Genomic DNA, 57,671 nt, shown 5'->3' on the forward strand with positions numbered 1-57,671 from the left:
TACCTTCTTCACTACCCTGGAGAATGAGCCCGGCGGTGCTCCCAAGAAGGAGGAGTTTAATGTGGGTAAGAACCTGAAGGCTCTCCACATCCGATTCATGCCTGAGCAGGAGCAGGAGATGAACATCTCAAGTCGTGAGTTCCTGAAGAAGGCCGAGTTTGTGAATGCCGAGAGTCTGCTGAGCGGCGATGGTGAGAAGACCACCAACGGCGGTGGTAGAAGCCAGGGCGGCAATACCGGTGGAAACACCGGAGGCGGCGGAAATAGCGGCGGTGGCAATAGCGGTGGTGGAAGCCACGAGCCTATCGGAGACTAAGGGCTGGGGCTTAGGCCCCACCCTATTCCATTGACCATTAACCATTGACCATTGAGTAATAACCTTTTAAAGATTAACCATTATGACAAAGAAAGAGACATTAAAGTTTATCGTACAGATGATTGCCAGTATCGCAACTGCGATTGTAACTGCCCTTGGCGCCACGAGTTGCATGGGCCTATAATAGAATCAGGGAGTGTTTATGTACTCCCTGATTTGTTTTCATAAGCTCTATACGCTTTTTTTAAATCATCCACCTCACATTCCGTTTCTGAAATTAGTAATACCAATTTGCTAGCGTCAGCAAAATGGTCCTCAGAATACCATGAGCTATCCCATAGCATCTAGGCATTGGTATCGTTTTCCTGACGTCAGGAAAATGGTCTAAAACACTATAGACGACTTTTCCATCTCATATTTCGGGACTGTGAAGCCCTGCGAACAGCCAAGGACCTGCACTTGCGCGGCCCGCCACGCATACTGCAGCAGGCATAATCACCCCCAGGTTTCCAACACGAAGCCTGAGGGTATTTATTATAAAGCCAGGCAGATCATTCATCAAACTTTATCTCCTTAATTACCTCCATATGGTTAAATAGATGTTTCTTACCATTCACCCCCACTGTATCTTTATGCTTTTTACTGACGCCATAGATGGTACGTCCATCCCACTTTAGTTCTCCTTCTGGATAAGGGCATGATATCGTTTTCTTCTTAAAATCAAACTCAGGGTAGTCGGTCATACCAAATCCCCAGCCATCCTTATTATCATTATATGGAGGATAGTCTATGAGCACAGGACGTCCTTCTACAATACGATACACATCGTAACCATCGTGATATCTAACAGCCATAGACTTGTGCACTATAACCAATTCCTCTTTTCCGTCGAAATCCAAGTCCATAAAGAAGAAAGGTGCATACATCGGCATCAAGCGATCTTCATCCTTATACATATGATAATCAGCCTCTATCGTCTTGTTTCTATACTTTCTGAATAATTTAGGATTTTCATCCTTAAAATCCATTCTTCCTTTACAGAACATAGTATCTCCAAAACAACTTGTATGCAGTTCAAATGAATGTCCGTCTTTCGCAAAGGTTAAATCGGCAGAGATTACATCAAAATCAGACACCAAAAACTTAGCCACAGCCTTAACCATGTATCCATTTACAGGTTGCTTATAGACAACATTAAAACTATCATTCCAAAGCGAATCAAGATCATGTTCCTCATCTATCGAGACATTCTCATCTGCTACAACTTCTTGTTCAGTAGTATCTTGTACTTCAGACATAGGCCTCTGACTAGCGTAAAATGTCATCACTATAATTAAAATGATAAAAATCGGTATAATTTTCTTCATATTTTTGGTATTAATCTTTATCTAACCTCACATTTCGTCTTTTATAGAGCTTACTACTTTTGACCATTCTAAAAGCAACTGTGAGGCAGCAGCCTCCATGTGCAGTTTCTTATTAGAATCAAATGAATTCTCTAACATTCTCCATTGTGAAGTCCAATTCTCAACCAATGGTTTAAACCTATACTGATATTCTTTGGTTTCTTTTATCGTTGTCTTATAATGCAAGAAAGATTCTTTGTCTATCTTCTTCAATTCCTTTTGCCAATCCCCTGATTCTTTTAGAAGATCGAGTATTGAATTATGTAATTGTTTTAATAATACGTATTCTGCATTGTTCAGGCTTTCATTACTACTGTTGCTATATTCACGTTTAGCCATCTGTATCATAGTCTTATACATAGCAATACGAGCACCAGACAACTCTCTATGATGATAAGTACAGAGAGGTCCAACGATGCTGCCACCCCAATAGTTTAAAAATGTGATTTCTGTTATCAGAGCTTCCATAACAATATACATTTTTACGTACTGTTCACATTCGTGATAAACAAGTTTCTTTTGTATATCATTAGCACAGCAATTAAGTAGTTCGGATAACAGTCTGTATTCTCTACAAACATTAATAGCAGAGCAGGATATGTTGTTGTTTATCATCCCTACAGTTGTCTGGTCGCTACTATTATCACAGCACATTTCTGCTATGTTTAAAACAGTATCTACTTTTGCATAGTCAGAAAGGTTCTCATCCAACCCGAGACAATCGTAATAAGCACATAACTTTTTACGAAAATTCATCATCCATTTTTCCTCCTTTACGATGTTTACAGATCTCTTATTCCCGTTATTATCAACATGACGAACAAGTGTATTAACAAGCGATATTAGCCCAGCACTATCAGTCAATTCAAAGCTTTTAGCATTGTTGGTAAAATTGACAGAATCGTTGCTACAATCAATTGATACCACTCTGTTTTCTGTATATGATACAGGCTCTTTATATGTAAACAAATCCAAGAACATCTTCACTCTTGCGAAGTATTCACGAATACTGGTAATAAAAGCTCGCCGTGCTTTTGGCATTTCTGCATTATATGCCTGAATGTTCTCCACATCCAGCCCAAGATGCTCTGCCTGGTAAATGGCTCGCTCATTATGGAACTCCTGAGATATTATCGTAAAACTCTTCAAACCAAACACCTTGTTGGCATTAATGATAGAGTTTATCGTTCTATATCCCTTTCCATCCAAGATGATAGCACTTGCTGGCACACCTCGAGCCACCAACGAATCCCTCATACATTCAGGCTCATTGACACCATCAAGACTATTCTCATCGCCACTAATTAGAATCTTTTCAATCTTTCCTGACTTATACAGCTGCTCAGCTGCATCAATACGATAGGTAAAGAACTGGTTTGAAATTCTTGTTATGCGAGCCTGCGGAGTGGTACCCAACAATAGTCCCACCTTATTATACTTGATGCTATCGATGTTAGAGAACACCTTACCCTCTGCATTGTTCACAACGATCTGATTGCATATCAGCATTAATGCCAGGCTAGTTATCATTATAGCTACAACGGCAACTATGATAAACTTTATCTCCCTCTTCCCCATAATTAAATCTAATTGAACGCCCTTATAATTAACATATTAAAGACCTCTCTTGCCCTTAGGATGCTTTATTATCCCCAGAAGGTTTCTTGACATATCTAAAGAATAGGCATTTTTACTTAACCAACTAGCAGCCTCTTCAAAATCTGTTATAGATTCCAAAAACACCTTCAAATCATAATTCTGATCAGTACCATCAATAACTTCTAGCGTCAAGCATTTTAGTTGTTCAACTGTAATTGATGAACTATCTTTTATACCAAGTATGTATTTAATCAAGGTACTTTTTGTAGCAGCTTCGTTTTTGTTCAATATAAGTTTTGACCAATAAAATTTTTCCATCTTTTCTTGTCTATTATATTATTATCAGTTTCTTCTTTTTTTCACTAACCTACTACCACGAACCTGATATGTCACACGTCGTTCGCTATCAGTTTTCGTGTATTCCTTGATAGAATCTAAAACGAAAGGTAAGCCAAGCTCCTTGTTATATTTGTCAAAATCAAAATAACTCGCACTGGCTGAATAGAATTTTGGAATATCTTTAATTGCAACTCGCCGCTTCTTAAATGAGAAAAAGAATTCAGCTTCATCATAGGCTCCATCATTCTGATAAATCGTTATGGTCTTATTCTTAAGATCAATCTTGTCCATATTCGTCAATCCGTCTAAAGGCATATAGGTCACTTTCTGCAAGCCATCCTTAGAAAGTTTATACACCACATAGTTGTTGCCAGCCCGTCCTTTGCACATATCAGATATGAGAAGTTCATCATTCCCATCAAAATCTACATCTAAGAACTGAAATGACGAGTAATAGCCAATAGGCGAGTTATCATTATACTCCTTGTATATATCAATCGTATCAGGGGAAGTATAGTTGAAATAGTGTATATCTCCATTTTTATGCCCTTTGAAATCCTTGGCAAAAGAAATATCATCAGTATCAAACGAATGGTATTTTTCGCCAAAGTACTGAAATTCAGTTCCTTTTTTCTTATGATGGAAATTTATAACCACATTTCCAGTTTCTGCTAACTTATCGTATGGCATCCATCTGCCTGTCACCTCATATCCCTTGACTGCCTGGGTATATTTGAAGTATACATTAAGCAGCGTATCGCCGTACTTATAATCCGGGAGTGCGATTTCATTCAGTCTCTCTACCCATTGAGGTGTAGGATCAGACACATATTCCTTCTTAGACGAACAACCTCCAATAGGGGTAGTCTCTTTCAGGCTATCTCGCGGTTGTTTGTTATTACCACACCCAAGGAGAAGCAGGGAAATACAATATATCTTTATCTTTTTCATCTTATGCTTAGCTCCTTTGTTGTTTCATTTGTTCTACATACTTCAACTCGCCTTCTGCAAATTCCTTACTCATTGGATTGTTCAACATCTCCTTAAGTAGGGTCTCCGCTTCGTCATACTTCTCCAGATCAATAAGCACATAAGCTTCTCTCCTGTTCAGGAATGCGTTACGTGTTTGAAATGCTTCAGAGTTTAGGTCTACATTGTATTTCTTTTTCTTCGCATCTTTGATAACACTCAATGCCCTTGGATCCCTACTATTCACTAAAGCATTAATAAACTCTTGTTCGTAAGTGTCTAAACCTGCATTATTTGCCATATCCAAATAGAACAAAGCTTTTTCATGATTCTGAAGTTCTTCATAGCAGAATCCAACACAATATGCTGATCTGTAGAATAGTTGTTTCTCTTCATCCGTCAACGTCAATCGCTTAACAGATAGTTTTTTATAAATAAAGAGGTATGCCATATGTGCCTCATAGAATCTATTCTGTCTCACACAATTATTGGCATAGTCATATATAGTATCTAAATTATCCTCACCAACAAGTTTTGGGTCATCAACTGATGACATAATGAAAGATATACTAATTGGATCGTTTGTCTTTGACATATCATGTTTATCATCATCATTGGTGAAGTTTGGAATCATAATGTTTACTCGTACCAGCTTCTCTGCTTCGTTTGCGAAGTCCACATATATTATGATAGACGAGGCATGGCACAATATAGACTGATCATCTTTATCCCCAGTAGCATAGTAGGCTCTTGAATATGAGAGTACTATGGTTGTTCCTGGAATGAGATATTTATATAACCTCTCGTTCCTAATTTGTTCTTTATCCACAATGGAAGAAACTATACCATCAGGTGTAATTACATTCATTCCACCAATTTTACTTTCTTCAATATTGAGTAATCTCATCAAAACAAACCCAAGTCCCAAATCAGAATAGAAAGCGACTTTATCAGAACGTTCCTTGTCTTCATCGCAATTATTCTTATAAAGATTGTATACTTTATTATACCTTTCTTTGGATTCTTGGGGCCATTTGTCAAAATCTTCGCCATGTTTCTTCACCAGATTTGCACATAACAAATCTATTGATCTACTATCAGCTATTGCAACCCAGAAATTCTCATATTCATCGTCACTGACTACACCTCCGCTATATGCCAATGAATAAAAATAACCCGCCGATTCATAATGATTGTGATGCATCAGGCATCTTGCAAGAATCCTACATGCCTCATAGAAATCGTTATTGATATCATCTTGTTGAGATATCATCGCATTTATGCCCCTCATCAATATTGCGCTGGCGTCATCGTATCTTTTGTTCTTATACAGATATTTACCATAGCCATAGAAGTGAGAAAATGGCTGGAACTCTCCTAATCCAAAATACAATTCTGCATCAATGTCATCTCTTAGGCGAACGCCATTCTTAATGCAGCTCATAACTCTTTCTTCAGCTTCTTCATATTCCTCAAACTGCTTAGGATTATCTTTTTTGTCACAAGCTATCAAGAAACTCGTCATTGTAGGTACGCTATTCGATTTGGAAGTTCTCAAATCATCTTTTCCTACTTTAGCAGGAATCATTAATGTAATGCGAATGTAGACTTCCTCAAAGCCAATAGCCATACCTCTGGCAAATAGCACAATATATGGCGGAACATTCTCCCCTTTTGTTCTAATTATGAAGGTGATATTGGAACCTGTTACTGGATAAATGTTACCATCTTCTTCATTCTTAAATGAGATATTCCAGAAAATATCATATGCAAGAGCACTTTCAGCATTCGTGATATGTAGATGTTTAGTCTCAACCTCATTTACCTGAACAGTATGAAGAACAGTTACGCTGTCTATCTTCGATACGACTTCTGGGAATAACTTTGTCAGAATATCGCCTAAAGGTACACCCGTTTCTGACTTATAGCGTGGAAGGACAATCTGCTGGTGACGGTATGCTGCCTCGTTGCGATAAAATGTTTTCCTCGACATATCATCAAATATGTCTGGCTTCGAATCGTCTTCATTAATCCTATCCTGATTAACTCCACTTTCTACATTGCCACTATTTACATTTGGCTCTGCCTTATCTTTTTTCTTTTTAAGAAAATCAAATATGCCCATATTTTTTTACGTTTTTTAGTTTTTACACCCTTCCATACACAATTTCACCAATAGAAGAATCTTTCTGCAATGTTATTCTCCAAAACAAATCGTTGTTTGGCTTCGACGCCAAATTAGGCTCTGCCAGTATACATTCATACACATCGTTACCTTTCATTCTCCATTTAGGTTCTATTTGCTTCATGGCATTTTCAATCTGCATAATCACAGACTCACCTATTGGCTCATTGAATTCTACGATAACCTCACCACAGTAGTCACCTGTAAAATCCTCCAAAGTTTCCTTACATTCCTTAATGGTGAATTCTGGAAGTTGGATTTTTGCAATCTCTTCTATTCCTTTCTTTGAAGTGTGGTATGAGTCTGGTGTACACGGATAAGGAGTGCGGAGTCCCAATTTTCCCTTGGAAATAGCATCTTTATAATCCCTGCCGAATTTTTCTATCATCCGTTCTTCTTCTCTTTTGTCACTTCCTCTAATCAGCCACACAAAGAGTAAGACTATCAGCAACACTGTTATGCCAATAATCCACCATACTATTGGAAAATACATCCCCAATATAATGATGCCAATAATTATTATCCAAAAGACCAATTTCTTCATCTTCTAAATGGATTATTATTTATCACTACAATTGGATTATTCCTATTCAGCCCTTAAATTACATCATCACGCCTCTGTCTAAAATCCCTTTTCATTATGTTTTTTCTCTTCACTTCTTATAAAAGCATAAAAGAGAATACCTAATGGAACAAAAATGACAGAAGCTAAAGGTAGAAAATCCCCATGCTTCATAGAAGAACAAACTGGCAATACCACTATTACGAGGATGAATAGTAACATTACAGCCAATCCACAAAATATCTTTATATACTTCATACACCTAATCTTTTACGTACAACTGTTCATTAATGCAAACACAGCAGCTAATAGTATAAAGAAAACTACAACCGCAAGTACAGATATACCTCCAGAACTCTTTGCATTAGCAATTGATCCATAGATAAGGACTCCAAATAAAAACAGCATATATAACACCGCTCCTATAAAACCTACAATAGCAATTGTCCCAAATATTGATGAATTGAAAACATAATCGCCTATCACAATATACAATCTTATGAATATATATATCAACACAACGAACCCAGCAGCACCTACGACAAGTAATATACAACTTTTACGTTCATTCCCTTGTCTTTTCTTCTGCCTTTCTGCATACGATATTTGTGGTTCTGATTTTTCAATTTTTTCGGATGTGGGCGCAGACTTACTAACAGATGAATGTTTTTCATCCATCATTCTCATCTTTTCTTGCAATTCAAAGAAAATGTTCATAGGCAATATAAGCTATTCGTCATGTCAGAACTGACCCTTGGCATAATGTGAATCATATTTTAAAAGTGTCATACACTCTTTAATCTCAATTAAACCATTTCTCATCTATCTTTTCTAATGACAGGAATCTTTTTCCATCCATTTTACATACAAATGACATGCACCCAGAATAGAACCCTTGTCCTCCCCGATTTTCATAGAACTCGACTTTTAGTTTTTTAGAGGAATAAATGACAAATGCTCCTAACGTTGTATCATAAATACATTTTTCATTTCTTTCCTCTGTTTTTGGCGAAGAGACAACAGACACAAGTCTTTTTCTATCATCTTTTCTCTTATCGTAGTTGTCCCAATGTTTCATTTCTATTGCCATCAAATTATGTTCAGCATTCCTTTTGTGAACAATTAGATCTGCCACCATTGGAAGAGGCACTTTTTGACAGCTCTCCCAATTCTTACTTGTCCCATCGTTTTTTCTGTTATACTCAACATCTGTATAATATTCATTGTAATCAATCATTCCATGCATGGTATTCTCCATGTGATGTGCTAGTCTAGCACAAATATTACGTTCTGACACACCATTCTTTATATTGAAATAATCAACTTCGTACAAATGATGCAAAGATGACACCAAAATATCATATATTATAATAGACCTCTTGTTTGTTTTCATCATCATTTTACTTCTCGTTCTTATTTATTCTAACTCCAATATATCCAGCCAGGGCGGCCACTGGCACGCCAAACGCTGGAATTACATAGATTAAAATGAGTATACCCCATATAACGGATCCCCATATAAGTACCTTTAGAGCTTTCCATATCCAGTGATCTTTCTTCTTTGTCGATGCGTCAGTAGATAGTATTTCTGTTCCAGCCTTAAACTCATGCTGTTTACCCAGCTCTTTGATACTCCTATAGACATAATCAATTGCACCATCTACCCACTGTACGATTTTCCACTTCCCAATAACCTTCAATAAAAATGGTAATAATAGGTACACAATCAAAGGGATGGCAATATACTGGAATACAACATTCTTTGTGTCATCATTAAAGTACCCTCCTTCTCCTATGAAGAAAAAGAACAGGCAATAGATAACATATATCGCCAAGCACTTTACGTTATACGAGGATAGCTTCATAACTCTATGAATTTTATACTTATATGTAAATTAACCAAATAAGTTCTTAAAGAAATGTCTAATACCTTTGTCTTTCTTTGCAACTTCTTGACGTTTCCTTTTATATTCTACCAAACAGTCATTACAAATATAATTACGTTCAGCAATATATGTTATGGACGTTTTTCTGCGAAATATTGTACCACCAACCATACTCCTTGAAACCACATCTGAATGGCTTTCTGTTTTATATTTATTGAAGGCATTTGCTTCTCTAAATGGTATTGTTTTGTTGCACATCGCACAAGAGACAGGGATTGCATCCAAAGCCTTAGAACACTCTTGAACTGTCAGAAAACCGGCATCTGGTTTGTTAATTTGATACTCCAGTTCATCAATAATCTCATATTTTGATAAACCACTATCATTCATTAGCCAATTGACAAAAGCTTCTGCTTCGTAATCGCCTAATAAAGTCCAGTGCCCAAAGGTATCTCTTGCTGAATCTTTAGTAAAATATTCATTTACTGTTTGCATATTGTGAAAATAATTTTTCGAATTATATTATCATCTTCGTCTTATTCTGTGTTCTCTATGTTTATCTTAATAGAAAAGAATGATGTCATCAATTGGCTATTCCTTCTCGTATTCCCACTTTACATTATCATACAAATATGTTCATACTTACTTCGAAGACACCAACAAATACTCACATCCACATCGAGATGACGCGTCATCTCATAACGTTTAAGCATCTTTTTCAATTAAGAATTTCATTCTATCTCTTTTTTCTTTTATTTAATTCTTTCAATTCTGCTAATGCTTGATTGGCTTGATAATAACCGTGTTTTTTTGCTTTTTTGAATTCTTTCTTTGCATTTTTATAATCTCCTAATTCTTTAAACACTACCCCACGATCATAATACATTTGGGCATTATAAAAATCTGTAGATAGAGCATAATTTGTATAGGTGATAAATCCATACTTATCCCCATTATTCAAAGCTGCATAAGCTTTACTACTATACTCTTTAAAACTCATAGCCCTTGATCTGGCTGCTGCCATCATTAAATCTGTAGAAAAATCGTTTTGGGCGCCCTGAGATCCAGAATAAGAATTAATCACATAGTTCGGAGTATTCTTTTCTCTCACCCTTACATCCACATAGTGTGTATTTTGAGCATGTAACTCAACAATAATTGTACAAACAATCAAAAATAAGAAAATTCTTTTCATAATCAACATGTTTTAAAATTTACTCAGAATGTACATAATCCATATTAGCAATGACATATTATGCCATAATTTTGTAATTTAATGAAACTAACAATTCTCTCACATCCACGTGGAGGTGGCGTGCAATCTCATAGAGTACTTGTTCAAACAGGCATTGTTTTTCCATATCCATTCGTTTTAGCTATTGGCGCCATTCATTAGACGTATCGTGTACAAATATACGAAGAAATATTAAATGAAATGTGTTTTTGAACAGAAAAATATATATAATTGCACAAAACTGGCTAATTGTGAAGTAATTATGCTTAATCTGACTCTATCAACAATGGTACATTGGTACATTAGTACATTTACGAAACAAGAGTTTATGCAAGGTTTAAAAAGTAGTAAAAACTTTGGTATTACAAAATATTGTTTTATCTTTGCGCCATAAAACAAAGCGCAATGAAAGAAAAAAGATATCCACAAATCGAAGAGGAAAGCAATACCAACATGGCATGCGAACCTACAGCTGCAGCAGCAAGCGTTGCTTCGAACTCGGTAGATGGCATTACTGCCGTCCACGACTGGATTGACGATCTGAACTGGAAAAAGTATCCCATCATTGGCCCTTCATCAGAAAAAGAGGCTATTGAAAGTATAGATAAGTTTGAAGAGAATTTAAGAAACGGACAGGTACATTGGACTTCTTCCGAGGAGTTTGATAGACAGCTTTTTGAGGAATTTCCATGGTTAAGATAGAATGGAGTGACGAGGCAAAACAGGCCTTCAGAACACACTTAAGAAACGCAAAGTTAGAAGTAACTTTGCCAGCGATTTTTCGGTAAAGACAAATAACAGACTATTTATGAAACGAAACACGATTCTTGCCGTCGTTGCCGGCATTATGTTAGCCATTGGCTTTGGACCGTACTTACTGTTGCTGCTGGTTATCGCCCCCTTCGCTTACTTCATCATCAAGCGCAAGGAGCGGACGGCTGTTCCAAGGGTGACCTACGCCACGGTAGAAGAGGCAAAACAGAGATACGGAGAACCCGACGGCGTGGTGGTGCTGGATGCCTCGCGAGCCAACGAGCTCCCTGCCCTTATCCTATTCTATCCCAACCATGACATTGCGATTATCGCCGGCGAAGAGCTGAAACTCAGCAGTCTGGAGTGCGTGATGTCAAAGAACATGGCCACGCCCTACACCATAGACGAGTATGCTGTGATCATCGGTACCAACGACCCGCTTCGTCCCACTATCGAGCTCCGTGTGGGCTACGGTGCCGTACTGGCTGGCGACATTGCCGCACAGATAGACGCTTACATACAATAAAGGGAGTACATAACTGCACTCCCTGACTTGTAGTTGTATATAGGATTAAGTTTAATCCTGGAAATAAACGCGTTTTACACGGTTGCTGATGCCGGTGAGGACCTCGTAGGGGATGGTTTCGAGCACATCGCTGAGCACGGTAACGGGCAGGTGCTCGCCGAAGATCTCTACCTGGTCGCCCTCCTGACAGGGGATGTCGGTGACATCAATCAGGGCCACATCCATACAGATATTACCTACGTACTCGGCCTTCTGACCGTTTACCAGACAGTAGCAGTGGCGATTGCCCAAACGACGGTTCAAGCCATCGGCATAGCCAATAGGTATGGCAGCGATGACAGAATCGCGAGTCAGCTTGCCCTTGCGACTGTAGCCCACGGTTTCGCTCTTGGGCACTTGGTGCATCTGCAGAATGGTGGTCTTGAGGGTGCTGACGGTATGGAGGATGCGGTTGTCGCGCGAGTCGATACCATACAGGCCGAGACCCAAACGACACATATCCAACTGGCGATCGGGGAAGTGCTCGATGCCGGCAGAGTTGTCGATATGGCGCAGAATCTTGTGCGAGAAGGCGGCCTGAAGTTTCTGACTGCCCATCTCGAAACGCTTGAACTGCAAGGTTGAGAAATTATCGAAATCGTCGCTGTCGGAACCAACGAAATGACTGAACACCGAACGGGGGATAACAGCCTGCTGATGGGTGAGGCGATCGATAAGCTCATCCATATCCTGCTCGGGATCAAAGCCCAAGCGGTGCATACCTGTATCGAGCTTGATATGTACTGGCCAGCCGGTGATACCCTCCTTGCGGGCTGCCTTGATGAGGGCATCGAGCAAACGGAAGCTATATACCTCGGGCTCCAGGTCGTAATCGAACATGGTCTTGAAGGCGGTCATCTCGGGGTTCATAATCATGATATTGGCGGTGATGCCAGCCTTACGGAGGGTAACACCCTCGTCGGCCACTGCCACTGCGAGGTAGTCAACACGGTGATCCTGCAGGGTTTTGGCTATCTCGACAGCGCCTGCTCCATAGGCATCGGCCTTGATCATGCACACCATCTTGGTTTCGGGCTTCATGAACGAGCGATAGAAGTTGAGATTCTCGACCACGGCATTGAGGTTGACCTCGAGGATGGTTTCGTGAACCTTCTGCTCGAGCTGCTCGGTAATCTGATCGAAACCGAACTGTCGGGCACCTTTCAGCAGTATCATCTCGTTGCGCAAACCGGTAAAGGCATCGCTACCCAGGAAGTGGTTTACATCGGCAAAGAACTGCTTGTCGGCAATCTGGATTTTATCGGCCTGGGCAGTGAGCTGGGCGCCGATACCAATAAACTTGGTGATGCCACGCTTAACAGCCAACTCGGATACCTGGGCGTAGAGTTTCTCGGGCGAAAGACCCGACTGGAACATATCGCTGAGGATAAGGGTACGCTTCTTCAACTCCTCGCGGCGATTCATGAAATCGAGGGCGATATCGAGTGAGTTGATATCGGAGTTGTACGAGTCGTTGATGAGGATGCAACCACGCTGGCCTTCTTTAACCTCGAGGCGCATGGCCACAGGTTCGAGCTTAGGCATGCGGTCGGCCAGATCGCCAGGGGTAAGACCCAAGCGCAGGGCAACGGCTGCACAGGTGATACAATCCTCGATTGAGGCCTCGTCGATAAATGGGATATCGAAGCAGTTCTCCTCTTCCTTCCAAATATAGGTAATGTGCGAGTTCTCGACACTCTTAACATAGAAGGCGGCCTGCTGATCGCAGGTGCTCCACGAGATTTTCTCGCCTTTATAGTTCATACGACGGATGCAACGGCTCACGATATCGTTATCAGAGCAATATACCATGGCCTCGGTATCGTGCATCAGTTCGAGTTTCTCCATGCACTTCTCTTCCATCGAACGGAAGTTTTCCTGATGGGCGGCACCTAACGAGGTGAGCACGCCGATGGTGGGCTGGATGATATCGCGCAGGGCCATCATCTCGCCTGGCTGCGAGATACCTGCCTCGAAGATACCAACCTCGGTCTGCTCGTTGAGCAACCATACCGAGAGGGGCACACCTATCTGTGAGTTGTAGCTGCGAGGCGAACGTACAATACGCTGCGAGGGCAACAGCAACTGATAAAGCCACTCCTTAACCATGGTTTTACCGTTAGAGCCGGTGATACCTACGATGGGCAGCGAGAACTCGTCGCGATGGCGCTCGGCCAAACGCTGCAGGGCTGCCAATGTGTGAGGCACTCGCAAAAAGTTGGCTTGCGGATAAAGGGTTTCGTAAGCCTCGGGCACCTGTTCGACTACAAACTGGCGCACACCACGGTTATACAAGTCCTGAATGTAACGATGACCATCGTTACGCTGTGTTTTCAGGGCGAAAAACAATGTTTCTTCGGGGAAACAAAGACTACGACTATCGGTGAGCAACCAGCTTACCTGAGCCTCAGTGTTTCCATATCGTCGCGCTCCTATGAGCGTGGTAACCTTTTCTATACTGTATTTCATACTGCAAAGTTAGGGTATTTTTTTTGCAACTCGGAAATTTTTAACATAGTTTTATCCATAAATATGCGATATTCATCCGAATCGGGATTGAACGGCTTGTGATTAAGCGCGGCCTTGAGGGGTTGCCACTCCTTGAGGAATGCCTTGGCCTCGGGGCTGAGATACACCTCGGAGAATCGCTGCCAGATATACTCTACGGCCTGCGATGAGGGGTGCAGCATATCATCGGCATAAAAGCGGTAATCGCGCAACTCGTCGTTGATGATTTCGTAGGCGGGAAAGTAGGTGGCGGGCGCCACCTTATCAACGGCTAGGAGAAGCGTAGCTTTAGATAACTGGGAGCCGTGGTAGCCGTATTTGCGATAGCGGATGGGACTAACGGTGAGCACGATGCGCATATCGGGATTGGCCGCATGCAGGATATCGATGGCCTGTTGCAGGTAATCGGCACACTCATCTACCGTGAGTTCCTTCTCGGTAAAGAGCGACTGGGGGCGCTTTTGGCAGTTATCTACTATCTCGCCTGTTTCATTGAGAATGTAAACGTGATTGGTGCCGAGGGTCAAGAATGCAGTCTTGACGGATTTCAAATCGGGCTGAGCGGAGAGGCGCTGGATGGTATGGAGGATGGAGGCGGGATTATACATCACGCCAAAGGGATTAACGATGGTGCGGAACTTCTCATCAGTAAAGCGTGCGCCTATCTTATCGGCAAAGCACGACCCTACGAAGAGCATCTCCTCGCAAGCCCCTATCCTAAACCCAGGGTCCTCAATATCAACAATCGTTCTAAACTCCATAATTTTTATTTTGCAACGGACAACAGGACTAACAAGATGATTATCGCGGGTAAAAATCCTAAAGTCCTGTAGTCCGTTGCTAAATATCAACTTCTACTTATTTGCAAGCCTGTGGTAGAAAGACTCATATCCACAAAGCGAGCATTTTTACGGATGCTGTTTTCGGTGAGTATCTGCTTGATACGTGCGGCGGCCTCGGGATCCTTAGCTATCATATACAGATAGCCGCCACCACCTGCACCAGGCAGTTTGTAACCTAAGCAGAGGTCATCGATCAAGCTGGTGAGCTTAGCCACATCGGCTGGGTTGGTACCTGCATCGAGGGCCTGATTCTGTGCCCACGTTTTACGTACCAACAAGCCCATTCGCTCGAAGTCGTTCTGCTGGATAGCCTCGTACATGTCGAGGGTATGCTGTTTCATCTGTCGCAACAGGCGCAGCTCGCCACCGTGATTCAAGAACATGCGGCGCACAATCTCGGCCAGGATGCTCTTAGCCGTACGCGTGATGCCTGTATAATATAATAGGTGACAAGGGCGATATTCGGGTTGCGTCCACAGATCGGTGGGCAACCAGCGCACCTGTGGGTTCTGGGCAAAGCCCCTACCCGTTTGCAGCAGTTTTACGCCACCCAGCACGCCACCGAACTGATCCTGCCAACCACCACCTGTGGTAAGCATCTGTTCGAGCATCAGGGTGCGATGACCAATCTCGTTCTTATCCCAACCCAAGCCGCAGAAATCGTTGAGCGCACCCAGCACGGTAGCAGCCAGGATGCTGCTGGTGCCTAAGCCACTGCCTGCGGGGATGGCACTGAGCAGGGTGAGCTCGATACCTGCGCCAAAGGCAGCTAACTCATCCTTGAGCGAACGCTGACCGAAGCCAGCCAATACCAAGGCGGCCTTGGGAATTGAGAAGGGCGAGCCTACGTGCATAAAATCACGCAACTGCTCGCTGGTCTCTACTACCTCCATGGCACCCAGGTCGATGCTACGCAGCACGATACGGGGCTCCTGGCAGGGGCGCACATAGGTTTGCAACGGGGGCTGACCATTGAGCTCGATGGCCAGGTTGATGACATTGCCACCCTCCATCAGACAGTAAGGAGGGGTATCGGTCCAACCACCTGCGATATCGATACGCACGGGTGAACGACCCCAGACAATCTGGTCGTCGGCCACACTGAGCTGGGGTATCTGCTGATAATCGTTGGTATCGAGTAAGCCCTCACGTAAAAGCGCAAAGGCCTTTTCGCTTTCGCCACGGAACATGGCATCGTGGATGCGCGTCATCAGGGGGGCATCGGCATCGAGTGCAGGGGGCATCTCAATGTGCTGTTCGTCGAACTCGCGCTTGGCATCGGCCAGGTCGAGCTGGTAGAACACACTGTGGTTCCAGTTCTTGGCCAGCGCACTCCAGTTGAGTTTGCGGAAAGCCTTACGCTGATCGAACAAGCGATGCAGATTGGCCTCGGTACTAATCTCCTCGGCCGAAATCATACGACTGGTAACGAGTGCCAGGCCATCCAGTGTTTGCAGCATGCTCAGGGCCTCAAGGTCGGCCACTACAGGGAACTGCTGTTTCTGCTGTTCGGCACCAGCAAACTTATCGTCGATATGGTACAGGCGCACAGCATATTCGGTATCGCCAATGGGCACTACATCGATACACTCGCCTGGGGCTAGGTTTACCTTCCAGTGGTTCTGGGGCACACCTGTTATAATATTGTCGTGACTCAGGGTCCAGCCCTCGCTCACGTCGCTGTTTTCAATCCAGATATTGGTATTGTCCTCGGTAAACTTGTACTTGCAAACGGCATTCTGCACAAACAAGCTGGGGTGCGGTTTGCGATCGTGGTGCATAATCTCTCGCTGATCGTTTACCAGATTCTGAATGCGGAGGGTAGATGAGATCATCTCGCGCGAAGTACCGAAGTGGTAGAACTCGCCACCCTGCAGGGGTACGATGGCCACCTTGAGGTCAAGCAAATCCTCATCTGGCTTAGATGGGTTAGTGCCAAGGGCGCAGCCAAACTCGGAATACATATCATACTCCTTTAATTGACCATTCTTGCCTTGCAAGCCAGCAGAGCTGGAGCGGACCATTGACAATGGACCATTTGGATCTGCCATTGATTTTTTAGCCAATAGTTCAACGGCCTTGTCGCTCAGCATCCAGATGCCGATATCGGTGAGGTAATAATGATCTTTCTGAAGCTCGTTCAGGGTCTCGATGCTGGGTTTCTGCAGCATATGCTTAAGCACCTGGGGCGATTTGCGCGAGCTGACGAACACACCGTGGTTCTTGGCCACTGAGGCATCGAGCCACAAGCCATAGCACACCACATCGGCATCGGGGATGGGCTGCAGGGGCTGTGAGGTGCGCACCAGCACATCGCCACTTACCACCATGGTGTGGATGCCCTCGGGAGCCATATCCATCATCTGCTCGTAAAGGGGCAGCTGCAGACTGAGCAAATCCTGTGAGAGGCGCTGTCCACGCTCCCAACGGAACACCGGTACGGGGGTAAGGATCTTACCTGATGGGGCATACGAGGGCAAGCGACGACTCTGTCCGCCGGCATGCAGCAAGATACGCTTTTCGCGGGGCAGCCACTCGGCAAGCGAGGTGCCATCCTCGGTAGTCATACAGGCCTGTAACAGCCAGGTGGTTCCGCCACCACTACCCAACTTATGACCAACTGGATCGTTGGTACAGAAATACTCCTCACGACTCAATCCGGTTACATCGTGGAAACTGTCCACCAAGTTTGGTGGCAATGAGAGCAACTTTTTCATTGAACATTGAACATTGAACATTGAACATTCAGCTCGCCAAGAGCCTTAACCATTCTTTTTGCGGCGGTAGGCCATGAAGGCGGCTCCTGCCAGCACCAGTATCAGTATAGCATACGCTGTATAGGCAATCGTCTCGGTAGTATCAACCGACTTGGGGAAGAAACTGAGCACTACCTCGTGTTTACCTGGTTTTACATTGAGGGCACGCAGGATGTAGTTTACCCTACCCAACTCGGCAGGCTCGCCATCGATGGTAGCAGTCCAGCCTGGATAGTAAACCTCGGAGAATACCACTACACCACCCTTACCCGAGTTAACATCGTAGGTAAGCTGGTTAGGCTCGTAGCTCTTGATATCCACGGTGCTGGTGGTATCCTGTGCAACAGCATCACCCAGCTGTGCCTGGAACTTCTCGTCGGCCACAGCCTCGTGACGCAGGTCGATCTGACCCACCTTCAAAATCTCCTCGTTGGCATTCTTGGCATAGCTAATCTTATCAACAAACCACGCATTACCCAAAGCATAGGGGTTCTGGATGGGCACTGTCTGGCCACCCTGCAGTGGGAACACAAAGTAGCGGGTGTTGAGCATATTGATAACAGGACAGATGCTGTCGCCCTTAACCTGAGTCATATCGCCACCAGCCTCGGCCACAGCATTCATCAGGCGCTGCATCTCGGGTGAGATATACTGCTCTATCATCTCCTGATAACGGCGCAGCTTGGCGGCATGGTAACCACCAATGCTCTTATGGTAGTAAGATGTCTCGTTCTCGTTGAAGGTATTTGATGCCAGGTTGAGCACACGGTAATCCAGGGCCTTGTCGCGCAGGATGAGCTCATCGGTCTGCGACATCTGCTGGGGTGCCTCGCGCTCGCTCTGGGGCACAAACATCTCATCGTTCAGGTAACGCTTGTTTACCTGCCAAAGGTCGATGAGGCAGAGCACCAGGATAGCACCGATGGTATATTCGGCCTTGAGTTTGCGATATTTGTAAGCCATAAGCAATACCATGCCCACCACGATAATCCAGAACGAACGCCAACAATCGGCTGTAAACACGGCTGTACGCATATCAACCAGATTACTGATAAGTGGTTGGATGTGCTCCTGTGGCAAGGTGCTGAGAGCACGCATCTCGCTGGATGAAACAAAACCATCGAAGAAGGTGGTTGGCATCAGGGCAAACAACAGGCAGAAGCCGGCGGTAACACCAAAGCTGATGTAGATAGGCTTGCTGTACTTGCTAAAGCCCTCGGGCTCGTCGAACAGTTTTTTCAATGCCATCATGGCCAGCAAGGGGATGGTAAACTCGGCAATCACCAATATCGAGGCCACGGTACGGAACTTGGCGTACATGGGCACATAATCGAGGAAGAAATCGGTAAAGCCCATGAAGTTACGACCCCACGACAGGAGTATCGACAGGATGGTAACAGCGAGCAAAGCCCACTTCATAGGACCTTTGACAATCAGCAGTCCCAGCACAAACAGGAACATCACAAAGGCACCTACATACACAGGACCGCTGGTACCAGGCTGTTCGCCCCAGTACTGACCAATCTGCTGGTAGATGCTCTCGTAGGTAGGATCGGCTTTCTCCATGGCAATCTTACTCTCGCTCATGGGCACCGAAGCACCACCCTTGGTGTTAGGAATGAGCAGGGTCCAGGTCTCGTCGATACCATAACTCCACTGTGTGATATAATCGCGCTCCAAACCACTACTGGTCTGGTTGGCCGAATTCTTCTTTACCAGTTCGCTCTTACCGCGCATCGACTCCTGACCGTACTGCCAGGTGTGGTAGAGGTTTGAGAGGTTGATGCACACGCCAATGGCGGCACCTGCGATGCACACGGCAGTGGCCTTACCGAAGGCAGCCAACTGATGCTTGCGGATGGCATCTACCAACCAGGCAATCACCATGGCCAGGATGATAAACAGATAGTAATACGTCATCTGCACGTGGTTGGCATTGATCTCGAAAGCAGTGAAAATGGCTGTGAGCACAAAGCCCCACAGATATTTGCCCCTATAGGCCAGCACAAGTCCTGCAATCAATGGTGGCAGATAGGCCAGAGCCCACACCTTCCAGATGTGACCTGCAGCAATGATGATGAGGAAATAGGTGCTGAAGGCCCACACGATAGAGCCTAAGGCTGCCAGATGCTGACGGAAATCGAAAGCACGCAGCAAAATATAGAATCCTAACAGATAAGCAAACACATACCACACATTCTCGGGTAAGAACAGATGGTAGATCTTGGTCATTGTACTGAGTTTATCGGTAGAATGATACGAGGGAGCCATCTGGTAGGTAGGCATACCACCAAACAGGGCGTTGGTCCAACGACTACGCTCGCCTGTTTTCTGCATATATTCGATACCCTCCTGACCTGCTCCACGACCAGCTGAGGCATCGTGACGGTACAGGATACGTCCCTCGATATCGGCAGGGAAGAAATACGCAAAGGCCAGAACGGCGAATAACAACACTGCCAACATATCGGGCAGCCATTTTTTCAATAATGTCATAACTTGCAAATTATTTAATTTGCCTGCAAAGGTATTAAATTTTTGGCACGGATTACACGGATTTCACGGATTTTTTATAATTTTGCAGCAAAATATGGAAGAAACAATCATTACAAGCGTACAAAACGCCAAGATTAAGCACGTAGTAGCCCTGCAGCAGAAGTCGTCGCTCCGTCGTGAGGAGGGACTTTTTGTGGTTGAAGGCCAGCGCGAGATAGAGCACTGTAAAGCCTGCGGCTACGAGGTGGTGGAGGAGTACATCCGCGACAAGAACGTTTCGCCGCAGGTATATGAAAAGATGGCCTATCGCGGCAGTACCGAGGGCCACATTGCCGTGGTGAGATGCAAGGAGCACACACTGGAAAAGTTGCAGTTGAAGGAGAGCCCTTTGATTGTGGTGCTGGAGAGTGTGGAGAAGCCTGGCAACCTAGGGGCTATATTGCGTAGTGCCGAGGCGGCTGGTATTGATGCCCTCATCGTGTGCGACCCACTGACGGATATGTACAATCCCAACGTGATTCGTGCTAGTATCGGTGGTGTGTTCTGCGTGCCCACAGCCGTTTGTTCGTCGCAGGAGTGCATCGCCTTCCTCAAGGAGCACGGCATCAAGATTCTTACCGCCCAGTTGCAGGATTCGTACGAGTATTACGATTACGACATGACGCAGGGCACCGCCATTGTGATGGGCACCGAGAGCACGGGCCTTACCAACCAGTGGCGCGAGGCCGCCGATGCCCATATCCGCATACCCATGCTGGGCCGCCTCGATTCGCTGAACGTCAGCGTATCAGCCGCTATCCTGATGTACGAAGCAGTGCGCCAGCGCAATTGCAAATGAGAATTTAGCAACGGACAACAGGACTAACAAGACTGATTATCACAGGTAAAAAAATCCTAAAGTCCTGTAGTCCGTTGCAAAAAATAAATGTTTAATGTTTAATCTTTAATGTTTAATGTTTAACGTATGAAAGTTGGAATGATAGTAGCGATGGACAAGGAACTGAAGCAGCTCCGTCCATTATTCCCCGAAGATAAAGTGATTCTGCAGAAGAGTGGTATTGCCACTGTAAATGCCGCTATCCAGGCAGTAGAGATGATTCGCCAGTATAAGCCCGACGTGATTATCTCGAGTGGTTGCGCTGGTGGTAATGGCGATGATATCAACCTGCAGGATGTAGTAGTTAGTTCGGAGCTGACCTACCACGATGTGTATTGTGGTTACGCTATCGACGAAAGCACGGTATTTGGTCAGGTGCAGGGCTTGCCAGCCCGTTATCAGGCCGACCCTTACCTGCTTGAGAAAGCCCAGTTGGCAGGTGCCAAGCCCGGACTGATTGTTACAGGCGACTGGTTTGTGGATTCTAAGGAAAAGATGCGCGAGATAGTAAGTCACTTCCCCGAGGCCAAAGCCGTAGATATGGAGAGCTGTGCCATCGCGCAGGTATGCCACATCTATAAGGTGCCCTTTATCTCGTTCCGCGTCATCAGCGATATCCCCCTGCGCGACACCGATGCCTCGCAATACCACAACTTCTGGGATACCGTGGCCGAGAAGTCATTCCAAACCACCAAGACTTTTATCGAAAGCCTGTAGAAGAATGTAAAAATTGAAAAATGTAAAAATTAAAAAAATAAAAATGGAGGTCATACAGAGTTTTACGATTGACCACACGCACCTGAAGCCAGGTATTTACGTATCGCGTGTGGATAAAGGTTTTACCACTTTTGATTTACGCATTACCGAACCCAATAAGGAACCTGCTGTTGCCCCTGCTGCTATCCACAGTATCGAGCACCTGATGGCCACGTGGTTCCGCAACTCGCGCGCCAAAGAGGATGTGGTATATGTGGGTCCGATGGGCTGCCTCACAGGTATGTACATCATTATGACGGGTGAATACACCGTTGAGGACATGCGCCAGTTGACGATGGAGTGCCTGGAGTGGATACTGACACAGGACGAGGTGCCTGCAACACGTCCCGAGGCTTGTGGCAACTATCTGCTGCACGATCTGCCCATGTGCAAATGGGAGTGCGCCCGCTATCTTGACCGTCTGAAGAACGATTTCCACTGCGAGTACACCAAACTGCAGATTACACTCGAAGACGGTAAGGTGTTTGCCGATGCCTAATCCTTCAGCAACATAAAAAATAATCCCCACCTCGATTGAGATGGGGATTTTCTTTTCTTGGTTGTAAGTACGATATTACTTACGGAGACCCAGAGCCTTGATGATAGCACGATAACGATTGATATCGTTATTGTACAGGTACTTCAGCAACTTACGACGCTTACCTACCAGCATGGTGAGTGAACGTGCAGTGTTGTGGTCCTTGTGATTCTTCTTCAGGTGCTCTGTCAGGTGAGAGATACGGTAGCTGAAGAGTGCAATCTGAGCCTCTGCAGAACCAGTATCAGTAGTGCTCTTACCGTACTGACCGAAGATCTCCTCTTTCTTTGCCTTGTCTAAATACATAATTTTAATGTGATTAAAAAATTGTTGCAATAACATTTTTCAAACGCGATTCCCGCCTAATCACCAGTGGGTTTACGTCGTCAAATGCTCCGGATTTTCCGAAATGCGGCTGCAAAATTACAACAATTTATCCATTCCTCCAAATTTTTTGGCACGGATTTCACGGATTAACACTGATTTTTGATATTTTTTTGTGATATTTATTAAAAAATCCGCGTAATCCGTGTAATCCGTGCCTATTTTTTTGTAACTTTGCACCCGAATTTAAGTATTTTCGTATGCAGGATATCAGAAACATTGCAATTATCGCTCATGTTGACCACGGAAAAACAACCCTTGTGGACAAGATGATGCTGGCTGGACACCTGTTCCGTGACGGACAGAATCTCAGCAATCAGGTACTGGATGCCAACGACTTGGAGCGCGAGCGTGGTATCACCATTCTTTCAAAAAACGTCAGTATCAATTGGAAAGGCGTTAAAATCAATATCATCGACACTCCAGGACACTCGGATTTCGGTGGCGAGGTAGAGCGTGTGCTCAACATGGCCGATGGCTGCCTGCTGTTGGTTGATGCCTTCGAAGGTCCTATGCCTCAGACACGTTTCGTGCTGCAGAAAGCACTCGAAATCGGCCTGAAGCCTATCGTTGTAGTTAACAAGGTAGATAAGCCTAACTGCCGCCCTGAGGAGGTTTACGAGATGGTATTCGATCTGATGTTCTCGCTCAATGCCACCGAGGAGCAGTTGGATTTCCCCGTGGTTTATGGTTCGGCTAAGAACGGCTGGATGAGTGAGGACTGGCAGAAACCTACCGACAATATCACTTATCTGCTTGATAAAATCGTAGAGATGATCCCCGCCCCAAAGCAGGAAGAGGGAACACCTCAGATGCTCATCACATCACTCGACTACTCGAGCTATCAGGGTCGTATCGCCGTAGGTCGTGTACACCGTGGCACCCTGAAGGATGGCATGCAGGTTACCATTGCACACCGCGATGGCACCATGGAGAAGACTAAGATTAAGGAGCTGCACACCTTTGAGGGTATGGGACACGTACATACCGAGCAGGTAGAGTGTGGCGACATCTGCGCTGTAATCGGACTGGATAAGTTTGAGATTGGCGATAGCATCTGCGACCTGGAGAACCCAGAGCCACTGGCTCCTATCGCTATCGACGAGCCTACCATGTCGATGCTGTTTATGATTAACGACTCGCCTTTCTTTGGTAAGGAGGGTAAGTTTGTTACATCGCGCCATATTAACGACCGCTTGGAGAAGGAGCTGGAGAAGAACCTGGCCCTGCGTGTGACACCTTTCGAGGATAGCACCGATAAGTGGATTGTATCAGGACGTGGTGTGCTGCACCTCTCAGTGCTGGTTGAGACCATGCGCCGCGAGGGCTACGAGCTGCAAGTTGGTCAGCCTCAGGTAATCTACAAGGAAATCGACGGTGTAAAGCACGAGCCTGTTGAGGAGCTCACCATCAACGTGCCCGAGGAGTTCTCATCTAAGATGATTGATATGGTAACCCGTCGTAAGGGTGAGATGACATCGATGGAGAGTCAGGGCGAACGTGTAAACATCGAGTTCGATATCCCATCACGTGGTATTATCGGACTGCGTACCAATGTGCTCACAGCCAGTCAGGGCGAGGCTATCATGGCCCACCGCTTTAAGGAGTATCAGCCATACAAGGGCGAGATTGAGCGCCGTGTAAATGGTTCGATGATCTCGATGGATACTGGTAACGCCTTTGCTTATGCCATCGATAAGCTGCAGGACCGTGGTAAGTTCTTCATCGATCCAGGTGAGGATGTTTACATGGGTCAGGTAGTAGGTGAGCATGTTCACGATAACGACCTGGTAGTAAACGTATGTAAGGCTAAGCAGCTTACTAACGTACGTGCATCGGGTACCGATGATAAGGCTCGCATTATTCCAAAGACCGTGATGAGCCTTGAGGAGTGCCTGGAGTACATCAAGAGCGACGAGTTGGTTGAGGTAACACCAAAATCGATGCGTATGCGCAAAACGATTCTGGATCACGACCAGCGTAAAAAGGCTGCGAAACAGTGAGCGTAATGATGCTTGCATCGATTACCGAACGCAAGCAGGCTCGACCGTAGGTCAAGGCAAACAAGGTATAAGAAATATATCACAAAAAAAGCCTCGCCAATTGGCGAGGTTTTTTTATGCTTAGAAGTGAATGTTTACGTCTAATCCAACCTGGATAGGTGTTGCTCGCTGAGCAAAGTAGTGAGTTCCACCTACAGCACTCGATGCAACTGCAAACGTATTGTAGTGCGTGTTGGTGAGATTACGTCCCCAGAGTGAAACTAATACTGGTCCGAAGTCGTAATCAGCATGAGCACCAGCCACAGCATAGAACTTCTGTGCGTAGGTGTTAGCCTCGTCCCACCAAATCTTGCCCTGACCATTCATATTGGCACCAATGGTAAACTTACCGATGTGCCAATCAACCATAGCGCTCAGAGTGTGCTGAGGAACGAATGGCACATAGTTGCCATCGTAATCACCAGCGAATGTATCCGTATTTGGAGATGTTGAACCACCTACGGTATGCTGGTACTCATCAAACTTAGCATTGGTAAATGCATAGGTTACAGCCCAGTCGAGAGCATTGTCGGCTGCCTTTCCGCGCAGAGTTGCCTCAAGTCCGCATGAGTGACTCTTACCTGCATTGACCATTATGCGACCATAGTTGCTGTTTGGCTCCATGATCGACAGCTGCTGGTTGCGAATCTGCATGTAATACAGAGCCAAGTCGAAGTGAGTGCTACCACCAAACAGGTTGAGGTGGGTACCAATCTCATAGTTCCAACTCTCCTCTGGCTTATATGCGATAGTCTCGTTGATAGCATCATAGTCGGCAGCAGTGTGCTCCACATCATAGTCGCCACGCATAGCATCCTGCTGATGCGCATTCAACTCAGTCTGCAGCACATCGCTGAACATCTGGAAGTTGTAACCACCAGCGCGATAGCCCTTTGATACCAATGCGTAGATATTGCCAATTGAATCGTCGAAGGTATAGGTAAGACCAATCTTTGGCAACAGCTGGGTGTAGCTCTTAGAGCGACTGTCCTGTACATGCGATGTGAGGTGATAGGTAGCTGTAGCATTGGCTGTACCACCAGTCATGTTCATATAGGCCAGCGCATCGTACTCAATCTTCACCTTATCTATATTAAAGCGCAAACCAAGGGTAAGCTTCCAGTTGTCGCCCAACAGGATGTTACTCTCGTGGAAAGCAGCAAAGTTCCAAGTTGGAGTTTTGTACTCACCAGGCACAGCCATCTCAGCACTCATGTTTACTCCCATCTTTTCTACAGCAGCCTGAGCAGCAGCCCTAGCAGCCTCAGCACTCATTCCCTGCCCCATAAAGCGACCAATCATACCCTGAAGCATAGAGTTCTTCATGGCATTGGCAATCGCATTGCCGATAGGACCTGTGATGCCATCGCCAAAGAGCACGGGTGCATTGGTGTTGAGCCACTGGTACGAAGCGAACAAACCTGTAGCATGCTGCCAACGCCTGGGGAATATCTGACGAATCAAGCCCTTGTTGTTGCTACGCAGCACAAACTCCTGAGTGATGGCGTTCATCTTCTGAGCCTGACGAAGCTGCAGATAATCGCCTGTCATATAGTCCTGGTCCATCAGCATCAGGTCGTTCAGGTACTGATAGCTGGTGGTTGAGGTAAAGAGCAGGCTCTCTGTCTCGTAACCAATGTTCAAACCTGTGGTAAACATGTTACGCTTGTAACCATTCATAATGGTGGTGGCAGGATCCTCTACCTCAAGGCTGTAGGGCTTCACAGAACTATATGGTATTGGCTGGAACTCGCCATAACCAAAACCATTCTGGTTTACATACTGGTAATCAGCAGTCCAGTCGAACTTCAGTTGCTTGTTAGGCTGCCAAATCAGGCGCAGCTTACCACCAGCCTCGTTGGTCAGGTCGTTCTTCTGGTCGAAATTCTGGTTGTTGATAAAGCCCTTCAACCCGCTATAGAAACCAGCAATGGTCCAAGCCAGATATTCTGACGGACGATGGTGGTGAGCCACCTCTACATTACTATATAAGCCAGTACCGATACCCAAACGGATATCAGTACCCTGATAGTTCATTGGGTTCTTAGAATAGATACGTACCAGTCCACCCTCGGTATTCTGACCATAGAGCGAACCCTGAGGACCACGCAACACATCTACACGATCCAACATATAGAAATGGTTGTTGAAAGCCGACTTCGACATCATGGGGATGTTATCGTAATACACACCCACTGCAGGGTTGTTGATACGCGAACCTATACCACGTACATACATCGACGAGGTGAGGCGCGAACCATACGATGGCATCACAAACGATGGCACATACTGCGAGAGCTGACTCAAATCGTGAACATGCAACTGCTGCAACTGCTCACTACCAAACACATTACTACTAACCGGCTGAAGGCGCAGGCGCACCTGCTCCTTGGGTTGCGATACCACCACAACCTCGTCAAGGTCGATAACCTTACTTGAATCGCTGAGCTCCTCAGTATCCAAGTTTCTAAGAGGAGTGGCCATTACCGAGAGCTGACCACCCAGTGCCAAAAGCACGAAAACAATCTTCTTATTCATCAATTTTACAACTTATGTTCTTAATTGCGCTGCAAAGGTACGCAATTTTTGCAACTTGAGCAATCCACATTTATATGGATTTTCAGAAACACTACGACAAACAGACATACATCAATGCCATTTTGTCAGACAAAAAGCCTTAGGCATAAGCTTTGAACATTAAACATTAAAGATTAAACATTAAAATAGAAAGGAGCATATTATGACATTCGACAAGTTTACAATTAAAGCACAAGAGGCCATTCAGCAGGCGGTGAACGCGGCCCAGATGAATGGTCAGCAGGTGATAGAACCTGTACACATACTGAAAGGTGTGATAGAGAAGGCGAAGGATGTAACCACCTTCATCTTCCAGAAGTTGGGTGTAAATGCCCAGCAGATAGAGTTACTGGTAGATCAGGAGATACAACATCTGCCCAAAGTACAGGGTGCTGGTCAGCCTTATCTCTCCAGTGATAGTAATAATGTACTCGTGCGCGCGCAAGAGGTGGCCCAGAAAGGTGGCGACGAGTTTGTATCGGTAGAGCCTATTCTACTCGCCCTGCTGAAAGTTAATTCTACTGCCTCACGCATCATGAAGGATGCCGGCTGTACCGAGAAGGATATGCAGGCGGCTATCCAGGAGCTGCGCCAGGGACAAAAGGTGCAATCGCAGAGTGCCGATGATAACTACCAGAGCTTGGAGAAATATGCCAAGAACCTGGTGGATTTGGCCCGCCAAGGCAAGCTGGACCCAGTGATTGGTCGCGACGATGAGATTCGTCGTGTACTGCAGATTCTGAGTCGCCGCACCAAGAACAACCCTATATTAATAGGTGAACCTGGTACAGGTAAAACTGCCATCGTTGAGGGACTGGCTGGTCGTATTGTGCGTGGCGATGTGCCCGAGAACCTGAAGGACAAGCAACTCTACTCGCTGGATATGGGTGCACTGGTAGCAGGTGCCAAGTACAAAGGTGAGTTTGAGGAGCGCCTGAAGAGTGTGATCAACGAGGTGACCAAGGCCGAGGGCCGCATCATCCTGTTTATCGACGAGATCCACACCCTGGTAGGTGCAGGTGGTGGCGAGGGCGCCATGGATGCCGCTAACATTCTGAAACCAGCCCTGGCTCGTGGCGAACTGCGTGCCATAGGTGCCACCACACTGAACGAGTATCAGAAATACTTTGAGAAGGATAAGGCCCTGGAGCGCCGATTCCAGACCGTGATGGTAGATGAGCCCGATGAACTGAGTGCTATCAGCATTCTGCGAGGCTTGAAGGAACGTTACGAGAACCACCACAAGGTACGTATCCAGGACGATGCCTGTATCGCTGCCGTACAACTCTCAGAGCGCTATATCTCTGAAAGATTCCTCCCCGACAAGGCCATCGACCTGATGGACGAGGCCGCAGCAAAACTGCGCATGGAGCGCGACTCGGTACCTGAGGAGTTGGATGAGATTACCCGCCGACTGGCTCAGCTCGAAATCGAGCGTGAGGCTATCAAAAGAGAGGGCGACACCCAGAAGATAGCACAGTTGGATAAGGACATCGCCGAGCTGAAGGAGCAGGAAACCCAGTTCCGTGCCAAGTGGGAAGGCGAGCGCCAACTCATCAACAAAATCCAACAGGACAAGCAGGATATTGAGAACCTGAAGCTGGAGGCAGAACGTGCCGAGCGCGAGGGCGACTATGGTAAGGTAGCCGAGATACGCTACTCGAAACTGAAAGCACTTGAGGACGACATTGCACATATCCAGAGTCAGCTGGCCAATGCCCAAGGCGATAACTCTCTGGTTCGCGAAGAGGTTACCGCCGATGACATCGCCGAGGTAGTAAGCCGCTGGACAGGTATCCCCGTAACCAAGATGATGCAGAGCGAGCGCGAAAAGCTGTTGCACTTAGAGAATGAGTTGCACAAGCGTGTGATTGGTCAGGACGAAGCCATCATTGCCGTATCTGATGCTGTGCGCCGCAGTCGTGCTGGCTTGCAGGATCCTAAGCGTCCTATCGCAAGCTTCATCTTCTTAGGTACCACAGGTGTAGGTAAAACAGAGCTTGCCAAAACCCTGGCCGACTATCTGTTTAACGACGAGACCATGATGACGCGTATCGACATGAGTGAGTATCAGGAGAAATACAGCGTGAGCCGACTGATTGGTGCGCCTCCAGGATACGTAGGCTACGACGAAGGTGGTCAGCTCACTGAGGCCGTGCGCCGCAAGCCTTACTCGGTAGTGCTGTTCGATGAGATTGAGAAGGCCCATCCGGATGTGTTCAACATCCTGTTGCAGGTGCTGGACGATGGACGTTTGACGGACAACAAGGGACGTACCGCCAACTTTAAGAACACCATCATTATCATGACCTCGAACGCCACCCGTGAGCAACTCAGAGCCACTATGCGCCCAGAGTTTCTGAACCGTATTGATGAGATTATCACCTTTACACCTCTTACCAAGGAACAGATTGCCGACGTAGTGAAGTTGCAGATGAAGAAGGTTACCGATATGCTGGCACCTCAGGGCATCACCTTAGAGTGTACACCGCAGGCCATCGACTATCTGGCCGAGCAGGGTTACGATCCCGACTATGGTGCACGTCCTGTTAAGCGTGCCATCCAGCAGTTCGTGCTCAACGACCTGTCGAAGAAGATCCTGTCGGATGAGGTTGATCGCACCAAGCCTATCATCATCGATGAATATGGCGAAGGACTGCTCTTTAGGAATTAAGAAAAAGGGTTGCTCGAGTTATCGGGCAACCTTTTTTCTGTTATGGATATACACACCTTTCTGACGTGGTTCGCCTTGTAGCTGGCGCCCTTGCAGGTCGTACCAACGATTATCAGTATCCGTTACCTCGATAATCGGCTGGATACCCGATGTGCCACCCATAAAGTCGAATGATACCGTACCATCATCAGCTATACGGATATTGGTAATAGCCTTCGACATCAGCAGGGCACCTTCAGCATTCTTATTATGCACGGTAGATGCAGGTGTACTGCTATCATTCAGCACATCGTTTATCAACTGCGTTTCGGGATTAGTATAAGGATAAGTCGAGGTACTCAGGTACCTGTTACGCAACCAGTCGTCCATGGTATATTTTCCCAAATCCTTGCCATTATTCTTGGGATCCCAAGTCAGGTAATCCTTACCATCCGCATGGAACAAATCGTAACGGAAAAGGGTATCAGCGATATTTACTTCATTTAAATGCCACCTTTCCTGATCGTAATCTACATGAAAAATTGCTAAGCCATTGCCAGGAATACCATAATCCCACTTAGTTTGTCTTCGATTCTCCAGCAGATAGTACTCGTTTGTGCAGCCAGAGTTACGAATTAAATAGGTTGCCCCTCCCTCACTTACAGGCTTCATTTCTGTGATAGTAGTGGGTTCTGTCAGTTCGGTAGGTGTACCCCACCCCAAGAGCATTTTCTCCAAGATCGATAAGTTGGGTGGGCACCAACCCCTGTTGGTGTAGTTTCCCCCATCCATCAGGTCCCACTCATCCACCACCGAGAAATAGCTTGAGCCACTAGTAGGGTATATATCAGGCAGCCCTAAGCAATGGGCAAACTCGTGGCAAATGGTACCAATACCACATAGTGTCTTGTCTCTCCACAGTTCACAAGTTATACAGGTATTCACCATTTCCTTTTTTCCTGGGGCATTAAGAGTAGTATAATCTGTGTTAGGCCAAATGTAACCCGAAGCCTGGTTTCCGCAAACACCAGCTGCCACAAACAGCATCTGTTCAACCACACCATCTCCATTCCAATCGTAAACAGAGAAGTCTTGAGTGGTCAAGGTATCCAATGCCGCCAAAGCCTCTTCCATAGCATTAAAGCCATAGTTATTATAAGAACCTTTTGCACTGATGCCGACCTTAATAGGGCCATAGATGTCAAACTGCAAGTTAAAAAGTCCACCTGACTGATCGCGAAAATAATCAGCCACTGAGCCTAAACCATAACCCTCGTTATAGCCTCTCTCATTAAACAAACGCTGGTAATAGGCGGCAGGATCCTCCATCGAAAAATCGCAATCGGCAAAGGTTATCAGCACCACAGCCTGACGATACACTTTCTGCGGCTCCCAATCTTGAACGGGAAAACTAAGCACCCCGCGGGTCTTAGCTTTATCAGTGGGGATATTTAGTACACAAGGCTTTCGCTCTTGTGCGCTGGTGGCAACTGCCACCAGCAACACAAATGCGAACAGTATTATTTTGCGCAAGGTGTCCATGGCTTCAGGGTCTTGAAGAAGTCATTACCCTTATCGTCAACCAGGATGAATGCGGGGAAGTCCTCAACCTCAATCTTCCATACAGCCTCCATACCCAGCTCTGGGTACTCTACGCACTCAATGCTCTTGATAGAGCTCTTAGAGAGAACTGCGGCTACACCACCGATGGTTCCGAGGTAGAAACCACCATGCTTCTTACAAGCCTCGGTAACAACATCAGAACGGTTACCCTTGGCAATCATCACGAGCGATGCACCATTAGCCTGGAACTCATCAACGTATGGGTCCATACGGTTAGCGGTGGTTGGGCCCATCGATCCACAAGGATAGCCCTCTGGAGTCTTAGCAGGTCCAGCATACAGCACAGGATACTTCTTGAAGTACTCAGGCATTCCCTCACCAGCATCCAGACGAGCCTTGAGCTTAGCGTGAGCGATATCACGAGCCACAATGATAGTACCCTTCAGGTTTACACGGGTGCTTACAGGATACTTAGAGAGCTCAGCACGTACAGCATCGATACCCTCGTTCAGGTCGATCTCGATACCCTTGCCGCCCTCACCTGGCTTGCGCAGCTCCTCAGGAATCAGCTCTGTTGGGTTAGAGTCCATCTTCTCCAACCAGATACCATCGGCATTAATCTTAGCCTTGATATTACGGTCAGCCGAACAAGATACACCCATACCGATAGGACAGCTGGCACCATGACGAGGCAGACGGATTACGCGGATATCGTGAGCCAAGTACTTACCACCAAACTGGGCACCCAGACCAATCTTCTGAGCCTCCTTAATCAGCTTCTGCTCCAGGTCGATATCACGGAAAGCACGACCAGTCTCATCACCGGTTGTGGGCAGACCATCGTAGAACTTGATAGAAGCCAGCTTCACTGTCAGCAGGTTCTTCTCGGCTGATGTACCACCGATTACGAATGCAATGTGGTATGGAGGACATGCAGCTGTACCCAGACTCTTCATCTTCTCAACCAGGAATGGGATGAGTGTACCCTCGTTCTGGATGGTAGCCTTGGTCATTGGATAGAAGTAGGTCTTGTTGGCAGAGCCACCACCCTTAGCAACCATCACAAACTTATACTCAGCACCCTCGGTAGCCTCGATATCAATCTGTGCAGGCAGGTTGCAACGGGTGTTCACCTCGTCGTACATGTTCAGAGGAGCATTCTGCGAGTAGCGCAGGTTGTCCTGAGTAAAGGTATTGAACACACCAAGGCTCAGAGCCTCTTCATCCTCGAAACCAGTCCATATCTGCTGTCCCTTCTCACCATGGATGATGGCCGTACCTGTATCCTGACAGAAAGGCAGGATACCCTTGCAAGCCACCTCGGCATTGCGCAGGAACTGCAGGGCTACATACTTATCATTCTCAGAGGCCTCGGGATCGGTCAGGATCTTAGCCACCTGTTCGTTATGTTCGCGACGCAGCATAAACTCCACATCGTGGAATGCCTGCTGGGCCAACAGTGTGAGTGCTTCCTTGGTAACTTTTACAATCTGCTTACCTTCAAACTCGGCGGTAGATACGCCTTCTTTCGACAACAGACGATATTCCGTCTTGTCCTCGCCCACCTGGAACATGGGCGCATACTTAAATTCAACTGTCTTAGCCATAATCGTATTTGTTTAATCAACGTTTAATGTTTAATCTTTCATGTTTAATATCCAAAAACTTCTTCGGTAGTCAGTCTCTTCACAGGACCGATCTTCTCGAGTGTCTTCATGTCGAGTTCCTTTTCATCGCCTAAGATGATATAGCGACATGGCTTGTTGGCCATCTGCTGCTTCTCAAAGTTCACGATATCCTGCAGGGTTACCTTATCCAGGTTCTTGTAGATAATCTCATCCAGACTGCAGTCGAGACCCAGGCGCAGAGCACTCAAATAAGCATTAAAGATACCAATCTTGGTAGTGCGGTTGCTGGCCATCTGCTTGGTAACAGCATCCTTGGCAATCTTAAAGGCTGCATCGCTAGCAGGCATATTGTTCAGAATCTCGTTAAAGTGTGCAATACAATCGCTCATCTTATCGTTCTGGGTGATGATATGAGTCATAAAGAACTCCTTACGATCCTTCCAGCTGGGCTGAGCATAGTAAGCGTAGGCATTGTAAGCCAGACCGCGAGCCTCGCGCATCTCCTGGAATACGATACCGTTCATACCGCCACCATAGTACTCGTTGAATACCTCCTGTACAGCAGCCTCATCAGGATTCCAGCTACGACCCTCATTGTGGTACATACGCATGTAGATGTTCTTAGCATCGTAAGGTGCAATCAGAACCTCGTTCTGAGTAGCAGGTGCATTCAGGTATGGCTTGTTCTCTGGGATAGCAGCCAACTTCTTGGCTGTGCGGTGAGCCTTAGCAATAGCAGCAACAGCCTCCTTCTCGCTCATCGGACCAAAGTAAACCACCTTATGGGTGTAATTGCTCAAGCCCTTCAGCAGATCAACAAATACCTGTGGATCGGTATCTTTCAACTCCTGCTCGCTTACCAGGTCGCGATAAGCATTACGCTCGCCAACGGTAGCATAGCTATACAGGTGTGAGAAATAGGCACCCTGACTCTTCTTGGTATCGTTACGACGCTTCAAAGTCAGATTCACCATCTGATCGTAAGCGGCCTTATCTACCTTGGCCTTCTTAAACAGGTCCTCGAGCAGAGCCAGTGCTGCAGGCATATTCTCGTTCAAACCCGACAGGTTAACGGTGATATTCTCAGTACCTACATTCATCGACCAGTCGCAAGCCAGCTCGTAGAACTTCTGCTTCAGCTCAGCGGCACTCTGCTTGTCGGTACCCAACAGCTTAATATAATCAGCCACTACATCGTAGCGCTTATCAGCACTCTGACCAAACTCGTAGAAGAATACCAGGTTGAACAAACCGTTATCGTTATTCTTCACGTAGTAGAAAGGCAGACTCTTACCCAGCTTAGCGATGGTCAGATCCTTCTTAAAGTCAACAAATCGTGGCTGGATGGACTCTACCTCAGCATTCTGAACATCCTTCACAAACTGACTCATCATGTCGCGGTTGGTGGGGATGGCGGTGATGGCAGGCTTATCAATCTTCTTCTGCAGGCTGTCAACACCCTGCTTCTTGAATACGGTTACATATCCATCGGTAAAGAACTTGTTGGCAAAGTCAACCAGTTCCTGCTTGGTAATCTTCGAAATACGGTCGATACTCTCAACCTCCTGTTTCCAGTCAACCTCGTTGATAAAAGCATCTACAAACATATCTGCTCTACCCTCGTTGCTCTCCAGACGCTGATAGTAGCTACGCTTCTTGTTGTTAATAATGCTGGGCAACAGGTTCTCGGGGAAGTCGCCCTTCTTCAGTTTGTCAATCTCGGCCAGCATCAAGCTACGAACCTCTTCCAGGCTCTGACCCTGCTTTGGGGTACCCATCAGGAAGAATGCGCTATGGTCTCTCAACAGTTCGCAACCACCATTGGCGCTCTGCACCTTCATGGTCTGGTTCAAATCCAGGTCGAACAGTCCGGCACGACCGTTGCTCAGTACATCCTCCATCAGCTGCAAGGTATCAGCCTGCAGGGCATTGGCCTGCTTGGCACGCCAAGCCATCCATACACGCTCGGCCTCTGGACCTACGATGGTAGTATCCTTGGGCTGCGTAAGAGCTGGCAGTGGTGCAAAGGTTGGCTGCTTTACATCAGCACCAGGTTTCCAACTACTGAAGTACTTATCAATGATTGCGATGGTCTTATCAGGATCAAAATCACCAGCCATACAGATTGCCACATTATTGGGGCGATACCACTTGTTGAAGTAGTTCTTGATATTGGTGATTGATGGGTTCTTCAGGTGCTCCTGGGTACCGATGGTGGTCTGTGTGCCATAAGGATGGTTAGGCCACAACATCTTGCTCAGGGTAGCGAACAGCTTACGACTGTCGCTGGTCAGTCCGATGTTATACTCCTCGTACACAGCCTCCAGCTCAGTGTGGAAACCACGAATCACCATATTCTGGAAACGATCGGCCTGGATCTTTGCCCAGTTATCAATCTCGTTCGATGGGATATTCTCAGTATAGCAAGTTACATCGTTCGAAGTGTAGGCGTTGGTACCCTCAGCACCAATAGCAGCCATCAGCTTGTCGTACTCATTAGGAATAAAGTACTTGGCAGCTACCTGACTCACTGAGTCGATCTCGTGATATGCCTTTTTACGAGCCTCAGGATCGGTGAGCTTACGATAAGCCTCGTAGCGCTGCTCAATCTCAGCCAGCAATGGGGCCTCAGCCTCTGGGTTACTTGTACCAAACTGCTTGGTGCCCTTAAACATCAGGTGCTCCAGATAGTGAGCCAATCCTGTGGTTTCGGCAGGGTCGTTCTTTGAGCCTGTACGTACGGCTATATAAGTCTGGATACGTGGTTTCTCTGTGTTCACACTCAGGAACACCTTCAGGCCGTTATCCAATGTGTACATACGGGTTTGCATCTTGTCGCCGGGAACGGTGACGTACTTGAAATCCTTAGCCTGGACACTCATTCCAAGTGCCATGGCTGCGATAGTCAGTAAAAATTTAGTTTTCATTAATAATAAAATATTGATAATAATAATTATTTCAGCCGCAAAGGTAGGTATTATTTGCGACATTTGCAAATAAAAAGGAGCATTTCTTAATAAAAAAATGCTCCTTGATATTATTTAATAATCATTCCGCCATTCGGCTGAATAACGACTTTTATCTTTCCCTTCTTATCTTTCTTCAAGGCAGTCTGTACTGGCTGCATCTGCTTATCGTCAACAAGCAGTTTAGTCAGGTCACCAAATGCCTTCAAATCAAGAGTCAGTGCGAGTGGTTCTTTCTGGGCATTCAAACCAGCGATGTACCACTTGCCATTAGTGGCTTTACGTGCCATCACCACATACTTGCCGGGATAGCCATCAATAAAGCGTGTCTCCTCCCAAGTGGTGGGCAACTCGCGCAAAAAGTCCATCTCAAACTGTGGCAATTCCTGCAGATTGTTAGGCTGCATGGCTACACACTGTACCGAGGTCTGCATGGTAATTCCCGAAGCCAGTTCGAAGATATCGGTAGTCTTGCGTGAGTGGCGACTCTTGTTATCTGTCGACATAAACTTGTTCATGATAATACCACCCCAGTCCATCGAGGCCGTAGCATTACGACAGAAAGGATGCAACGTCAAATCAAAGCCCTCGCTGATAGTAGCACCCTCGCCAAAGAACAGGTTCTCCGAAGCCAGCACAGCCTCCGAAGCCACAAAGTTAGGATACATACGCTCCCAGCCACGAGGCACGGTGCAACCATGGAACACCACCTGCAAACCATGACGATTGGCATCGCTCAGGATATCCTCATACAGCTGCATGGTCTGCTGCTTGTCGCCACCAAAGAAATCTACCTTGATACCCTTCACACCAATGCTCTCCAACCAGCTCATCTCCTTTTCACGGGCAATGGCGGTGTTCATACAGTTGCGTGGGGTTTGTGGGGCATCGTTCCAGAAACCATTACTGTTATACCACATCAGCAGGTGTACACCCTTGCTCTGGGCATATTTCGAGAGTTCGGCAATACGCTCACGACCGATATTCTGGTCCCACCAGTTATCCACCAGACAGTACTCAAAGCCCATGGCCGAAGCCAGGTCGATAAAGCGTACCTGATCGTCGTAGTTAATCGAGTTGTCCTGACCAATCAGCCAGCTCCAGGTATAGCGTCCAGCCTTGTAATCAGTCGAAGCCTGATAACGGGGCTCTACCACATCGTAACTGATAGTTGTCTCCAGGATTGGCTTCAAGGTGCTGCCCAAGGTAATGGTGCGCCATGGTGTTTCGCCTGGCAGGGGGATAGCGGCAAAGTCGGTACCAAAACCATTGTTCTCGCCCTTATCGGGATATGCCACGGTATAACCACTACCTGCCTGATAATCACTCAGATGACTACCACAATAGCCACTAGTAACACCAGTCTCGCTCACCAGTGCCCAACCAGTAGGCAGATGGAACAGCGCAGGGAAGATGTAGCCATGACCATACTGCGAGGCCTTATCCATGGGTGCATCGTTAGAGTAGCCCTCCTCGTACGAAGGTTTGGTCTGCTCCCAACCTGTTTCTGGACCAATCTGTGGTGAGATAAAGGTGGTGGTACCCTCAGGGAAGTTAAAGCCACTCACCTCTGAGAGAATACGCACACGCTTGTACTCACGGCGACGGATAGTCTGTCGTGGCATCTGGTAGCGGTAGGCGATATCATTGTCAGATACCTGAAACAGGATGCTGAACTTTACACCATCCTTGTCCTGAAGATTGATGGTCAAGGCATTGGCCTTATAATCCACCTTCGAGGCCTTGGTGCCACGCATCGAGTAGCTATTAGCTACAGTTGACAATTGAGAATTTACAATTGACAATTCCTTAGTCAGGTCGCCCAAACTGGTTTGCAAACCCAAGGCCGATGGTGCCAACATCTGCTTACCATCAAGGGTAGCCGTATAACTCAGTTTTCCTTCTGCATCACTCACTGTCACCACCAAACTCCCGTTAGGTGATGAAACACGAACGTCATCAGCCCAACAAAGGACTGATGACGCCAGCATTATTGATAAAAATATCTTCTTCAAAATATTTAATGTTTAATGATTAATATTACAAAAGCTGGTCGCTTTCGATATCCTTAAAGTACTTATAGGTGCTAACCTTCAGCTCATCAGCAGCCTCCTCATCACTTACGATGATGCCGTGCTCATGCATCTGCAGAGCCGAGATTGTCCACATGTGGTTCACAGCACCCTCAACAGCAGCCTGCATAGCGCGAGCCTTACCATGACCATTTACCAGAATCATAACCTCGCGGGCATCCATCACGGTACCAACACCTACGGTCAGAGCGTGGGCAGGTACATTCTCGGGCTTACCACCAAAGAAACGACTGTTAGCAATACGAGTGTCGGTAGTCAGAGTCTTCATACGAGTACGGCTGCGCAGTGATGAACCTGGCTCGTTAAAGGCAATATGACCATCAGGACCAATACCACCGATAAACAGGTCGATACCACCAGCCTGCTTAATCATCTCCTCGTAGTGCTTGCACTCAGCCTGCAAATCAGGGGCATTACCATTCAGAATATGGATATTCTCCTTGGGACAGTCGATATGATCAAACAGGTTGCGGGCCATAAAAGCATGATAGCTCTCAGGATGAGCCTCGGGCAAACCTACATACTCGTCCATGTTAAAGGTAATCACATTCTTAAACGACACCTTACCGGCGCGATTAGCCTCAACCAGTGCATTATACATTCCTACTGGCGACGAACCGGTTGGCAATCCCAGTACAAACTTGTGATCGGGAGTTGGGTTGAACTCGTTGATACGCTTAATAACGTGGTTTGCGGCCCACTGTGACATTTTCTGATAGTCACTCTGAATAATAACTCTCATACGCTATTTGATTTTAGTTTATTTCTATTTCCGTGCAAAAATACAACGAAATATTCTTTTTAGGCACGGATTAACACGGATTAACACGGATTTTTTTCTGTCGCGAAGATTTTTCTATAATTTTGTGCCGAAAAATAATTGTAAAATAGAAAAATAGTAAATAGTCCATTGAAAGAGTTTGTAATATCAGAAGCAAAAGCAGAGACTGCCGTACTGGTGGGACTCATTACCAAGGAACAGAACGAGGCTAAGACCAAGGAATATCTCGACGAACTCGAGTTCCTGGCAGATACTGCCGGTGCAGTTACCGTGAAGCGTTTCACCCAGAAAGTGGGTGGCCCCAGTCAGACCACCTATGTAGGTAGCGGTAAACTGCTCGAAATCAAAGAATATATCAAGCAATGCCAGGATGCCTACGATGAGTGGCTGGATGAGCAGGATGCCTCGCTGTTTGCCGAGGGTTTGCTCGACGAATCGAATGCCCCACAGCCTGTAGGTATGGTCATCTTTGATGATGAGCTGAGTGCCAAGCAGATGCGTAATATCGAAAAGGAGCTACAGGTTAAGATTCTGGATCGCACCTCACTTATTCTCGATATCTTTGCTATGCGCGCCCAGACCGCCGAGGCCAAGGCACAGGTTGAGCTGGCTCAGCATCGCTATATGCTGCCCCGCCTGCAGCGACTCTGGACTCACTTGGAGCGCCAGGGCGGTGGCTCGGGTTCGGGCGGTGGAAAAGGTTCGGTAGGACTGCGTGGTCCTGGTGAAACCCAGTTGGAGATGGACCGTCGTATCATTCTGCAGCGCATCACCCTGTTGAAACAGCGCCTGGCCGAAATCGACAAACAGAAAACCACTCAGCGTAAGAACCGTGGTCGCCTGATTCGTGTGGCCCTCGTAGGTTATACCAACGTGGGTAAGAGCACCATGATGAACCTGCTGGCCAAGAGCGAGGTGTTTGCCGAGAACAAGCTCTTTGCCACACTCGATACCACCGTACGTAAGATGACCATCGATAACCTGCCTTTCCTGTTGGCCGATACCGTTGGATTCATCCGCAAGTTGCCCAGCGACCTGGTTGAATCGTTCAAGAGCACCCTCGACGAGGTGCGCGAGGCCGACCTGCTGGTACACGTGGTAGATATCTCCCACCCCGACTTCGAGGATCAGATCCGTGTGGTTGAGGAGACCTTAAAAGAGTTAGGCTGTGCCGATAAGCCCGCCATGTTGGTATTCAACAAGATTGATGCCTACACCTGGGTGGAGAAGGAGGAGGACGACCTGACACCTGCCACCAAGGAGAACATGACACTCGAAGATTTGGAAAAGACCTGGATGGCTCGCACAGGCGAGAACCAGCACTACCTGGAGTGCCTGTTCATCTCGGCCAAACAAAAGGATAATATTGATGCACTGCGCGACATTCTGTATAAACGAGTACGTGAGCTGCATGTGCAGAAATACCCCTATAACGACTTTTTATATCAAGATTATGAGTAATTACAGACAACTAACCCAGAACGAAATCGACGTTTTGGAGAACAACGTGTGCTGGGCTGAGGACTGGCAACGTGTTTTAGTCGACGAGAACTTTAAACCGTACAATTTCCATCGTGTGATGTTCTATGGCGACATCCGCTTAGGCGCATTCAACAAGATGGTCGAGGTAAGCAAGGGCTTTACCAAGCACTCTGGTATCAACGATGCCACCCTGCGCAACGTCACGGTAGGTAACGACTGCCTTATCGAGAAGATTGGCAACTACATCAATAACTACACCATCGGTAACGACTGTTACATATCTAATATATGTACGCTCGAAACCACCGATGACGCCACTTATGGTGAAGGTTCTGTTATCTCGGTACTCAACGAGATGGGCGATGGCAATGTAACCATCTTCCGCGAGTTGAACTCACAGTTAGCGTCGTTCATGGTGAAGCATAACAACGACAAGAACCTGAAGCAAACCCTCCAGCAGATGATCGAGGACGAGTTGCGTGTTTCGCGCCCCGATCGTGGCTATATCGGTAACAACGTAAAGATTATCAACGCCAAGGATATCACCAACACCATCATCAAAGGCGACTGCGAAATTAGCGGTGCAGCACGCCTTTCAGAGTGTACGGTGATGAGTTCGATGGACGCTCCTGTGTTTATCGGCACAGGTGTTATCTGCGAAAATTCGATTATCTGCGATGGTTGCTCCATCAACAACTCAGTAAAAATGCAGGATTGCTTCGTAGGCGAGGCCTGTCAGATTACCAATGGCTTTACCGCCGAGGCATCGCTTTTCTTTGCAAACTCATTCATGGCCAATGGCGAGGCTTGTGCTGCTTTCTGCGGCCCATTCTCAGCCTCTCACCATAAGAGTTCGCTGCTGATTGGTGGCGAGTTCTCGTTCTATAACGCTGGCTCTAACACCAACTTCTCAAACCACGCTTATAAGATGGGCCCCATGCACTATGGTACGCTGGAGCGCGGCACCAAGACCGCATCAGGTGCTTACGTGCTGATGCCTGCCACTATCGGTGCTTTCTCGGTGTGCTTTGGTAAGCTGATGCACCACCCCGACACCCGCAATCTGCCATTCAGCTACCTATTGGCTTACGGCGACGATTGCTATCTGGTACCTGGTCGTAACATCACCACCGTGGGATTGTATCGTGATATCAAGAAATGGCCCAAACGTGATAAACGTTCTAAGCAGTCGCGTAAGAGTATCATCAACTTCGACTGGCTCTCACCTTTCACCGTAGGCGAGATTATGCAGGGTATCCAGATCCTGAAGGACCTGCGCCATGCATCGGGTGATAACGTCACTACCTATAACTTCCACGAGTATGTCATCAATGCCACCTCGTTGCGTAAGGGATTAAAGTACTACGATATCGCCCTGCGCATCTATATGGGTGCCGTACTGAAGCGTGCCCAGAAGGAGGGTTATATTGGCAAGCCCGTGAGCACTACAGGCCAGGGCCGCTGGATTGACATGAGCGGACTGCTGTTGCCCGAGAGCGAGGAACAGCGTTTGGTTGAGGATATCAAGAATGGCAACATCGACAATATCCACGATGTACTCGACCGCTTTGTTGAGATCAACAACAACTACAGCGATTACCGCTGGGCATGGAGCTACCAGATGATCCTGGACTACTATCAGCTCGAAGAACTCGACGAGGCCGCCTGTGAGCGCATTCGTGAAGACTACGTCAGAGCCCGCCGCGCCTGGATTGCCGAGATCCGCAAGGATGCCGAAAAAGAATTCCAGATGGGCGACGTCGAGCAAGATGTTTACGAAGACTTCCTCTCCAAACTCGACCACGAGATTGACTACGAGAACTAACAATAATCCCCAGCCGCTCGGCTGGGGATTAATTATTTTACTTCTTATCTAATTTTTCGTAAACCGAATTATTCGACTTATATTCCGGCACGATATCTTTCATCTTCTTCACGGTTGCCATATCATCAAAGCGTCCGGCTATCTCTACCAGTTCATCGATATCCTGGCATACCTGATCATAGTCGTACTCACGAACCTCGGCAATACGTATCTTCTCGTGGAAGGTTGGCTTGGTGTTCTCCTGATCGTTCAACACCTCCTCATAGAGTTTTTCGCCAGGACGCAGACCGGTATATTTGATTTCTACATTCTTCGCACCCGACAGCTTGATCATACGCTTAGCCAGGTCCGAAATCTTCACGGGCTGTCCCATATCAAACACAAATATCTCACCGCCATTACCCTTGGTACCGGCCTCCAGCACCAGCTTACAAGCCTCTGGTATCAGCATAAAGTAGCGAACAATATTCTCATCGGTCACAGTTACAGGGCCACCCTCCATAATCTGCTTACGGAACAAAGGTATCACACTACCGTTCGAACCCAGCACATTACCAAAGCGGGTAGTTACAAACTGTGTCTTTGTATAGTCGCGATCCAACTTATGGTGTGTCTGCAGGTGCTCCAGCTTCAGTTTGCGGTCCAAGCTCTGCACATAAATCTCACAGATACGTTTTGAGCAACCCATTACGTTAGTAGGGTTCACTGCCTTATCAGTCGAAACCATCACAAACTTCTTCACATCGTACTTCACACTCAGGTCGGCAATCACCTTTGTACCATAAATGTTGTTACGTACCGCCTCGCTGGGGTTATTCTCCATCATAGGCACGTGCTTATAAGCCGCAGCATGGAACACATAGTCGGGCTTAAAGCGCTCAAAGATAGCCTCCATGCGTGGTTGGTTGCAAATACTTGTCACGATGGTTTCTGTAGGAATCTTCGGATAGTTCTTCGCCATCATCAGGCGGATATCATGCTCAGGTGTCTCAGCCTGGTCAATCAGCATCATGGCAGCAGGTTTAAACTTCGCCACCTGGTTCACCATCTCCGAGCCAATCGAACCTGCACTACCTGTAATCAACACACGCTTACCCTTCAGCAGTTCCTCTACCGATTTCAAATCCACACGTATTTCCATGCGTGGCAGCAGTTCCTCAACGCTCACCTCGCGCATCTGCAAGCCGGCATCAAAGTTCTCGTCGCCATTCTGCTGGGCATCATCACTCATCTCCACAGCATTCTGCGCCATCAGGATCTTGGCACCCGCACCGATAATCTGATCCTGTACTTTCTGATCATTTCGGAAATCCTTCACACGATAAGGCGACACCAATACGGCATCAATATCCTTTTTATGGATAATATCGGCCAAGTCTTCGCAAACAGAGTACACAGGTTCACCTAATATTTCTTTATGTCTTCCTCTCTTTACATGCGAGATAAAACCTTTTACGATGTATTTACGTGGACGTTGATTACGAATACTCTTGGCCAAACCTACGCCTCCCTGCATAGCACCATATATCAGGATACGCATCGCTCTGGTATCCGAGAATGCGGCATCATAAAGTGTCTTCACAAACACACGTGTGGCCCACATCATCAATGTAGCCAACAAGAATATCAGGAATATCGCCGACAACTTAAAGTGTACAAACCACTCGGTGGGCAACAAATAGGTAACCGATTGTGCTAATAACACCAGACCTAACGACAACAAGTTGCCATACACTACACGCATCAGGTCAACAAAACCCGCAAAACGCATATAGCCCGCATAAGTATGGAACAAGCGGAAACCAGGCACGCTAAGAATAGTAAAACACACCATGGTGTTAAATACCCTGAGTGTATCATCATAAAGTGTTTGTGTATTTGTAAACAGCCAATACGTTAGCACGCCACTGGCCATCATACTAGCGCAGTCTATCAAAATAATGCACCAATAAGGCAGGGCACTTTTAGAAAAGTACCAATTTAGTATTTTATCAAACTGATTTCTCATACAACACTCATATAGTTCTTGGCCGCAAAATTACATATTATTTCCGAACTATGCAAGAAAATAACAACTTTTATGCAAATCAAGCGAAACATCTCAATTAACTTAAGATTTGTCGCCATTTTCCTGTGAATTAATTCAAAACCCCTTCTGAATTAATTCACGTTTTCACATACCAAAAGTTCACATGCCTACAGAGGGAAGCTCTATAAACAAAAAACTGCTGCTTGTCGACATTAACCACGACAAGCAGCAGATATCTTACTTTTGCAAAATTGAGCAATTGTAGAATCAACCAACGATTGACTCTCTGATAGTCTGTACAATATATTTTACATCCTCATCGCTCACATATGGACCAGCAGGGAGGCACATACCAATTTTGAAGATTTCCTCGCTCACACCATTTAAGTAAGCAGGTGCATCCTTGTACACAGGCTGCTTGTGCATAGGCTTCCATACAGGACGAGCCTCAATGCCTGCCTGATCCAAAGCCACACGCATAGCCTCTACATTATCATTGGGCTGACAGTCTGTAACAGCCGAAGATGCTGCATGAATCACACCTGCAGCTCCACCAACAGCACCTGTCACAATAGTTTTGTAGGCATCCTCTAGCCCTTTCACCTTCAACGATGAATCAAGTGTTATTGTGCAAAGCCAGTAGTTACTATCATAATCGCCATTATCTGGCTGGCGATGCACAGTCACGCCCTCAACACCAGCCAACAACTCCTCATAGAGTTTCTGCACATGCTGGTGATGCTTAATATGATCATCTGCTACTGTCATTTGACCACGACCGATACCTGCACAAATATTACTCATGCGATAGTTGTAGCCAATCTTCTCATGCTGATAGTAAGGATAGCTTTCACGATACTGGGTGGCATACATCATAATCTCACGCCAAGCATCCTCATCAGGTGTAATCAGCGCACCACCGCCACTAGTAGTAATCATCTTATTACCATTAAACGAAAGTACACCATACTTTCCGAATGTACCTAACATCTGGCCTTTATACTTCGAACCGAATCCCTCAGCCGCATCCTCAATTACAGGAATCTCATAACGATTAGCAATCTCCATGATACGGTCAATCTGATAAGGCATACCGTAAAGTGCTACAGGTACAATGGCTTTAGGCTTCTTACCTGTTTTTGCAATACGATCATTAATTGCCTCCTCCAACAAGTCAGGATCCATATTCCAGGTGTCGCGCTCAGAATCTACAAACACTGGGGTAGCTCCCAAATAGGTTATTGGGTGTGACGATGCACAAAACGTAAAGCTCTGTACAATCACCTCATCGCCAGGACCAACGCCACAAGCAATCAGCGCCAAATGCACCGCAGCCGTACCAGCACTCAAAGCCACCACGCGCTTATCTTCGCCAACAAATTCTTCTAAGTCTTTCTCAAAACCATTTACATTCGGTCCCAGAGGCACTACCCAGTTCGTATCAAATGCCTCCTTAATATACTTCTGTTCCAATCCAGCCTCGCTCATATGAGCCAAGCATAGATATATTCTCTTGTTTGCCATATTATATCATTTCGTTATTATACTTCATTCTCTTCCCCAACACCGTACAAAGAATCATCTGGATATCCTTTATAAAAGAATAGTGATCCAGATAATACAGATTGATGCGAACTTTATCGGGATATATCACTGTATCGTTATATTCTATCGGATTCTCCACCTTAGCCAGAAGTTCCTCCTCATCACGATATTTCAATGATGCTGGACCTGTAATACCTGGACGAAGTTCCAGCACCCTACGGTCATCGCCTTTCAACTGATCAGCATAACCTGGCACATCGGGTCTTGGTCCTACGAAACTCATATTACCAATAAGCACATCCCATAGTTCTGGCAGTTCATCCAGTTTATATTTACGGAGTTTAGCCCCTAAAGGTGTAATACGCGCCTCGCCGGCTACAGATACCGACGAACCGCTATGCGATACAGTCATTGAACGGAACTTATGCATCGTAAACAACTTACCATGTCGTCCAACTCGTTTCTGAGTAAACAACGCAGGTCCACCAGGCATCTTTATCTTAATCAGAATAGCCACCACTATCAGTACAGGCCACAAAAAAAATAGACCTAACAATGAGACGATTCTATCAAATATCCACTTAAAAAACATATTCTATTATCCCTCCAATATTTCCAAATACAGTTCATTATGCGGCATTTCCCTTACAACTTTAACATTACTAGCAGAAAGGGCAGAACGATATGAAGCCACATTATCCTTCGAAACTGTTTCAAATAGTCTAAGTCCAATACCAAATCCTGCTTCATTAAGTATTTTGTTCATTGCAGTTCCCAGCCCCTTACCGCGATAGGCGACATCTACCAACCTACCACGGAATCCTTGTCCATGGAAAAAGCATCTGTTAAAGCAATAACCAGCAATCTTACCATTAAACTGGTCTATAAGAACATAACCCATAAAAGCGCGATTGTTTTGTAATCGTTTAATACTCTTGGCATCAAAAGCATGGGGACAAAAGTACTTAAAAGCTTCCTCTGGTTGATGTTCAAAGAATTCTACCATACTATCAGGAGAAACATCCCTCAATGCAACAAGATTATACCCTTCTGGAATATTCGTAAAAGAAATGTCTCTCATTCTCTTTCCATATCTTAACGAAAAGAGCATTCCATTAAAACTTTCAATAATATTCCATAGCCATCCTAATTTATCTCTTAAGATGTGTGCAATTGCGTATAACATACTTAATTATTATCTTTCAATATCTCATCATAGAAATCATACAAGCACTTTCTCACAAAGCCCTGCTCAAATCTTGATGCAATCATCTCTCTTGCATTACCAGCCATTTTATCACGAGCAATGTTATCACTCACCATATTCAACATTGCCTCATATAGTGCATCAGCATTCTTCGACGGAACAATAACACCGTTTTCGCCTTGACGAATAATCTCTCGCGAACCATTTATATCAGTCACAACTGACGGTAGCCCCATAGCACCAGCTTCAATCACTGTATTAGGGAATCCCTCTCGATAACTTGGAAACACGAAGCAATCCGATGCTGCAAAATAGGATAATAATTCTTCACCATATTTCGGACCGACGAATTCAATTGCAGGATTTCTTTTAATAATGCCACGAGCATCATCTGATATCGGGTCAAGATTATCTTCAAAACTTCCTACCAATATCAATCTTGCTTGAACAGACTTGGACAGCTTATCCATAGCCTGACATAACTCGTTGATTCCCTTATCTCGTACAATACGCCCTACAAATACGAACGTAAATACATCTTTCTTTATCTCTGCAGCAAGTTTCATGACTTCAGAACGTCTAGAATAGAAATCCAAATCCACTCCTCGAACATTTCCATAACCAAGTACTTTCAGTGGCTTCTGTGTGATGCCATTGTTAAGCAAATCATTTTTCACGCCCTCACCTTCGGGTATAATATGTGTAGCACATGCACAGGTTAACCAATCTGTAGCCATCAGGATTCTACGTTTCAGACCTGTAGCAGTAGGAAAAACTAGACCTGTAAATGTATGCACTCTAACTGGTATTCCTGCAATCCAAGCTGCCATCATACATAGTAATCCTGCCTTTGGTGTCATCGAATGTACCATTGTCGGCTTTTCATTTCTGAAAACCTTAACAAGACGGCATAAAGAAATAAGATCGCTCTTTAATGATATACGACGAGCCATAGGCACCGCTATAGCCCTTACACCTTCTCGCTCAGCCACTCTCTCAAGAGCTTCTCCAGGCGATGACACCCCTACAATTTCATATTTCTCCGACAACTCCTGAAGCATTCCTTTACAAAAGGTATCCAGAGATTCAGGCACCGTCGTTGTTCGAATTATCTTTATCATTAAACTTTCGTCACTATTTTACTTAATATATAATTATAATTAGTAATAGAGTCCTTAGCCAGTTGTTCGTTGCGTCTTCGTATCATCCTATCATCACATCGAATTATATGCAAAAAGACAGCAGCAATAGACGAAACCAGGATCTTACATATGAGCTGAAGAAAATGGCCTCTATTATCTATATAACATCTCTTTCCCCAAGAATAATGGAGAAGTAATCTTTGGCGTTTTAAATATGTTTTCAATCTGAATATCAAAGGTTCACGATAGAAAAGTACAGGTTCGAGGACATCTGCAAACACAGAATTTTTGAAGCTACGAATCCACAAATCCATATCTTCACAACCTGATAGACTTTCATCATATTGCCAGTTTCTAAACCATTCAGTTTTACCAGCTACTGTTGGATGAATAAAGCGAGATGACATAAACAAATCATCAAAACTCCATATACGACTTGCCCGCCCACGCAAACCAAGGATATTGTTATTCTCATCTATCACTATCGCAGGTGCTCCTACGACATCAACATCAGGGTGCTCTTGCAAAAATTTCACCTGCCTTTCAAGCCGATCAGGGAACATCAAATCATCACCATCCATTCTGATAAGATAATGTCCTGATGCTAAATTTATAAGCTGATTCAGACGACAAGCAATTCCTTTATTATATCCATCCTTATATAATTTTATTCTGATATCAGAAAAACTCTCGATAATATTAGTCGTATCATCAGTACTCCCATCATCAAAAATAAGCAATTCAAAATCAGTAAACGTCTGATTAATCACTGAACATATCGTATACTGAATTGTTTTCTCACAATTATATGCGGGAATAACAACTGATACCAATGGTCTATTTTCCATATTCGCTAGTTTAACAACGATTTAAGTGTCAATGCAGCATTTACTAATAAGAAAAGCCCTATAGCACGTAAAACATATCTCTGAGGATGTTGATTATTAAGATAACCATTTAACACTGGATATAAAAGAAGAAATGGTATCATAAACCAACTTAAATATGCGAAACGATCCGTAAATGGCATTCTAATCAACAATAACCATAAAGAGTTAACCAAAAGATAAGCTCTATATATTGTATTATACAAAGGCAAATCTTTAACTAAATTCTTCATATTATATTTGGCAAACAATGCAGGTACTAAAGAGTAAAGAACGAAGTCCAACCTAAAACCGACATTGTATGAGTTCTGAATACCATCATTATTTACATATTCTTCTGCACGAGCATCTAAACCACCCAATAACATCATGATGTCTGATATAACAGATGTAGTTGCCGATATTACAAAAAACAGGATCCAGATGCCTTCACACCAGCGTTCTTTCTTTATAACATATCTCGCACACAGATATCCACAAATAGGAATTAGCATCGGCATATTACAGCCAACAGCTACTATTGCGAATAAAAGTTGCCCCCACCGATTTTCCGAGCAAAATGAGAACAACAGCAATGCCAAGCCAAAACCTGCGCGAATAGTATTACTACCATAACTGACAAATCCCATACAGCTAACCACACAAAGCACAAAGAAGCCTGCATAATGTTCAGGAAAATACTTCTTAGAAAAAACAAAATAGGCTATACAATAAATAAAAGAATAAAACAGCCAATAAATTATCTCATTTTTTACAAAAAAAGAACTGAGGAATATCTGTAATTGCCCCCAGAACAATTCTCGAGTATATGATCCATAATAATTCTCAGCATCCAAATAACTCTCCAAATACAAGGGTTTATCAGGTCCTTCAACAAAAATGAAGGAAAGCATATAAAAAAACAGAATTATCAATCCTCCCCATAAATGAAAAACAACAAGTTTATCCTCGTCTCGTTCTGTTGTTGAGATGAGGAAAATATACCCAAATGGAAGCAATATAAAAAGTAGACCCAGCAAGTTCATACTTTAAGAGGCTTTGTTTTACCAAAGATTATCATCTTCAACGAGCTTTTATCTTGATATGGAATTTGTATGGATTTCAAACCACTACATTTGTATCGGCAGAAATAAAGAAAATTCATAACAACGCGTGGCAATAAATTACGCAATTTGAGTTTTATCTTGGAATCTGTTTTAAGCCATGAACCCAAGAAGCAATGTGAACAATAACTTTCTGAGTATCTAACAGAGCCTATATAATCTCTACTATTAAAGAAACTATAATCAAAAACGTTTAACACTTTTACTTGATCCGAGAAGTCATCTTTCTTTGCTATTCTTTTAAACGAATACAAATGTCCTAACTGACGCCTAAATACTATAGGTAACGCGCATATATCCATATTACCATCGTTCATAATAAAAGGACGCTCCCGATATCTATTAAGAACAGTCTCTATCCATGGCAATCCAGCTTCACATCCTATAACAGCTGGTTCAAACAGATGTACAAAATCCTCCCCTATAAAATAGGGAAGTGCCAATAAATCATCAAAACTTTTATATACAAATATATCAGAGTCTAAATAAATACCACCATAGTGATACAAAGCATATAAACGTATATAATCTGCTGCAAAAGCATATTTTTTACATTCAAAAGCTTGCTTAGTCCATAGAACAGAATTAACATCAAATCGTTTAGTATCCCAAAGTATAATTTCATAATCTGGCAGATGAAGTTTCCAACTCTCAATACACTTTTTTATCATCGGAGGATATTCATCACCCGAAAGCCAGCAAAAATGAATAATTTTAGGAATCATATTATAGAGTTTGAATTATTTATTGCAGCCTTAAGTGCTTGCAAATAACTATATTTCCTGTTTTCATCAGGTTCCATATACGCACTTTCGCCCCATTCATTCCATGCAGTCAAAAAGATATAATCTTTATTCTGTTCCTTTGAAATTGAAATCAACTGAATTAAATATTTCTCAAATTTCTCAGGACTACCTCCTATCAATATCCTAGAATGCTTACGTCCTCTACGCGGAGAATCGTCATAATCCACAAATGCTCCATGGAATAAATTGGGATTCTTGTTCCTCTTTGCAGACTTTAACAAATTGAGCCACACACTATCGTAATCATATACTATTACTTCCTCTGAAGATTCGGTATTAATATTTAAAATCCTTAACAAACGGTTATACACCCTTCTAAAAAAACAAGGATTAGCCCATGCTGCATGATGGGGTTCATAATTATACTGATACGAATTGCTAGGGAAAGACCTATATGAATCATATTTAAAAACGAAACACATGCCGTCAAAACCATCTTCCCTTGCTAAAGCATCCCAATAATTACACATCCGTTCAATCTCTTTTGAATGCCATATTATACCAAAAACAGGTTTATTATCCTTTTTCTCATAATTTTTAGAGATGAAATGGCTTCTAACATATTCATAATGCTTTCTCCAATCAGATTCTTTTCCCAATATATATGGAATAAGAATTTGAGGACCTTTTTTGTTCACAGAATCCTCATCAGCAATTGGTGCCCAATCATTACCAATAACGTTACTCCAACTTCGTTTCCAATTACAATTATCCCAGATAAAAAAATACTTAGTGTTTATTCTCGTAGAATCCCTCATGATTTCTGCAGGCCTGGTCAATAAGTTTTTTTCATTATTAAACCAATAATGATAAACGCCAAAACCATAGACCCCATAATCTGAAGCTACTTTTGATTGCCATTCCACACTTTCCACTAACGACAAATCATAATAATTGCCATTATATGGCACCCTCGGCTGCTGATGCCCCTCAAACAATGGCACAGCATTTTTTACAGTTACCCAATCAGTAAAATCCTTTCCCCAAAATTCATCATTCTCAGGAATACAATGAAACTGAGGAAGATACATCGCAAAAATCTTCGTATTCTTATTCATCATTCAAATTCTTTTTTATTCTGGCGGGAACACCAGCAACAATACAATTACTCGGGACATTTCCTGTTACAACAGCATTTGCAGCTACAATTACATTATCTCCTATCTGTACACCAGATAATATAGTTGCCTTGTCCCCTATCCAAACATTGTTACCTATGGTTATCTCACCCTTTGACATCAATTTTCTTTCAGAAGGAGGCACTTGAGATTCCTCTATACTCAATCCACCATGACTATTATCACCGATATATACATAGCGCCCCGTTAGCAACCCATCACCAATCTTTATACTATTACATGCAGTTATCTGATTGTACTCACCTATTCGGCAATTATCACCAATTTCAATCGAAGGGGAAAAAAACTGTTCTCTATATTTTGTCCAACATCCCAAAACACTATGGGCTTGTATTATGGTATTCTCACCTATCATGACACGTTTTTGTCCTCCTCCCTGCAAACAACAAGGATATTGAATTAAGCTATTTCTGCCAAAATGTCCAATGAAATTACGAATCCAAGCAGAATATATCTTATCTCTCAGTACTTCCATCCGAGTATTGCAACTATATGTATATATTCTGCTAACCGCGAACATTAACTTCAAAAGAATAATATCGACAACGTTTCTCATGTCAAACTACATTTTTTACCATTAATAATTGCATCATAAGCATCTAACAACTGTCGTTTAATTCTCTCATCATCATGTCTATCTCTGGCAAGAGCAAAAGAATTCCTTGACATTATTTCCATTCGTTCCTTATTTGTTCCAAGTTGGACAATAGCATCTGCCATTTGCCAAGGATCATTTGCAGGTACAAGTATACCATCAATTCCATCACGCACTAATGTTGAAATACCTCCTACATTTGTTGATATAATAGGAACACCTAAGCACTGAGCTTCACAAATAGAGTTTGGACTATTCTCAATATATGCAGTATGAACATACAAGGTCGAAGAGCATAGAAGATCCGTCAATTCTTCAGAGTCTTTAAAGCCAAGAAGATTAATATGACAATTCTCAAATTTAACTCCTTCTTTATTTTCAACCAACTGCTTGAGAGATAGATTCATTGAACCAACTACATTCCATTCAAAATCAACACCTAACTTTGTAAGGATGCACGCAACTTTCAGCATCATATCAGGTCCCTTCCAAAAAGTACTACATCCAGTTGATATAAGTCGAATTTTACTACTACCTTTCAAATGCCATTGCTTATTACCTGTTATAAACAAAGGTCGTAAAGCCTCCTCCACATGAAAGTATCTACGTTCAGGATGCATAACTCTTGAAAGTGAACAATCCCATTGAGTACGCCCCATATAATTTTTAACACATTTCCATGTGCGTCTCTCCCATTGTTCCCAATTTTTACGATTCCGTTTGTCTCTCCACAGTTCAAGCAACTTTCTCGGGCTCCACCAATACTGCCAAAGAACATCCATAAATGAATAACCAGGTGGGAATGCAGCATTGTTATATGGAACAATCGCACCCATTATATGAATGACAACAGGAATATCCGTATAAATAGCAATTTGACCAAAAGGCCACTCTGTTCCAAAGACTTGAATTAAATCAGGGTTATATTTTTTCACAATTGAGCATGCATCCGGCAGCATTTTCTCAACATATACATCCCAATACTTCCGAAAAAATCTTTCCCCAAATGACCATCGAGCTAAAACCGGAACATATGTAACCCCATCTATTACCTTAACCTCAGAATGTTTTTCCGAAATAAAAGCAATAATAAGCTCTGTATTAGGTATCGTCCTAACAATTCTCTCCAAAGAATCTTGCCAGCAACCTATAGGGGCACCTCCTGCAACATAAGCAGAAGGCTCTGTCACTTCGAACCAAAGGAGTTTCATATCACTATTATTTCAAAACAAAAGCTCTTCTAATAGGAAAAAGAATCCTGCAAATTCTCATTTTCATCCGCAATAAAAAAAAATGTATCAGAGATACGTTCCACATCCGAAACAATTCCATCTTTACACGAAATGGTATTTCATTTAAAGAAAGAATTAAATAAAGATTATCTTGTTTACACCTTTCAAATTGTAGCCTATTAAGATACCCATTTTTTAAAAGTCTATCGTATATAGATTTCATCTCATAAAACTCCAATCCGCTCTTAATGACTTTACTTGTAGTATTACAATGCAACCTATAATTATTACATATTGAACTAGAATAACTAACATTTCCTTGCTCTGCAATATTAATCCAAAATAACCAATCGCCAGCTCCCTTATAATTCATATACTCCTTATCTATTCCAAGAGCTGCTTCCTTACTAAAAATAGCACAACTTGCATTTTGGATTTCATTAGAATAAGCCAAATAGTTTCTTATAAACTCTTTGCCATCCATCGACAAATCAGATGTCACATTTTTCATCTGCTGATTATCTCTTAGTTTCTCTCCTCTTTCATCAATCAATTCTGAATGACAGAATGTCAAAACAGATTCAGTAAGAACATAAAGCGATACTAAGGTTTCCAGAAAGCATCGAGAACAAGTGTCATCACTCTCCGCTATCCATATTACATCCCCAGACGCTTCTTTAATTCCTTGCTCCCACTGTATAAAAGGGGAGCCGCTATTTATATCATTAATTAGGATTTTAGAAACCCTCGGATAGGACTGGTATTTTTCAATTATCTCAAGACTATTATCTGTCGAGTGATCATCAAGAATAATAACCTCATAATTCTGATATGTTTGATTAAATATGCTCTCCATCCTTTCCGGAAGATATTGAGCATAGTTATAATTGGGAACAATAACACTTACAAAAGGTAATTTTTCCATACTATATTTATTATCATTTTGAGTCATTAATTTTACATTTTCTCAAACGCACCCATTGTATTTTTATATTTATAAAAAGCGGGATTAAACAAATTGAGCAATCTTACTAAAATACCCCCAAAAATACCATACCAACGATACAATTGCAAAGTTAGATACAAATACCGATAATAAAAATTAATATTATTCAACGATTTCCTTGCATAGGTTAGAGCTTTTTGGTTACTTTCCAAATAAGTTTTACTTAGCGGTTTCTCATTCTGGGAAATAGAGGTTTCACTAAATCTATAACAAACAGTGTCTTCATCCAAGAAACTGAAACTATATCCATAATTAAGCAACTTCACCCAAAATGGCCAATCTTCAAGTAAAGGAATCTCTTCATTATAGCCGTCAACATTTTCCCAAACAATTCTTTTAAAAAAAGCAGAGGCAGCAGGCAGGAAATTTTGTGTAGACAATATTATACGAAATTGTAAATTACTAAAAGAATCAAAATAGCGTTTCACATTAGAATAAGGCCAATTTCTTGCAGCCACAATATTACCAAATCCTATGACCTTCGAAAATACAACACTCGCTTCTGGGTGTTCCAAAACAAAACTGACATTATCAGAGATGCAATTAGGTAATAACTTATCATCTGCAGCTAAAGGTTTAATCCATTCGCCTTCTGCAGCGTATACGGCTCTATTCAAATTCGCAGCCGTTCCTGTATTGAAAGAAAAGCTGATAACCTGCGATTTTACAAATCTTGCAATATTATTATTTATCCATTCTTTACATATACTTACAGTATTATCCTTCGAATCATCATCACTAATAATCAATTCAATATTATTATATGTTTGCAATTTTATACTTTCCAATGTCTCTAAAACCGTATTTGAAGAATTATATGTAATCACAACAACAGAAACCAACGGCTCACTTTTTTTACAAATATGCTCCATACGAAACATGCTTAAAACTTCATATTTACTTGAACTTACATTCCCTAATAAAAATAGGAAGTCTACTAATAAAAGGTAGAATCATCCACTCGCAGATTTTCTGATATATAACACATAGCCAAAATGTTACAAACATCACCAATCCACAAAGAAGCAAATAAAGAAAATATGTATTATTATTCAATAAATAATTATCAATTTTGACAAGTATACTATAAGCAGGATCTGTTACCTGAATAATATATACAGCAAGAGTGCCTCCAGCAATCCAGTTTATGATACCGTTATGCCAGTCTTTATACAAAAATGGGATAAAAGTGCATATAGATGATAATATAACTATAGGATTTGAGTAAGCAAAAGCACATTCCATGCCACAAAAATACATGAAACATATAATTGACGTAGCTATTACATATCCATAAAACCAATACTTCTTTGGCAAGACAAGTAAAGTATCTTTATAAAGAGCAATACATCTTGCCACCATATACATTATAACAAAGTGAATAATGGAATATCCCTTATTAAAACCAAAATATTCTATTCCACGCACTGTTCCAAACCAAAGTTCAATACCAATAAAAAGTAAAGTCCACGGTAGCACCTCACACCCATATTTTTCAACAAAAGAATTAAGTACTGGGGAAAAGAACGTCAACATCAAATAGCCTTGTATAAAATAGCCAGCATTTGATATGACTAGGAATTTTCCAATCAAAGTCCTACAAGAAAAACCATCCCCCAATAATATTCCTACAACATAAAATGGCACATTTATTAACATCAATATCATACATAACTTCAATACCGATATTAATTTCAGACGAAGACCGAAATAGCCTGTGATAATAAGGAACATATTTACACATATACATGTAGATGCTTCGATTATCATCTGCCCAATTCTAAAAAGTGTAGGGTTATCGTAATCAAATTTCTCTGGCATTCCAACAAACCAACCATTAAAATGGACAAAAAGTACGGCAATCGTCGCAATAATCCGATATAGCTCTATGGAAGAATTACGTGATTGTACAAAAGACTTTTGAAGTTGCATAATTCTTCCCATTCATCTAAACAGATTTATCAACTCTACGACTTGAGCAGCCTCATCGATTGTAATAGTTGGCCCTATAGGCAAACTAAGTTCTTCATCAGCCAAACGTTCTGTAATAGGCAGATTTAACTGGGGGTTGTTCCAGCCTTCTTTTGCATAGCACTCCTGTTTATGAGGCGCGATAGGATAATGACACACTGTTCCAACGCCATTCTGATCCAAATAATCATGCAACGCATCACGTTTGCCATTACTTACCAAAATCGGGAACAAATGATATGCATTCTGCTCATCAGGTAACAAGTCTGGAAGTGTAATCAAAGGATTATCAATATGATCATAGTAATAATGAGCGACTTTCTTACGATGCTGATTATCTTTTACCAGATACTTTAATTTCACATCAAGCACAGCAGCCTGGATTTCATCCAGTCGACTATTACGACCTGCATATTTAAAAACATACT

48 protein-coding genes and 1 pseudogene (1 of these 49 running past the window's edge) are annotated in these 57,671 nt (G+C 44.1%); 11 read left to right on the top strand and 38 right to left on the bottom strand.

The features are described 5' to 3' along the window. Together T499_RS14875 and T499_RS14705 are read left to right on the top strand one after the other, a co-directional pair. Positions 1-316 (top strand): annotated as a pseudogene (locus T499_RS14875) (hypothetical protein); the annotation flags it as partial. Between the two features lie 82 nt (positions 317-398). After that, complete coding sequence (locus T499_RS14705; RefSeq protein ID WP_013063239.1) at positions 399-500, top strand: smalltalk protein; 102 nt, start codon at positions 399-401, stop codon at positions 498-500. 367 nt (positions 501-867) lie between these two features. On the opposite strand, the gene T499_RS14270 is transcribed toward T499_RS14705, so the two are convergent. From T499_RS14270 to T499_RS14285, 12 genes are all read right to left on the bottom strand, one after another. Continuing rightward, positions 868-1,683: a hypothetical protein gene (locus T499_RS14270; RefSeq protein WP_052173649.1), complete on the bottom strand. Its 816-nt coding sequence runs from the start codon at positions 1,681-1,683 to the stop codon at positions 868-870. A 27-nt stretch (positions 1,684-1,710) separates the two neighbouring features. Further along, positions 1,711-3,300: a SanA/YdcF family protein gene (locus tag T499_RS14275; RefSeq protein ID WP_052173651.1), complete on the bottom strand. Its 1,590-nt coding sequence runs from the start codon at positions 3,298-3,300 to the stop codon at positions 1,711-1,713. Between the two features lie 36 nt (positions 3,301-3,336). Next, positions 3,337-3,639, bottom strand: coding sequence for a hypothetical protein (locus T499_RS0110580; RefSeq protein WP_033150955.1), 303 nt, complete (start codon positions 3,637-3,639; stop codon positions 3,337-3,339). 24 nt (positions 3,640-3,663) lie between these two features. Further along, positions 3,664-4,611, bottom strand: a complete 948-nt coding sequence (locus T499_RS0110585; RefSeq protein WP_033150956.1) for a hypothetical protein — start codon at positions 4,609-4,611, stop codon at positions 3,664-3,666. 7 nt (positions 4,612-4,618) lie between these two features. Continuing rightward, complete coding sequence (locus T499_RS0110590) at positions 4,619-6,754, bottom strand: hypothetical protein (RefSeq protein WP_033150957.1); 2,136 nt, start codon at positions 6,752-6,754, stop codon at positions 4,619-4,621. A gap of 22 nt (positions 6,755-6,776) precedes the next feature. Then, complete coding sequence (locus T499_RS0110595) at positions 6,777-7,358, bottom strand: hypothetical protein (protein ID WP_033150958.1); 582 nt, start codon at positions 7,356-7,358, stop codon at positions 6,777-6,779. 78 nt (positions 7,359-7,436) lie between these two features. Continuing rightward, positions 7,437-7,634 carry a hypothetical protein gene (locus tag T499_RS0110600; protein ID WP_033150959.1) on the bottom strand — a complete coding sequence of 66 codons (198 nt, stop codon included), beginning with the start codon at positions 7,632-7,634 and terminating at the stop codon, positions 7,437-7,439. A 12-nt stretch (positions 7,635-7,646) separates the two neighbouring features. Next, on the bottom strand, positions 7,647-8,063 hold the full coding sequence (locus T499_RS0110605) for a hypothetical protein (RefSeq protein WP_198021292.1): 417 nt from the start codon (positions 8,061-8,063) through the stop codon (positions 7,647-7,649). 115 nt (positions 8,064-8,178) lie between these two features. After that, entirely contained in the window at positions 8,179-8,775 is a 597-nt protein-coding gene (locus T499_RS14280) for a hypothetical protein (protein WP_052173652.1), read from the bottom strand. 1 nt (position 8,776) lies between these two features. Continuing rightward, a complete protein-coding gene (locus tag T499_RS0110615; protein WP_033150961.1) occupies positions 8,777-9,241 on the bottom strand; it encodes a hypothetical protein in 465 nt (154 codons plus the stop codon). Between the two features lie 30 nt (positions 9,242-9,271). After that, positions 9,272-9,757 carry a hypothetical protein gene (locus tag T499_RS0110620; RefSeq protein WP_033150962.1) on the bottom strand — a complete coding sequence of 162 codons (486 nt, stop codon included), beginning with the start codon at positions 9,755-9,757 and terminating at the stop codon, positions 9,272-9,274. Between the two features lie 241 nt (positions 9,758-9,998). After that, positions 9,999-10,457 carry a hypothetical protein gene (locus T499_RS14285; RefSeq protein WP_157054596.1) on the bottom strand — a complete coding sequence of 153 codons (459 nt, stop codon included), beginning with the start codon at positions 10,455-10,457 and terminating at the stop codon, positions 9,999-10,001. A 444-nt stretch (positions 10,458-10,901) separates the two neighbouring features. On the opposite strand from T499_RS14285, the gene T499_RS0110630 reads away from it, so the two are divergent. Both T499_RS0110630 and T499_RS0110635 read left to right on the top strand, forming a co-directional pair. Continuing rightward, the gene (locus T499_RS0110630) at positions 10,902-11,198 is read left to right on the top strand and encodes a hypothetical protein (RefSeq protein WP_033150963.1); all 297 of its coding nucleotides are present in this window, start codon (positions 10,902-10,904) and stop codon (positions 11,196-11,198) included. A 106-nt stretch (positions 11,199-11,304) separates the two neighbouring features. Further along, positions 11,305-11,775 carry a hypothetical protein gene (locus T499_RS0110635; protein ID WP_139209046.1) on the top strand — a complete coding sequence of 157 codons (471 nt, stop codon included), beginning with the start codon at positions 11,305-11,307 and terminating at the stop codon, positions 11,773-11,775. Between the two features lie 51 nt (positions 11,776-11,826). Here T499_RS0110635 and T499_RS0110640 read toward each other — a convergent pair whose 3' ends face one another. From T499_RS0110640 to T499_RS0110655, 4 genes are all read right to left on the bottom strand, one after another. Continuing rightward, positions 11,827-14,283 (bottom strand): bifunctional UDP-N-acetylmuramoyl-tripeptide:D-alanyl-D-alanine ligase/alanine racemase, encoded by a 2,457-nt coding sequence (locus T499_RS0110640; RefSeq protein WP_033150964.1) that lies wholly within the window; start codon positions 14,281-14,283, stop codon positions 11,827-11,829. After that, on the bottom strand, positions 14,280-15,083 hold the full coding sequence (locus T499_RS0110645; RefSeq protein WP_033150965.1) for a GSCFA domain-containing protein: 804 nt from the start codon (positions 15,081-15,083) through the stop codon (positions 14,280-14,282). The genes T499_RS0110640 and T499_RS0110645 overlap by 4 nt, the downstream gene beginning before the upstream one ends. Positions 15,084-15,169: 86 nt before the next feature. Beyond that, positions 15,170-17,881: a bifunctional fucokinase/fucose-1-phosphate guanylyltransferase gene (locus T499_RS0110650; protein WP_033150966.1), complete on the bottom strand. Its 2,712-nt coding sequence runs from the start codon at positions 17,879-17,881 to the stop codon at positions 15,170-15,172. Between the two features lie 45 nt (positions 17,882-17,926). Further along, a complete protein-coding gene (locus T499_RS0110655) occupies positions 17,927-20,416 on the bottom strand; it encodes a YfhO family protein (RefSeq protein ID WP_033150967.1) in 2,490 nt (829 codons plus the stop codon). Positions 20,417-20,510: 94 nt separating this feature from the next. Here T499_RS0110655 and T499_RS0110660 point away from each other — a divergent pair, with 94 nt between their 5' ends. From T499_RS0110660 to T499_RS0110670, 3 genes are all read left to right on the top strand, one after another. Next, the gene (locus tag T499_RS0110660; protein ID WP_033150968.1) at positions 20,511-21,254 is read left to right on the top strand and encodes a TrmH family RNA methyltransferase; all 744 of its coding nucleotides are present in this window, start codon (positions 20,511-20,513) and stop codon (positions 21,252-21,254) included. Between the two features lie 126 nt (positions 21,255-21,380). Then, positions 21,381-22,010, top strand: a complete 630-nt coding sequence (gene mtnN, locus T499_RS0110665; protein ID WP_033150969.1) for a 5'-methylthioadenosine/S-adenosylhomocysteine nucleosidase — start codon at positions 21,381-21,383, stop codon at positions 22,008-22,010. Between the two features lie 43 nt (positions 22,011-22,053). Further along, on the top strand, positions 22,054-22,548 hold the full coding sequence (locus T499_RS0110670; protein ID WP_013065540.1) for an S-ribosylhomocysteine lyase: 495 nt from the start codon (positions 22,054-22,056) through the stop codon (positions 22,546-22,548). A 75-nt stretch (positions 22,549-22,623) separates the two neighbouring features. Here the strand turns inward: T499_RS0110670 and rpsO are convergent, their stop codons facing one another. After that, entirely contained in the window at positions 22,624-22,893 is a 270-nt protein-coding gene (gene rpsO / locus T499_RS0110675; protein ID WP_013063513.1) for a 30S ribosomal protein S15, read from the bottom strand. Between the two features lie 278 nt (positions 22,894-23,171). On the opposite strand from rpsO, the gene typA reads away from it, so the two are divergent. After that, positions 23,172-24,974, top strand: coding sequence for a translational GTPase TypA (gene typA / locus T499_RS0110680; RefSeq protein ID WP_033150970.1), 1,803 nt, complete (start codon positions 23,172-23,174; stop codon positions 24,972-24,974). Positions 24,975-25,094: 120 nt separating this feature from the next. Here the strand turns inward: typA and T499_RS0110685 are convergent, their stop codons facing one another. Next, positions 25,095-27,551, bottom strand: coding sequence for a TonB-dependent receptor (locus T499_RS0110685; RefSeq protein WP_232221092.1), 2,457 nt, complete (start codon positions 27,549-27,551; stop codon positions 25,095-25,097). 202 nt (positions 27,552-27,753) lie between these two features. On the opposite strand from T499_RS0110685, the gene clpB reads away from it, so the two are divergent. Beyond that, a complete protein-coding gene (gene clpB, locus T499_RS0110690; protein ID WP_033150971.1) occupies positions 27,754-30,264 on the top strand; it encodes an ATP-dependent chaperone ClpB in 2,511 nt (836 codons plus the stop codon). 18 nt (positions 30,265-30,282) lie between these two features. On the opposite strand, the gene T499_RS0110695 is transcribed toward clpB, so the two are convergent. The 5 genes from T499_RS0110695 to nagB all read right to left on the bottom strand — a co-directional run bounded on the left by T499_RS0110695 (position 30,283) and on the right by nagB (position 39,235). Then, positions 30,283-31,785 (bottom strand): M6 family metalloprotease domain-containing protein, encoded by a 1,503-nt coding sequence (locus tag T499_RS0110695; RefSeq protein WP_033150972.1) that lies wholly within the window; start codon positions 31,783-31,785, stop codon positions 30,283-30,285. Continuing rightward, positions 31,764-33,413 (bottom strand): fumarate hydratase, encoded by a 1,650-nt coding sequence (locus T499_RS0110700; RefSeq protein ID WP_033150973.1) that lies wholly within the window; start codon positions 33,411-33,413, stop codon positions 31,764-31,766. Before T499_RS0110700 ends, T499_RS0110695 begins: the two co-directional genes overlap by 22 nt. A gap of 44 nt (positions 33,414-33,457) precedes the next feature. After that, entirely contained in the window at positions 33,458-36,361 is a 2,904-nt protein-coding gene (locus tag T499_RS0110705; RefSeq protein WP_033150974.1) for a M16 family metallopeptidase, read from the bottom strand. 110 nt (positions 36,362-36,471) lie between these two features. Next, complete coding sequence (locus tag T499_RS0110710; RefSeq protein WP_157054601.1) at positions 36,472-38,391, bottom strand: glycoside hydrolase family 97 protein; 1,920 nt, start codon at positions 38,389-38,391, stop codon at positions 36,472-36,474. 49 nt (positions 38,392-38,440) lie between these two features. Then, positions 38,441-39,235, bottom strand: coding sequence for a glucosamine-6-phosphate deaminase (nagB, locus tag T499_RS0110715; protein WP_013065079.1), 795 nt, complete (start codon positions 39,233-39,235; stop codon positions 38,441-38,443). 168 nt (positions 39,236-39,403) lie between these two features. On the opposite strand from nagB, the gene hflX reads away from it, so the two are divergent. Both hflX and T499_RS0110725 read left to right on the top strand, forming a co-directional pair. Beyond that, complete coding sequence (gene hflX, locus T499_RS0110720) at positions 39,404-40,735, top strand: GTPase HflX (RefSeq protein WP_013063118.1); 1,332 nt, start codon at positions 39,404-39,406, stop codon at positions 40,733-40,735. Further along, a complete protein-coding gene (locus T499_RS0110725; RefSeq protein ID WP_013063857.1) occupies positions 40,728-42,581 on the top strand; it encodes a DUF4954 family protein in 1,854 nt (617 codons plus the stop codon). Before hflX ends, T499_RS0110725 begins: the two co-directional genes overlap by 8 nt. Positions 42,582-42,618: 37 nt before the next feature. Here T499_RS0110725 and T499_RS0110730 read toward each other — a convergent pair whose 3' ends face one another. From T499_RS0110730 to T499_RS0110800, 15 genes are all read right to left on the bottom strand, one after another. Next, positions 42,619-44,589 carry a nucleoside-diphosphate sugar epimerase/dehydratase gene (locus T499_RS0110730; protein ID WP_033150976.1) on the bottom strand — a complete coding sequence of 657 codons (1,971 nt, stop codon included), beginning with the start codon at positions 44,587-44,589 and terminating at the stop codon, positions 42,619-42,621. Between the two features lie 288 nt (positions 44,590-44,877). Continuing rightward, complete coding sequence (locus T499_RS0110735) at positions 44,878-46,134, bottom strand: DegT/DnrJ/EryC1/StrS family aminotransferase (RefSeq protein WP_033150977.1); 1,257 nt, start codon at positions 46,132-46,134, stop codon at positions 44,878-44,880. Between the two features lies 1 nt (position 46,135). Continuing rightward, positions 46,136-46,747: a sugar transferase gene (locus tag T499_RS0110740; protein ID WP_033150978.1), complete on the bottom strand. Its 612-nt coding sequence runs from the start codon at positions 46,745-46,747 to the stop codon at positions 46,136-46,138. A gap of 6 nt (positions 46,748-46,753) precedes the next feature. After that, positions 46,754-47,341 carry a GNAT family N-acetyltransferase gene (locus T499_RS0110745; protein WP_033150979.1) on the bottom strand — a complete coding sequence of 196 codons (588 nt, stop codon included), beginning with the start codon at positions 47,339-47,341 and terminating at the stop codon, positions 46,754-46,756. Positions 47,342-47,343: 2 nt separating this feature from the next. Continuing rightward, positions 47,344-48,483 (bottom strand): glycosyltransferase family 4 protein, encoded by a 1,140-nt coding sequence (locus tag T499_RS0110750; RefSeq protein ID WP_033150980.1) that lies wholly within the window; start codon positions 48,481-48,483, stop codon positions 47,344-47,346. Next, the gene (locus tag T499_RS0110755; protein WP_052173656.1) at positions 48,483-49,352 is read right to left on the bottom strand and encodes a glycosyltransferase family 2 protein; all 870 of its coding nucleotides are present in this window, start codon (positions 49,350-49,352) and stop codon (positions 48,483-48,485) included. The genes T499_RS0110750 and T499_RS0110755 overlap by 1 nt, the downstream gene beginning before the upstream one ends. A 5-nt stretch (positions 49,353-49,357) precedes the next feature. Then, positions 49,358-50,416: an EpsG family protein gene (locus T499_RS0110760; RefSeq protein WP_033150981.1), complete on the bottom strand. Its 1,059-nt coding sequence runs from the start codon at positions 50,414-50,416 to the stop codon at positions 49,358-49,360. Then, positions 50,413-51,219, bottom strand: coding sequence for a glycosyltransferase family 32 protein (locus T499_RS14290; protein WP_084163117.1), 807 nt, complete (start codon positions 51,217-51,219; stop codon positions 50,413-50,415). The genes T499_RS0110760 and T499_RS14290 overlap by 4 nt, the downstream gene beginning before the upstream one ends. Then, positions 51,216-52,358 carry a glycosyltransferase WbsX family protein gene (locus T499_RS0110770; protein WP_198021293.1) on the bottom strand — a complete coding sequence of 381 codons (1,143 nt, stop codon included), beginning with the start codon at positions 52,356-52,358 and terminating at the stop codon, positions 51,216-51,218. The genes T499_RS14290 and T499_RS0110770 overlap by 4 nt, the downstream gene beginning before the upstream one ends. Beyond that, positions 52,351-52,914, bottom strand: coding sequence for an acyltransferase (locus T499_RS0110775; RefSeq protein WP_033151055.1), 564 nt, complete (start codon positions 52,912-52,914; stop codon positions 52,351-52,353). Before T499_RS0110775 ends, T499_RS0110770 begins: the two co-directional genes overlap by 8 nt. 77 nt (positions 52,915-52,991) lie before the next feature. After that, a complete protein-coding gene (locus T499_RS0110780) occupies positions 52,992-54,245 on the bottom strand; it encodes a glycosyltransferase family 4 protein (RefSeq protein WP_033150983.1) in 1,254 nt (417 codons plus the stop codon). 7 nt (positions 54,246-54,252) lie between these two features. After that, complete coding sequence (locus T499_RS0110785) at positions 54,253-55,191, bottom strand: glycosyltransferase family 2 protein (RefSeq protein ID WP_198021294.1); 939 nt, start codon at positions 55,189-55,191, stop codon at positions 54,253-54,255. Positions 55,192-55,223: 32 nt separating this feature from the next. Continuing rightward, a complete protein-coding gene (locus T499_RS0110790; RefSeq protein ID WP_198021295.1) occupies positions 55,224-56,144 on the bottom strand; it encodes a glycosyltransferase in 921 nt (306 codons plus the stop codon). A gap of 25 nt (positions 56,145-56,169) precedes the next feature. Beyond that, positions 56,170-57,216 carry a hypothetical protein gene (locus T499_RS0110795; protein ID WP_033150984.1) on the bottom strand — a complete coding sequence of 349 codons (1,047 nt, stop codon included), beginning with the start codon at positions 57,214-57,216 and terminating at the stop codon, positions 56,170-56,172. After that, positions 57,217-57,671, bottom strand: the 3' end of a protein-coding gene (locus T499_RS0110800; protein ID WP_033150985.1) for a DegT/DnrJ/EryC1/StrS family aminotransferase. Its footprint extends 670 nt past the window's final position; the window shows 455 of its 1,125 coding nt (coding positions 671-1,125); its start codon lies beyond the right edge, outside the window; the stop codon is at positions 57,217-57,219.

It is taken from the genome of Prevotella sp. RM4 (assembly GCF_000701965.1).
In the GTDB taxonomy this organism is placed as follows: domain Bacteria; phylum Bacteroidota; class Bacteroidia; order Bacteroidales; family Bacteroidaceae; genus Prevotella; species Prevotella ruminicola.

What these genes read in the sequence shown, in the direction of transcription:
- T499_RS0110750 (WP_033150980.1), bottom strand. Translation starts at nt 48,483, where the DNA reads ATGATAAAGATAATTCGAACAACGACGGTGCCTGAATCTCTGGATACC.
- T499_RS0110745 (WP_033150979.1), bottom strand. Translation starts at nt 47,341, where the DNA reads ATGTTATACGCAATTGCACACATCTTAAGAGATAAATTAGGATGGCTA.
- clpB (WP_033150971.1), top strand. Translation starts at nt 27,754, where the DNA reads ATGACATTCGACAAGTTTACAATTAAAGCACAAGAGGCCATTCAGCAG.
- T499_RS14275 (WP_052173651.1), bottom strand. Translation starts at nt 3,300, where the DNA reads ATGGGGAAGAGGGAGATAAAGTTTATCATAGTTGCCGTTGTAGCTATA.
- T499_RS0110695 (WP_033150972.1), bottom strand. Translation starts at nt 31,785, where the DNA reads ATGGACACCTTGCGCAAAATAATACTGTTCGCATTTGTGTTGCTGGTG.
- T499_RS0110755 (WP_052173656.1), bottom strand. Translation starts at nt 49,352, where the DNA reads ATGGAAAATAGACCATTGGTATCAGTTGTTATTCCCGCATATAATTGT.
- T499_RS0110740 (WP_033150978.1), bottom strand. Translation starts at nt 46,747, where the DNA reads ATGTTTTTTAAGTGGATATTTGATAGAATCGTCTCATTGTTAGGTCTA.
- T499_RS0110650 (WP_033150966.1), bottom strand. Translation starts at nt 17,881, where the DNA reads ATGAAAAAGTTGCTCTCATTGCCACCAAACTTGGTGGACAGTTTCCAC.
- T499_RS0110655 (WP_033150967.1), bottom strand. Translation starts at nt 20,416, where the DNA reads ATGACATTATTGAAAAAATGGCTGCCCGATATGTTGGCAGTGTTGTTA.
- nagB (WP_013065079.1), bottom strand. Translation starts at nt 39,235, where the DNA reads ATGAGAGTTATTATTCAGAGTGACTATCAGAAAATGTCACAGTGGGCC.
- T499_RS0110670 (WP_013065540.1), top strand. Translation starts at nt 22,054, where the DNA reads ATGGAGGTCATACAGAGTTTTACGATTGACCACACGCACCTGAAGCCA.
- T499_RS0110640 (WP_033150964.1), bottom strand. Translation starts at nt 14,283, where the DNA reads ATGAAATACAGTATAGAAAAGGTTACCACGCTCATAGGAGCGCGACGA.
- T499_RS0110605 (WP_198021292.1), bottom strand. Translation starts at nt 8,063, where the DNA reads ATGAGAATGATGGATGAAAAACATTCATCTGTTAGTAAGTCTGCGCCC.
- T499_RS14290 (WP_084163117.1), bottom strand. Translation starts at nt 51,219, where the DNA reads ATGATTCCTAAAATTATTCATTTTTGCTGGCTTTCGGGTGATGAATAT.
- T499_RS0110785 (WP_198021294.1), bottom strand. Translation starts at nt 55,191, where the DNA reads ATGGAAAAATTACCTTTTGTAAGTGTTATTGTTCCCAATTATAACTAT.
- T499_RS14280 (WP_052173652.1), bottom strand. Translation starts at nt 8,775, where the DNA reads ATGATGATGAAAACAAACAAGAGGTCTATTATAATATATGATATTTTG.
- T499_RS14705 (WP_013063239.1), top strand. Translation starts at nt 399, where the DNA reads ATGACAAAGAAAGAGACATTAAAGTTTATCGTACAGATGATTGCCAGT.
- T499_RS0110775 (WP_033151055.1), bottom strand. Translation starts at nt 52,914, where the DNA reads ATGGAAGTACTGAGAGATAAGATATATTCTGCTTGGATTCGTAATTTC.
- mtnN (WP_033150969.1), top strand. Translation starts at nt 21,381, where the DNA reads ATGAAAGTTGGAATGATAGTAGCGATGGACAAGGAACTGAAGCAGCTC.
- T499_RS0110580 (WP_033150955.1), bottom strand. Translation starts at nt 3,639, where the DNA reads ATGGAAAAATTTTATTGGTCAAAACTTATATTGAACAAAAACGAAGCT.
- T499_RS0110660 (WP_033150968.1), top strand. Translation starts at nt 20,511, where the DNA reads ATGGAAGAAACAATCATTACAAGCGTACAAAACGCCAAGATTAAGCAC.
- T499_RS0110760 (WP_033150981.1), bottom strand. Translation starts at nt 50,416, where the DNA reads ATGAACTTGCTGGGTCTACTTTTTATATTGCTTCCATTTGGGTATATT.
- T499_RS0110795 (WP_033150984.1), bottom strand. Translation starts at nt 57,216, where the DNA reads ATGGGAAGAATTATGCAACTTCAAAAGTCTTTTGTACAATCACGTAAT.
- rpsO (WP_013063513.1), bottom strand. Translation starts at nt 22,893, where the DNA reads ATGTATTTAGACAAGGCAAAGAAAGAGGAGATCTTCGGTCAGTACGGT.
- T499_RS0110635 (WP_139209046.1), top strand. Translation starts at nt 11,305, where the DNA reads ATGAAACGAAACACGATTCTTGCCGTCGTTGCCGGCATTATGTTAGCC.
- T499_RS0110630 (WP_033150963.1), top strand. Translation starts at nt 10,902, where the DNA reads ATGAAAGAAAAAAGATATCCACAAATCGAAGAGGAAAGCAATACCAAC.
- T499_RS0110615 (WP_033150961.1), bottom strand. Translation starts at nt 9,241, where the DNA reads ATGAAGCTATCCTCGTATAACGTAAAGTGCTTGGCGATATATGTTATC.
- T499_RS0110705 (WP_033150974.1), bottom strand. Translation starts at nt 36,361, where the DNA reads ATGAAAACTAAATTTTTACTGACTATCGCAGCCATGGCACTTGGAATG.
- T499_RS14285 (WP_157054596.1), bottom strand. Translation starts at nt 10,457, where the DNA reads ATGAAAAGAATTTTCTTATTTTTGATTGTTTGTACAATTATTGTTGAG.
- T499_RS0110700 (WP_033150973.1), bottom strand. Translation starts at nt 33,413, where the DNA reads ATGGCTAAGACAGTTGAATTTAAGTATGCGCCCATGTTCCAGGTGGGC.
- T499_RS0110645 (WP_033150965.1), bottom strand. Translation starts at nt 15,083, where the DNA reads ATGGAGTTTAGAACGATTGTTGATATTGAGGACCCTGGGTTTAGGATA.
- T499_RS0110620 (WP_033150962.1), bottom strand. Translation starts at nt 9,757, where the DNA reads ATGCAAACAGTAAATGAATATTTTACTAAAGATTCAGCAAGAGATACC.
- T499_RS0110595 (WP_033150958.1), bottom strand. Translation starts at nt 7,358, where the DNA reads ATGAAGAAATTGGTCTTTTGGATAATAATTATTGGCATCATTATATTG.
- T499_RS0110600 (WP_033150959.1), bottom strand. Translation starts at nt 7,634, where the DNA reads ATGAAGTATATAAAGATATTTTGTGGATTGGCTGTAATGTTACTATTC.
- T499_RS0110780 (WP_033150983.1), bottom strand. Translation starts at nt 54,245, where the DNA reads ATGAAACTCCTTTGGTTCGAAGTGACAGAGCCTTCTGCTTATGTTGCA.
- T499_RS0110685 (WP_232221092.1), bottom strand. Translation starts at nt 27,551, where the DNA reads ATGAATAAGAAGATTGTTTTCGTGCTTTTGGCACTGGGTGGTCAGCTC.
- T499_RS0110585 (WP_033150956.1), bottom strand. Translation starts at nt 4,611, where the DNA reads ATGAAAAAGATAAAGATATATTGTATTTCCCTGCTTCTCCTTGGGTGT.
- T499_RS0110790 (WP_198021295.1), bottom strand. Translation starts at nt 56,144, where the DNA reads ATGGAGCATATTTGTAAAAAAAGTGAGCCGTTGGTTTCTGTTGTTGTG.
- T499_RS0110710 (WP_157054601.1), bottom strand. Translation starts at nt 38,391, where the DNA reads ATGCTGGCGTCATCAGTCCTTTGTTGGGCTGATGACGTTCGTGTTTCA.
- typA (WP_033150970.1), top strand. Translation starts at nt 23,172, where the DNA reads ATGCAGGATATCAGAAACATTGCAATTATCGCTCATGTTGACCACGGA.
- T499_RS0110725 (WP_013063857.1), top strand. Translation starts at nt 40,728, where the DNA reads ATGAGTAATTACAGACAACTAACCCAGAACGAAATCGACGTTTTGGAG.
- T499_RS0110770 (WP_198021293.1), bottom strand. Translation starts at nt 52,358, where the DNA reads ATGAATAAGAATACGAAGATTTTTGCGATGTATCTTCCTCAGTTTCAT.
- T499_RS0110735 (WP_033150977.1), bottom strand. Translation starts at nt 46,134, where the DNA reads ATGGCAAACAAGAGAATATATCTATGCTTGGCTCATATGAGCGAGGCT.
- T499_RS0110730 (WP_033150976.1), bottom strand. Translation starts at nt 44,589, where the DNA reads ATGAGAAATCAGTTTGATAAAATACTAAATTGGTACTTTTCTAAAAGT.
- T499_RS14270 (WP_052173649.1), bottom strand. Translation starts at nt 1,683, where the DNA reads ATGAAGAAAATTATACCGATTTTTATCATTTTAATTATAGTGATGACA.
- T499_RS0110590 (WP_033150957.1), bottom strand. Translation starts at nt 6,754, where the DNA reads ATGGGCATATTTGATTTTCTTAAAAAGAAAAAAGATAAGGCAGAGCCA.